At 48.9% G+C, this 57,671-nt stretch carries 45 protein-coding genes, 1 rRNA gene and 2 riboswitches (1 of these 48 running past the window's edge); of the genes, 35 read left to right on the top strand and 11 right to left on the bottom strand.

From position 1 onward, the window contains the following. Positions 1–1,062, bottom strand: partial view of a glycine cleavage system aminomethyltransferase GcvT gene (gcvT, locus tag K1558_RS08590; RefSeq protein ID WP_238651057.1) — the 5' portion only. 63 nt of this gene lie to the left of the window's left edge; the window shows 1,062 of its 1,125 coding nt (coding positions 1–1,062); its start codon is at positions 1,060–1,062; its stop codon lies beyond the left edge, outside the window. A gap of 105 nt (positions 1,063–1,167) precedes the next feature. Next, positions 1,168–1,268, bottom strand: a riboswitch (glycine riboswitch). A 3-nt stretch (positions 1,269–1,271) separates the two neighbouring features. Then, a riboswitch (glycine riboswitch) is annotated at positions 1,272–1,368 on the bottom strand. A gap of 185 nt (positions 1,369–1,553) precedes the next feature. Between gcvT and gcvH the strand changes: the two genes are divergently transcribed. Further along, the gene (gene gcvH, locus K1558_RS08585) at positions 1,554–1,946 is read left to right on the top strand and encodes a glycine cleavage system protein GcvH (protein ID WP_238651056.1); all 393 of its coding nucleotides are present in this window, start codon (positions 1,554–1,556) and stop codon (positions 1,944–1,946) included. Between the two features lie 139 nt (positions 1,947–2,085). Here the strand turns inward: gcvH and K1558_RS08580 are convergent, their stop codons facing one another. After that, positions 2,086–2,970, bottom strand: coding sequence for an OmpA/MotB family protein (locus K1558_RS08580; protein WP_238651055.1), 885 nt, complete (start codon positions 2,968–2,970; stop codon positions 2,086–2,088). Further along, on the bottom strand, positions 2,967–3,770 hold the full coding sequence (locus K1558_RS08575) for a flagellar motor protein (RefSeq protein WP_238651053.1): 804 nt from the start codon (positions 3,768–3,770) through the stop codon (positions 2,967–2,969). Before K1558_RS08575 ends, K1558_RS08580 begins: the two co-directional genes overlap by 4 nt. Positions 3,771–3,951: 181 nt before the next feature. Between K1558_RS08575 and uvrB the strand changes: the two genes are divergently transcribed. Next, positions 3,952–5,943, top strand: coding sequence for an excinuclease ABC subunit UvrB (gene uvrB / locus K1558_RS08570; protein ID WP_238651051.1), 1,992 nt, complete (start codon positions 3,952–3,954; stop codon positions 5,941–5,943). A gap of 112 nt (positions 5,944–6,055) precedes the next feature. Beyond that, positions 6,056–8,932, top strand: coding sequence for an excinuclease ABC subunit UvrA (uvrA, locus tag K1558_RS08565; protein ID WP_238651049.1), 2,877 nt, complete (start codon positions 6,056–6,058; stop codon positions 8,930–8,932). A 183-nt stretch (positions 8,933–9,115) separates the two neighbouring features. Here uvrA and K1558_RS08560 read toward each other — a convergent pair whose 3' ends face one another. Beyond that, a complete protein-coding gene (locus K1558_RS08560; protein WP_238651048.1) occupies positions 9,116–9,355 on the bottom strand; it encodes a DUF3977 family protein in 240 nt (79 codons plus the stop codon). A 123-nt stretch (positions 9,356–9,478) separates the two neighbouring features. Here K1558_RS08560 and gmd point away from each other — a divergent pair, with 123 nt between their 5' ends. From gmd to K1558_RS08540, 4 genes are all read left to right on the top strand, one after another. Continuing rightward, the gene (gmd, locus tag K1558_RS08555) at positions 9,479–10,477 is read left to right on the top strand and encodes a GDP-mannose 4,6-dehydratase (RefSeq protein WP_238651047.1); all 999 of its coding nucleotides are present in this window, start codon (positions 9,479–9,481) and stop codon (positions 10,475–10,477) included. A gap of 255 nt (positions 10,478–10,732) precedes the next feature. Beyond that, positions 10,733–10,942: a DUF2759 family protein gene (locus tag K1558_RS08550; RefSeq protein WP_238651046.1), complete on the top strand. Its 210-nt coding sequence runs from the start codon at positions 10,733–10,735 to the stop codon at positions 10,940–10,942. A 120-nt stretch (positions 10,943–11,062) separates the two neighbouring features. Further along, positions 11,063–12,241: a S1C family serine protease gene (locus K1558_RS08545; protein WP_420800427.1), complete on the top strand. Its 1,179-nt coding sequence runs from the start codon at positions 11,063–11,065 to the stop codon at positions 12,239–12,241. Continuing rightward, positions 12,222–14,177 carry a copper amine oxidase N-terminal domain-containing protein gene (locus K1558_RS08540; RefSeq protein WP_238651044.1) on the top strand — a complete coding sequence of 652 codons (1,956 nt, stop codon included), beginning with the start codon at positions 12,222–12,224 and terminating at the stop codon, positions 14,175–14,177. Before K1558_RS08545 ends, K1558_RS08540 begins: the two co-directional genes overlap by 20 nt. 75 nt (positions 14,178–14,252) lie before the next feature. On the opposite strand, the gene rfbC is transcribed toward K1558_RS08540, so the two are convergent. Both rfbC and rfbA read right to left on the bottom strand, forming a co-directional pair. After that, a complete protein-coding gene (rfbC, locus tag K1558_RS08535; protein ID WP_238651042.1) occupies positions 14,253–14,807 on the bottom strand; it encodes a dTDP-4-dehydrorhamnose 3,5-epimerase in 555 nt (184 codons plus the stop codon). 21 nt (positions 14,808–14,828) lie between these two features. After that, positions 14,829–15,707, bottom strand: a complete 879-nt coding sequence (gene rfbA / locus K1558_RS08530) for a glucose-1-phosphate thymidylyltransferase RfbA (protein ID WP_238651041.1) — start codon at positions 15,705–15,707, stop codon at positions 14,829–14,831. Between the two features lie 267 nt (positions 15,708–15,974). Between rfbA and K1558_RS08525 the strand changes: the two genes are divergently transcribed. After that, the gene (locus tag K1558_RS08525; RefSeq protein ID WP_238651040.1) at positions 15,975–18,497 is read left to right on the top strand and encodes a U32 family peptidase; all 2,523 of its coding nucleotides are present in this window, start codon (positions 15,975–15,977) and stop codon (positions 18,495–18,497) included. 108 nt (positions 18,498–18,605) lie between these two features. Here the strand turns inward: K1558_RS08525 and K1558_RS08520 are convergent, their stop codons facing one another. Further along, positions 18,606–19,439 (bottom strand): hypothetical protein, encoded by an 834-nt coding sequence (locus K1558_RS08520; RefSeq protein WP_238651039.1) that lies wholly within the window; start codon positions 19,437–19,439, stop codon positions 18,606–18,608. A gap of 185 nt (positions 19,440–19,624) precedes the next feature. Between K1558_RS08520 and galU the strand changes: the two genes are divergently transcribed. Further along, positions 19,625–20,512 (top strand): UTP--glucose-1-phosphate uridylyltransferase GalU, encoded by an 888-nt coding sequence (gene galU, locus K1558_RS08515; RefSeq protein WP_238651038.1) that lies wholly within the window; start codon positions 19,625–19,627, stop codon positions 20,510–20,512. Positions 20,513–20,588: 76 nt separating this feature from the next. Here galU and K1558_RS08510 read toward each other — a convergent pair whose 3' ends face one another. Continuing rightward, positions 20,589–23,048 carry an O-antigen ligase family protein gene (locus K1558_RS08510; protein ID WP_238651037.1) on the bottom strand — a complete coding sequence of 820 codons (2,460 nt, stop codon included), beginning with the start codon at positions 23,046–23,048 and terminating at the stop codon, positions 20,589–20,591. An 87-nt stretch (positions 23,049–23,135) separates the two neighbouring features. On the opposite strand from K1558_RS08510, the gene K1558_RS08505 reads away from it, so the two are divergent. The 18 genes from K1558_RS08505 (at position 23,136) to K1558_RS08420 (ending at position 42,860) form a co-directional block, all read left to right on the top strand. After that, on the top strand, positions 23,136–23,930 hold the full coding sequence (locus K1558_RS08505) for an ABC transporter permease (protein ID WP_238651035.1): 795 nt from the start codon (positions 23,136–23,138) through the stop codon (positions 23,928–23,930). An 18-nt stretch (positions 23,931–23,948) separates the two neighbouring features. Further along, entirely contained in the window at positions 23,949–25,232 is a 1,284-nt protein-coding gene (locus K1558_RS08500) for an ABC transporter ATP-binding protein (RefSeq protein WP_238651033.1), read from the top strand. An 8-nt stretch (positions 25,233–25,240) separates the two neighbouring features. Then, entirely contained in the window at positions 25,241–28,522 is a 3,282-nt protein-coding gene (locus tag K1558_RS08495; protein WP_238651032.1) for a glycosyltransferase, read from the top strand. A 21-nt stretch (positions 28,523–28,543) separates the two neighbouring features. After that, complete coding sequence (locus tag K1558_RS08490; protein ID WP_238651031.1) at positions 28,544–29,569, top strand: GHMP family kinase ATP-binding protein; 1,026 nt, start codon at positions 28,544–28,546, stop codon at positions 29,567–29,569. A gap of 2 nt (positions 29,570–29,571) precedes the next feature. Continuing rightward, entirely contained in the window at positions 29,572–30,159 is a 588-nt protein-coding gene (gene gmhA2 / locus K1558_RS08485; RefSeq protein WP_238651030.1) for a D-sedoheptulose 7-phosphate isomerase, read from the top strand. Between the two features lie 2 nt (positions 30,160–30,161). Then, on the top strand, positions 30,162–30,860 hold the full coding sequence (locus K1558_RS08480; RefSeq protein WP_238651029.1) for a nucleotidyltransferase family protein: 699 nt from the start codon (positions 30,162–30,164) through the stop codon (positions 30,858–30,860). Continuing rightward, positions 30,850–31,365, top strand: coding sequence for a D-glycero-alpha-D-manno-heptose-1,7-bisphosphate 7-phosphatase (locus K1558_RS08475; protein WP_238651028.1), 516 nt, complete (start codon positions 30,850–30,852; stop codon positions 31,363–31,365). Before K1558_RS08480 ends, K1558_RS08475 begins: the two co-directional genes overlap by 11 nt. A gap of 20 nt (positions 31,366–31,385) precedes the next feature. Then, entirely contained in the window at positions 31,386–33,014 is a 1,629-nt protein-coding gene (locus K1558_RS08470; RefSeq protein ID WP_238651026.1) for an acyltransferase family protein, read from the top strand. A 33-nt stretch (positions 33,015–33,047) separates the two neighbouring features. Further along, a complete protein-coding gene (locus K1558_RS08465; protein ID WP_238651023.1) occupies positions 33,048–34,934 on the top strand; it encodes a hypothetical protein in 1,887 nt (628 codons plus the stop codon). Between the two features lie 36 nt (positions 34,935–34,970). Further along, on the top strand, positions 34,971–35,378 hold the full coding sequence (locus K1558_RS08460) for a sugar 3,4-ketoisomerase (RefSeq protein ID WP_238651020.1): 408 nt from the start codon (positions 34,971–34,973) through the stop codon (positions 35,376–35,378). After that, the gene (locus tag K1558_RS08455) at positions 35,375–35,929 is read left to right on the top strand and encodes an acyltransferase (RefSeq protein WP_238651017.1); all 555 of its coding nucleotides are present in this window, start codon (positions 35,375–35,377) and stop codon (positions 35,927–35,929) included. The genes K1558_RS08460 and K1558_RS08455 overlap by 4 nt, the downstream gene beginning before the upstream one ends. Before the next feature lie 32 nt (positions 35,930–35,961). Further along, a complete protein-coding gene (locus K1558_RS08450) occupies positions 35,962–37,059 on the top strand; it encodes a DegT/DnrJ/EryC1/StrS family aminotransferase (protein WP_238651015.1) in 1,098 nt (365 codons plus the stop codon). After that, positions 37,040–37,975, top strand: a complete 936-nt coding sequence (locus K1558_RS08445) for a glycosyltransferase family 2 protein (RefSeq protein ID WP_238651013.1) — start codon at positions 37,040–37,042, stop codon at positions 37,973–37,975. Before K1558_RS08450 ends, K1558_RS08445 begins: the two co-directional genes overlap by 20 nt. Then, complete coding sequence (locus tag K1558_RS08440; RefSeq protein ID WP_238651011.1) at positions 37,926–38,330, top strand: GtrA family protein; 405 nt, start codon at positions 37,926–37,928, stop codon at positions 38,328–38,330. The genes K1558_RS08445 and K1558_RS08440 overlap by 50 nt, the downstream gene beginning before the upstream one ends. A gap of 183 nt (positions 38,331–38,513) precedes the next feature. Then, entirely contained in the window at positions 38,514–39,536 is a 1,023-nt protein-coding gene (gene rfbB, locus K1558_RS08435) for a dTDP-glucose 4,6-dehydratase (protein WP_238651009.1), read from the top strand. 8 nt (positions 39,537–39,544) lie between these two features. Continuing rightward, the gene (gene rfbD / locus K1558_RS08430; RefSeq protein WP_238651487.1) at positions 39,545–40,414 is read left to right on the top strand and encodes a dTDP-4-dehydrorhamnose reductase; all 870 of its coding nucleotides are present in this window, start codon (positions 39,545–39,547) and stop codon (positions 40,412–40,414) included. A 101-nt stretch (positions 40,415–40,515) separates the two neighbouring features. Beyond that, positions 40,516–41,463 carry a glycosyltransferase family 2 protein gene (locus tag K1558_RS08425; protein WP_238651486.1) on the top strand — a complete coding sequence of 316 codons (948 nt, stop codon included), beginning with the start codon at positions 40,516–40,518 and terminating at the stop codon, positions 41,461–41,463. Beyond that, entirely contained in the window at positions 41,460–42,860 is a 1,401-nt protein-coding gene (locus K1558_RS08420) for an undecaprenyl-phosphate glucose phosphotransferase (protein WP_238651007.1), read from the top strand. The genes K1558_RS08425 and K1558_RS08420 overlap by 4 nt, the downstream gene beginning before the upstream one ends. Before the next feature lie 302 nt (positions 42,861–43,162). On the opposite strand, the gene K1558_RS08415 is transcribed toward K1558_RS08420, so the two are convergent. Continuing rightward, entirely contained in the window at positions 43,163–43,750 is a 588-nt protein-coding gene (locus tag K1558_RS08415) for a hypothetical protein (protein ID WP_238651006.1), read from the bottom strand. Positions 43,751–43,999: 249 nt separating this feature from the next. On the opposite strand from K1558_RS08415, the gene pcrB reads away from it, so the two are divergent. The 7 genes from pcrB (at position 44,000) to K1558_RS08380 (ending at position 54,512) form a co-directional block, all read left to right on the top strand. Then, positions 44,000–44,710, top strand: coding sequence for a heptaprenylglyceryl phosphate synthase (pcrB, locus tag K1558_RS08410; RefSeq protein WP_238651485.1), 711 nt, complete (start codon positions 44,000–44,002; stop codon positions 44,708–44,710). A 79-nt stretch (positions 44,711–44,789) separates the two neighbouring features. Further along, a complete protein-coding gene (gene pcrA / locus K1558_RS08405) occupies positions 44,790–47,165 on the top strand; it encodes a DNA helicase PcrA (RefSeq protein ID WP_238651004.1) in 2,376 nt (791 codons plus the stop codon). A 76-nt stretch (positions 47,166–47,241) separates the two neighbouring features. Beyond that, on the top strand, positions 47,242–49,254 hold the full coding sequence (gene ligA / locus K1558_RS08400) for an NAD-dependent DNA ligase LigA (RefSeq protein ID WP_238651002.1): 2,013 nt from the start codon (positions 47,242–47,244) through the stop codon (positions 49,252–49,254). A gap of 538 nt (positions 49,255–49,792) precedes the next feature. Continuing rightward, positions 49,793–51,520, top strand: a complete 1,728-nt coding sequence (locus K1558_RS08395) for an alkaline phosphatase (protein WP_420800426.1) — start codon at positions 49,793–49,795, stop codon at positions 51,518–51,520. A gap of 11 nt (positions 51,521–51,531) precedes the next feature. After that, the gene (locus K1558_RS08390; protein WP_238650998.1) at positions 51,532–52,257 is read left to right on the top strand and encodes an ABC transporter ATP-binding protein; all 726 of its coding nucleotides are present in this window, start codon (positions 51,532–51,534) and stop codon (positions 52,255–52,257) included. Beyond that, positions 52,254–53,537 (top strand): ABC transporter permease, encoded by a 1,284-nt coding sequence (locus tag K1558_RS08385; protein WP_238650996.1) that lies wholly within the window; start codon positions 52,254–52,256, stop codon positions 53,535–53,537. The genes K1558_RS08390 and K1558_RS08385 overlap by 4 nt, the downstream gene beginning before the upstream one ends. Positions 53,538–53,549: 12 nt before the next feature. Continuing rightward, on the top strand, positions 53,550–54,512 hold the full coding sequence (locus K1558_RS08380) for a hypothetical protein (RefSeq protein WP_238650993.1): 963 nt from the start codon (positions 53,550–53,552) through the stop codon (positions 54,510–54,512). Between the two features lie 83 nt (positions 54,513–54,595). Here the strand turns inward: K1558_RS08380 and K1558_RS08375 are convergent, their stop codons facing one another. Beyond that, positions 54,596–55,870 carry a molybdopterin-dependent oxidoreductase gene (locus K1558_RS08375; protein WP_238650991.1) on the bottom strand — a complete coding sequence of 425 codons (1,275 nt, stop codon included), beginning with the start codon at positions 55,868–55,870 and terminating at the stop codon, positions 54,596–54,598. A 114-nt stretch (positions 55,871–55,984) separates the two neighbouring features. After that, positions 55,985–57,235: an MFS transporter gene (locus tag K1558_RS08370; RefSeq protein ID WP_238650989.1), complete on the bottom strand. Its 1,251-nt coding sequence runs from the start codon at positions 57,233–57,235 to the stop codon at positions 55,985–55,987. A 370-nt stretch (positions 57,236–57,605) separates the two neighbouring features. Here K1558_RS08370 and K1558_RS08365 point away from each other — a divergent pair. Further along, positions 57,606–57,671, top strand: a 16S ribosomal RNA gene (locus K1558_RS08365); the annotation flags it as partial.

The following is a 57,671-nucleotide window of genomic DNA, read 5'->3' as shown; positions in this document are numbered from 1 at the left end:
CTGCTTGCCGCGAATCTCCACGAACACCTCTGTGCCCAGCTCCGTATAGGCGGCGTCCAGCAGAGCGAGTCCGAGATTGCGCTTCAGGGTCGGGGACTGGGTGCCGGTCGTGACTTCACCGATCTTCACCCCGTCCGCATACACGGGATAGTGGGAGCGCGGGATGCCGCGGTCGATCATCTCCAGCCCGACCAGGCGGCGCGGCAGGCCTGCTTCCTTCTGCTTCAGCAGGGCTTCGCGGCCGATAAAGTCCGTCTTGTCCAGCTTCACGAAGAACTGGAGCCCTGCCTCCAGCGGCGTGATCTCCGCCGACAGCTCCTGGCCGTACAGCGGCAGCTTGGCCTCGAAGCGGAGTGTGTCGCGTGCGCCGAGTCCGGCCGGGGTCAGGCCATGCGGAGCGCCTGCGGCCAGCAGGCCGTTCCAGATTGCAGCCGCTGCCTCCGCCGGGGCGTACAGCTCGAAGCCGTCCTCACCGGTGTAGCCGGTGCGGGAGAGCAGGACATCAGCGCCGCAGACCTCGGCGTGCTCAAGGAAGTGGAAGGGCTTAAGCTCCTGAACGGGAGCCTGCGTGACCTGGGCAAGAATGGTCTCAGCCAGCGGTCCCTGCAAGGCGATCAGGATGGTCTCACCGGAAATATCCTTCAGGGTGACTCCGCTGAATTCAGCGGTCAGATGCTGCTGCAGCCACTCGAAGTCCTTATCGATGTTGGAGGCATTGACGACAAGCATATAGCGCTCAGTGCCGAGCCGGTAGACGAGCAGATCGTCAACGACCCCGCCGTTCGGATAGAGCATGAGGGTATATTGCGCGGCGCCGTCCGCAAGGCGGCTGACATCATTCGTGGTTACGCGCTGGAGGAAGGCTTCCGCACCTGCTCCGGTCACCATGAATTCCCCCATGTGGGATACATCGAACAGCCCGGCCTGCTGCCGGACCGCTTCATGCTCCTTCACAATGCCGGTGAACTGCACCGGCAGCTCCCAGCCGCCGAAATCGATGCATCTGGCCTCCGCATACGCGGAATAGAGGTCATACAAAGGCGTTCTTCTCAAAGACTCCATCTCGTCACTCCCTTGGTCTGTTTACATCACTTCTTAGCCGGTGGACATGCGAAAAAGGACAGGCAAAAATCCATCCATGCACAACGCGCATAAAATAGACTTTCGCTCTGTCCTTTGTACCTGAGAGTTACCCTGCAGCAAGGTGCAGGTTTCCCCGTTGGTGATCCGTAAGGCCTGCATTGCAGGCGTCTGGATGCTCTCCAGAGATGCGTCCGGCCAAGGTCCTTTTGCCTGAGAGATTCACCCGTCCCGGGCTTACTCCTTCGGCGCTGTCTTCCGTGAGACAGTCTCTCCCTCTGCCATCATCCGCAAACCATATGTTATTCTGCTGTCTCCATTAAACCGGGTTTACAAGTGTGCTGTCAATCCAAAATCGTCAAAAGTTTGACAAATTTAATTTTACTGTCAGTTATATTGACATTAGGCAAGGTGATAACTTAGGCTATAACTAAATTTAGAACTCCAAACATGGAAAAGAGGCGGCGAAAGAAATGAGTGAAGTGCTGGACAACCTGCTATACAGCGAAGAGCATGAATGGGCACAGCAGGGTGAGGGACGCGTTGTACGTGTAGGGATTACGGATCATGCGCAGCATCTGCTTGGCGACATCGTGTTCGTAGAGTTTCCGGAAGTCGGCGCAGCCATCTCCGCAGGCGACAGTGTGGGCAGCATCGAATCCGTGAAGACGGTGTCGGAGCTGTATTCCCCTGTATCGGGTAAAGTCACCAGAATCAACGATGCCCTGGAGGCCAGCCCGGAGCTGATCAACGATCAGCCGTACGGGGACGGGTGGATTTTTGAGCTGGAGCTGGACGGTGAATTCGCAGACGCAGTATCCGGCCTGCTGGATGCGGCTGCTTACAAGCAACTGATCGGCGAATAATACGGCGCGGACTCAACGGGCAAAGGCTGGATGAGAATATACTTAAACAGGCAGAATAGGCAGACACTCTTGACATTAGATGTTACTAATGTGAGAGGTCTGCCTGTTTGGCTTGTCTGCATTAAGCGGGATAGATCAACTAGTCTTCTTCCTGAAGCTGTCGCAGTACAATCAGTTCCACCCGGCGGTTCCGCTGCCGTCCTTCGGCTGTTGAATTGTCATAGGCAGGCCGGGTATCGGCATAACCGGCATACTGGAAATGCTCAGGACTCAGCCCCTCCGTGTCCAGGAAGAAGCGCAGCACGGACATGGCGCGGGCGCCGGACAGCTCCCAGTTGTCCCTGTATACCGACCCGGGAGTTACGGGGACGTTGTCGGTGTGGCCTTCGATGCTGATCGTCGCCCCGATGCCGCGGAACAGACCGGACAGCTGGCGCAGCGCAGGGAAGGCAGGCGGCTTCAGCTCAGCCCGGCCCGCATCGAACAGGAAGCGGTCGCTCAGGGTAATCGCTATCCCCTGCGGCTTGTCCGCCACAAAGATCTGTTCCCCCAGATTATTCTCCTTCACATATTGTGTGATCACACCCATAAGGGCGGCCAGCTTCTCCTCCTGCTCACGAAAAGCAAGCTCACGCGCCGTAGGCTGATGCTCCCCCGTATCCTCCTGCTGTCCCGGTGCGGGGCTGCCGGCTGCGGCTCCATTCTGCCCGCTCCCGCCCGCAGGCTGTCCTGCCGAAGAGCTGCCGCCTTCCTCCTGTCCTTTTGAGGACGCCGCCCCATCGCTGTCTTTGGATCCGTCCAGCAATCCGTTTCCGCCCTCCAGAACCGCACTGCCGCTCTTGAAGGTATCCGACAGCGACCCGGTAACAATCGCATATTTCTGCGTGTCCAGGCTGCTCATGGCATATAAAATGACGAAGAAAATGAGCAGCAGAGTGATCAGATCGGCATAGGTAATCATCCAGCGGTCATGGCTCTCGGTGCTGGCCGGAACGTTGCGCTGCCTGCGGTTTCTTTGCCTCATAGCTTTTCTCCCCGGGGAGGACTGTCAGGCTTCACTCCGGCATCTGAGCTGCGGATGTTATCGGGAAGGAAGGACGACAGCTTTTGGCGGACCAGATGCGGATGATCCCCGTTCTGCAGGGACAGGATGCCGACCAGCAGCATTTCCATGCGGTTCAGCTCGCTTTGGCTGCGGGATTTGATTTTGGAGGCAATGGGCAGAAAGATCAGGTTGGCGCTGGCCACGCCATAGAGTGTTGCTGTAAAAGCTACAGCGATTGAAGCGCCCAGGTGAGAAGGGTCCGTCAGGTTAACTAACACACGGATCAGTCCCATTACGGTGCCGATGATCCCCATGGTAGGGGCATAGCCGCCGGCTGCTTCAAAAACCTTGGCGTAGCCTTCATATTTCAGTTCCCGGGCGTCCATGTGCAGCTCCAGAATTTGCCGGACCTCAGCGGGATCGTTCCCGTCCACAACCAGGAACAGCCCTTCGCGGGTGAAGGGATCGGGATGCTCCTCCGCCCGCTTCTCCAGCGCCAGCACACCGCCGCGCCGGGCGGCCGTGGCCATGGAGATCAGCTCTTCGGCCTGCTCACGGCTGGTGTCATTTTGCCTGCTCAAAGCGAGCCGGAGCCCCGCCGCTGCGCTGCGGAGGCGGGAGGCCGGGAAGCTGACCAGCACGGCGGCGAGGGTGCCGCCGAATACGATCAGGGCAGCATTCGGCTGCAGCAGGCCGGACAGGCTGCCGCCCTCCCACAGGAAGCCGCCGACCATAGCGGCAATCCCGGCCAAGAGGCCGATAATTGTAGTGATATCCATATATTCAGGCTCCTTAAATTTCTATATATTATGGTTTGCAACAGTCAGGGCTACACTGTATAATAAACGGGAACGTGCATTCCTATCTTCCATATTTTTCAGCCTTGTATTGAGAGGGAAGCCATTGGGTTACAATTATAATATATTCATATATTTTAGACGATAGAGGGGAGACGGGCAAATGAATGATCTTGTCGTCAGTACGAAGACTTTTGAACTGGAGTCCGAGTATACCCCCCAGGGCGATCAGCCTCATGCCATAGAAGAGCTAGTGGACGGCATCCGGCAGGGCAAGAAGCACCAGACGCTGCTGGGAGCGACAGGTACAGGGAAGACCTTTACCATCGCACAGGTGATTTCCAAGCTGAACCGCCCTACGCTGGTGATTGCGCACAACAAGACCCTTGCGGCGCAGCTGGCGAGCGAGTTCAAAGAATTTTTTCCGAGCAATTCCGTGGATTACTTCGTCAGTTACTACGATTATTACCAGCCAGAGGCGTACATTCCTTCCTCCGACACCTACATTGAGAAAGACTCCAGCATAAATGAAGAAATTGACAAGCTCCGCCACTCGGCAACCAGCTCGTTGTTTGAACGGCGCGACGTTATTATTGTAGCGAGTGTATCCTGTATCTACGGCCTCGGTTCGCCGCAGGAATACGGAAGCCTGCTGCTGTCGCTGCGTGTCGGCATGGAGAAGCCGCGTAACCAGATTCTAAGCCGTCTGGTGGATATCCAGTACCAGCGGAATGATATGAACTTTGTGCGCGGTACGTTCCGGGTACGCGGAGATGTGGTCGAGATCTTCCCGGCTTCACAGGGGGAGCACGCGATTCGTGTGGAGCTGTTCGGAGATGAGATCGAGCGCATTACGGAGATTGATGTTCTCACAGGTGAACTGATCGGCGAGCGTGAGCATATTGCGATTTTCCCGGCGTCCCACTTTGTTACCCAGGAGGAGACAATGCGGGTTGCGCTGGTCAATATTGAACGGGAGCTGGAGGAACGGCTGGCTGTGCTGCGCGAGTCGGGCAAGCTGCTGGAGGCCCAGCGGCTGGAGCAGCGGACCCGTTATGATATCGAGATGATGAAGGAGGTCGGCTTCTGCTCCGGGATCGAGAACTATTCCGGTCCGCTGACCTTCCGTGAGCCGGGAGCGACTCCATATACATTAATGGACTATTTCCCGGACGATATGCTGATCGTCATTGATGAATCCCATGTCACGCTGCCGCAGATCCGGGCGATGTACAACGGTGACCGCGCCCGCAAGACAGTGCTTGTTGAGCATGGCTTCCGCCTGCCGTCGGCGCTGGATAACCGGCCGCTGCAATTCGAGGAATTCGAAGAGAAGGTCAACCAGATCATCTATGTGTCCGCTACGCCGGGGCCTTACGAGGCCGAGCACTGCGACACGATGGTGCAGCAGATTATCCGTCCTACCGGCCTGCTTGATCCGATTATCGAGGTGCGTCCGACCGAGGGCCAGATCGATGATCTGATCAGCGAGATCCGCGAGCGGGTAGAGCGTGATGAGCGTGTGCTGGTGACCACGCTGACCAAGAAGATGTCTGAGGACCTGACCGATTACTTCAAGGAGATCGGCATCAAGGTGCGTTATATGCACTCGGACATCAAGACGCTGGAGCGCATGGCGATTCTGCGCGATCTGCGGCTCGGTGTGTTCCATGTTCTGGTGGGCATTAACCTGCTGAGAGAAGGCCTTGACCTGCCGGAGGTATCGCTGGTTGCCATCCTTGACGCTGACAAGGAAGGGTTCCTGCGCTCGGAGCGTTCGCTGATCCAGACGATCGGCCGGGCCGCCCGTAACTCGGAGGGCCGGGTCATTATGTACGGTGATAACATTACAGAATCCATGGACAAGGCGATGAGCGAGACCCGGCGCCGCCGGGAGATTCAGATGGCCTATAATGAGCAGCACGGGATCACGCCAACGACGATCAACAAGAAGGTACGCGACATCATCGAGGCGACCAAGGTCGCCGAGTCCAAGGCCGATTACCTTACCGGCGCAGGCGGCAAGCTGAGCAAGAAGGACAAGATGAGCCTCATGCAGCGTCTGGAGGCGGAGATGAAGGACGCGGCGAAGAACCTGCAATTCGAGCGCGCCGCCGAGCTGCGCGATGCGCTGCTTGAACTGCGGGCAGAGTGAGCTTGACCCGAAAGGTAACGATTCATGGAACGGTGCTTCGCAGGCCGTTCTTTTTGAAGATAGATAGCAGTGTCAGGCATTCTAATTGGTTCACATAAAGGAGAGGTACCGCTTGGCTAACGAAAGTATAATCATCAAGGGCGCGAGGGCCCATAACCTCAAGAACATCGATGTTACGATTCCGCGTGACCGCTTCGTCGTGCTGACCGGGCTGAGCGGATCGGGCAAATCCTCCCTGGCCTTCGACACCATCTATGCCGAAGGTCAACGCCGCTATGTTGAATCGCTGTCGGCATACGCCCGCCAGTTCCTGGGCCAGATGGAGAAGCCGGATGTCGATTCGATTGACGGCCTCTCTCCGGCCATCTCCATTGACCAGAAGACAACCAGCCGCAACCCGCGTTCGACCGTAGGTACGGTTACCGAAATCTACGATTATCTGCGACTTCTGTTTGCCCGGGTGGGCCATCCTCATTGCCCGGATCACGGGATTGAGATTACCTCGCAGACCGTGGAGCAGATGGTCGACCGGATTATGCAGTACCCCGAGAAGACCCGGCTGCAGATTCTGGCTCCGGTTATTTCCGGCCGCAAGGGCGAGCATAAAGGCTTGTTCACGGATATCTCGAAGCAAGGCTTCGTCCGCGTACGGGTAGATGGGGAACTGCGCGAGGTTACAGAAGATATTGTACTGGAGAAGAACAAGAAGCATACGATTGAAGTTGTCGTTGACCGGATCGTGATTAAGGATGATATTGAGACCCGTCTGACCGATTCCCTGGAGACCGCGCTGAAGCTGTCAGGCGGACAGATTCTAGTCGATGTGATGGGCCAGGAGGAGCTGTTGTTCAGTGCAAGCTTCGCCTGTCCGGTCTGCGGGTTCAGCATCGAAGAGCTTGCACCGCGCATGTTCTCCTTCAACAGCCCGTTCGGTGCCTGCCCGGAATGTGACGGGCTCGGGATGAACATGGTGGTTGACCCGGATCTGCTGATCCCGGACATGGAGAAGTCCATCGAGGATGGGGCCTTCCTGGCCTGGACAGGCAGTACCTCGAATTACTATCCGCAATTCCTGAAATCCGTGTGCGAGCATTTTAAGATCCCGCAGAATGTGCCGGTCAGCAGCCTGACCCAGGAGCAGATGAACAAGCTGCTGTACGGAACAGGCAGCGAGAAGATCCGGTTCCGGTACGAGAATGACTTCGGCCAGCGCAAGGATGCACTCGTGGCGTTCGAGGGGATCATTCCGAACCTGGAGCGCCGTTACCGCGATACGGCCTCCGAAGGCATCCGCGAGTTCATTGAAGGCTTCATGAGCGCCAAGCCCTGCCATTCATGCAAAGGCAAGCGCCTCAAGAAGGAGATTCTGGCAGTAACCATTAACGAGCGGAATATCTCCGATGTGACAGACTTCTCCATTGGCGATTGTCTTGAATTCTTCAGCAGTCTTGCCTTGAGCGAGAAGGAGACGGCGATTGCCCATCTGATCCTGAAGGAGATTAGCAGCCGGCTCGGGTTCCTCGTGAATGTGGGACTGAATTATCTGACGCTCAGCCGCGCAGCCGGGTCACTGTCCGGCGGGGAAGCCCAGCGGATCAGGCTGGCGACCCAGATCGGCTCCAGCCTGATGGGCGTCCTGTACATTCTGGACGAGCCGAGCATCGGGCTGCACCAGCGCGACAATGACCGGCTGATCTCGACACTGGCTCATATGCGCGATCTGGGCAATACACTCATCGTCGTAGAGCATGATGAGGACACGATGATGGCGGCCGACTATATCATTGACATCGGACCGGGCGCCGGGAAGCACGGCGGTCAGGTGATTGCCCAAGGGACGCCGCAGGAGATCATGAAGGACCCGGCCTCGCTTACAGGGGAGTACTTGAGCGGTCGCAAGTTCATCCCGGTTACCTCTAAGCGGCGGCCTACCGACAGTGAACGCTGGATCGAGATCCGCGGAGCCAAAGAGAACAACCTGAAGAACGTGAACGTCAAGATTCCGCTCGGCGTCTTTACCGCAGTAACCGGTGTATCCGGCTCCGGCAAATCGTCCCTGATCAACGAGATTCTGTACAAGAGCCTGGCCCGCCAGCTCAACAAGGCGGTTAAGGTCCGTCCGGGCCTGCACAAGGAAATTCGCGGCCTGGAGAATCTGGACAAGGTCATTGAGATTGACCAGTCGCCAATCGGGCGTACTCCGCGCTCGAATCCGGCTACGTATACCGGCGTATTCGACGATATCCGCGACCTGTTCTCCAAGACCAACGAGGCCAAGGTGCGCGGCTTCCAGAAGGGGCGCTTCAGCTTCAATGTGAAGGGCGGGCGCTGTGAGGCCTGCCGCGGGGACGGTATCATCAAAATCGAGATGCACTTCCTGCCGGATGTGTACGTGCCTTGTGAAGTCTGCAAGGGCAAGCGTTATAACCGCGAGACGCTGGAAGTGAAATACAAAGGTAAGAACATCTCAGATGTGCTGGAGATGACTGTAGAGGACGCGACCGAATTCTTCAAGAATATCCCGCGCATCCACCGCAAAATGCAGACCCTGCTCGATGTAGGCCTCGGCTACATCAACATCGGCCAGCCGGGAACGACCTTGTCCGGCGGCGAAGCGCAGCGCGTGAAGCTGGCCTCCGAGCTGTACCGCCGCAGCACCGGCAAGACCCTGTACATCCTGGACGAGCCGACCACCGGTCTGCATGTAGATGACATCGGCCGTCTGCTGGAGGTACTGCACCGTCTGGTCGATTCCGGCGAATCCGTCCTCGTCATCGAGCATAACCTCGATGTCATCAAGACGGCGGACTACCTCATTGATATGGGTCCGGAAGGCGGCAGCGGCGGTGGCACCGTCCTGGCTACCGGAACGCCGGAGAAGCTGATTACCGTCGAGGAATCCTACACCGGACGTTACCTGAAGCCCATCCTGCTCCGCGATACGGAACGAACGCAGGCGCTGGAGCTTCAGCCTTCGGAGACCGTGTAGACAAAGTAAAAGAAGTAAACCCCCATGCCCGTCCGGACGGAGCTTGGGGGTATTTTTGTTAAAGGAATGATGACTTTCGTCTGCTGTGGGCCAAATGTATGCGGAAAACCGATTACATTGGGCAGCGCAAAGGCACGTAAGTCAAGTGTATGAGGCATAGGGCTCCAAAATCGTTCACCCGTTCTACAGCTCGCTGCGGATACCTAGAATAATTTTGAATCGGCTAGCCGGTTTTAGCGTTTTTTTGAAGCCGTCCTGTGAATCCATAATCCACACTGTCTTTCTGAGCCAGACTCGTACGTACAAGGAGCGGAATTTAACGGGGCGAACCACTCCTTTTAATTCAACTTCTGTACCATCCGGCTGTTCAAATTCCGTTCGTACCAGCCACCTGTTTCCGATTCCGAATTCGATGTATTTCAAGCGGGAGTCACCGTTCTTTCTACATAATCATTTTTATGGACAGGTAAGCGCTTAGACATATAATGCAGGCTTTGCTAATAGGTATGAGTAAGCTCAAATACCTTTGCAAAAGGAGATCGTATAATGACAAAGCGTGCATTAATTACGGGAATTACAGGACAAGATGGATCATATTTGGCAGAGCTTTTATTGTCTAAAGGATATAAAGTATTTGGTCTGCGCCGTAGAACAAGTATACCAATTATGGATAACATCAAGCATCTCAAGGATGAGATAGAATTTATTGAAGGCGATTTGCTGGATATAGGTTCTTTGATGAGAGCAGTGAGTATCTCCGATCCGGATGAGGTCTATAACTTGGCGGCCCAATCTTTCGTAGCCACCTCATGGGTTCAACCTGTTGCCACGGCTCAGGCTACGGGAATGGGCGTTACCAATTTGCTTGAGGCGGTTCGTCTGACTAAACCGGAGGCGAGATTTTATCAGGCCTCAAGCAGTGAAATGTTCGGTAAGGTAGTAGAGACCCCGCAGAAAGAAACGACCCCTTTTTATCCACGAAGTCCATATGGTGTTGCTAAAGTTTATGGACACTGGATTACTGTTAACTATAGAGAGAGCTATAACATGTTTGCTTGCTCCGGGATTTTGTTCAACCATGAATCTCCGCGCCGTGGCATTGAATTTGTAACCCGTAAAGTGTCGGATGCCGTTGCCAGAATTAAGCTGGGTCTGCAATCAGAGCTCCGGATGGGGAATCTGGATGCCAAAAGAGACTGGGGCTTTGCAGGCGATTATGTAAAAGCAATGTGGCTGATGCTTCAGCAGGATACAGCGGATGATTTCGTCATCTCTACGGCTGAGACACATTCAATTGAAGAGCTTGTAAATATCGCATTTAGTCATGTAGGATTGAATTGGAAGGATTATGTTGTAGTGGATCAGCAGTTTGTTAGACCTGCCGAAGTGGATCTGTTGCTAGGGGATAGCACCAAAGCCCGGGAGAAGCTCGGCTGGAAACGTGAGGTTAATTTTGAGCAACTGGTCAAGATGATGGTGGATAGTGATTTGGCGCTTATCCAGTCCAATAAGTCCACAAAGCCCACCCTGTCCACTCAGGCATAACTGCAGCATGTCCGCCGTATGATTCAATGAAGAAGGTTTTGGGTTGATCAGGCTCCTTGATAACTGCACATAGCAGGATGAGTCAATGATAAATCTCTCTCAAATACATCTGATTTTAGCGTTCAGGAAAAATTTTTGTGACAAATGGCCTGTTTTTCGAACATTTCTATTGCGTGACGGAAATGGTAACGATAACATAGAAGGTGATATGGAGCAGAGGAACTTGCTTGATAACACTTTCTGGGAGGGATGGCCATGCTGCTTGCAGAAGCTGCCGCGTCAGTACCGTCTAAATTTCATACCTTCGATGTGTTTATGATTCTATTTACGATCCTGATCCTGGTCGGCGTGGTCCGGCTGCTGAAGTCGCCGCAGAAGAACAAATTTGCGATTGGTTTCGGCGTGGTAAGCCTGCTGGTGTTTGTAGTCTCCGATTATGCAATGATTATGAACTGGTTCAGCTAAGCAAGACACACAACCTCAGATGCAAGCTCATCCTAAAGACACCTTTATCCGCCGCCGGCGATCCTAAAGGCGTCTTTTTTTGAAGATTATAGCAGAAGAAAAAGGGGAAGGGCGATGGAGATGAGGAGAAGAGGATCGGCCCGGAGCAGGCTTGTGTTGCCGGGTATATTGGTGCTGTTGTTAGGGTTCGCGGACACGCCAAGTGTGGTGCAGGGAGCCGCCGCCCAAGAGGCGAAGGCAGTCTTCGCAGGTCAAGACTCATCTATGGTTGTGAATGTAATGAACGCTGGACAAGCTGCACAAGCCCGGCCCGTGAAGGATAAGCCGGTCAAGCCCGCAGCAGACCCGGTTCCCCAGATTATCCGCACGGTCTCGCCGTCTGTGGTTGGTATTATCGGCAAAAATGGCGGTGAAACAGGCGGACCGGATGACCGGTACAACCTGACCCACGGCTCCGGTATTATTGTCAGAGCGGACGGGTGGATTATGACCAATGCCCATGTGATGGCCGGGCTTACGAATGCGGTCGTGGTCACCTCGGACGGGACAAGCTATAACATCACAGATACATACATGGACGAGTTCAGCGATCTCGCGCTGGTCCGCATCAAAGCCAAATCGCTGAAGCCCGTAACCTTCGCCCGCAGTGCGGCAGAGCTTCAGGTAGGCGAGAAGGTCATTGCGATTGGAACGCCGATTTCTTTTTCTCTAAGGAATTCAGCGACGGTGGGGGTAATCAGCGGTCTCAACCGTTCGGTGGAGGCGGCGTACCGGCTGATTCAGAGTGATACAGCGATCAATCCCGGCAACAGCGGCGGGCCGCTGGTCAGCATGAAGGGCGAGGTGCTGGGGATCAACAGCCTGAAATTCGCGGCGGTGGGCGTGGAGAATATGGGCTTTTCGATACCCGCAGAGACGGTGAAGTATATTATGAATCAGCTGCTTGCGTACGGCGAGGTCCGGCGCCCGAGTCTCGGGGTGGAGCTGGAGGAGAGCTGGCCCGCGATTGTCGGACTGCCTGGGCAGGAACCGCTGACGGTCACCAAGGTACTTACGGCAGATGCGCGCAAAGCGGGAATTGTTGCGGGAGATGCGCTGTATTCTATTGACGGTCACAGAGTCACTGCTTTAGTGGATGTGAATGAGCTGTTCAAGCGGTACAAGCCGGGTGCCAAGGTCAAGCTGCTGATGCAGAGTGACGGCGATATTGTGATCAGAAGCCTCGTCCTCGGCCAGGGTGATCCGCTGATTAGTTCTGCGGGAATGGAGGAGGATACGGATGACCAGACGAAAGAATAAGGGCACGGCAGGCAAAGTTTTTGCGGGAATGAGACCCGCGCGGCGGCGCGGAATGTCTATTCTTTTGGCTATATTGCTGCTGTTGACCCTGCTTCCGGCGGGAAGTGTCTATGCGGCAGAGCAGTCGCTGCTGGAGCTGAAGGTACAGGTTGGCAGCACGTCAGCGGTAATCAACGGGAAGCCGGTGGTTATTCAGAGGCCTTTTACAGACAATGGGACGGTGATGGTACCGCTGGGGATTTTCAAAAAAGCCTTCGGCAGCACCGTCTCCCTGGAAGCGAATGACGTGGTGAAAATCATGTACGGCCCGCATACGGGAGCCTTGACGATCGGCAGCACGACCGCTTGGAAGGACGGCGTCAAAATCAAGCTTGCTGCGCCCCCGCGCATGGTATCCGGTGTCTTGATGGTACCACTGCGGTTTGTGTCCGGCGTACTGGGTGCGCGGATTATGCCGGAGTCAGGCGGTGGGCTGAGGGTAACGCTGGCTCCTGCGGCGACAGAGACAAGTGCTGCCGTACAGAGCGGGATCGACAGTGATGCAGGCAAAACCCGGATAGGCAACAGTTATCTGCAGTGGAGCATGAACTATCCTGCCGGACTGGTGAGCGGAGACAGCGGCGGGGATGAGAGCGTGGCGACTTTTACGAGTGCGGAGAAAGGGTATTATCTGGAGGTCCACGCTTCACCGTCTGCAACTCCGCTAGATGCTGAGGGGTTGCTGGAGAATCTGGTCCGCTCCTCGGAGGGAGGCGGGGAGACGGTACTGGACCGTGAGGCTGTGCCGGGGGCTAAGACCCCGTATGCCCGGATTGTCAGCAAGGATTCGAGCGGTGCGCTGTGGGAGGGCAGGCAATATTATGCCGGCGGCCGGCTGTACGAGATCTATCTAACGGATGACAATGCAGCGAATTATAAGGATCTGGCAAAATATGCGGCGCTGCTGAACTCCTTTCAGCCTGCTTTTGACACGGCCGACCGCAGTCTACGCGACCTCACTGCCGTCCGTGGCGGGCTGCGCGAAGGCTACAACGATGATTACGGTATTGCCCTGAAGGTTCCCGCCAGTTGGAGTGCGGATGACCAGCAGCTCTATTATGCGGACAATCGGGGAAGCTATCTGCGTGTCAAGGTCAGCTCAGCCCCTAGCGGCTCTACGCTGGCAAGCTGGAATCAGGAGCTGCAGTCGCTGCTGCGGGACACCTATGTGGCTGAGGCCTACAATCTGAAGGAGAGTAGAACGGAGAAGGTCTCCGGGGAACCGGCGATGATCAATGAGCTCGGATTGAACCCCGGGAATGGTTGGAGTACGGAATATCAGGTTTTGCTGCTGAAGAACGGTTACCGCTATTATTTTGAATATGTTGCAGCTCCCGGAGAGACCGGTGTCCAGGCACAGTTCGCCGAGGTGTTGAAGTCAATCGATATTGATTTTGCCCAGACGAAGAATAACTTTGGGCGTCTGGCCACAGAGGAATACTCCCTGCTGAACCAGAAATCGGTTACCAGAACCTCCAGGACTTACGGCTACAGAATTGCTATCCCGCAGCTATGGACAGTCCAGCAGGAGCTTGCCGACGGACAAAGTGCAGACTACCGCTTCGCCGGCGGCCGCTTCCAGATCTCTGCCAGCCCGGACATTACGTCCGAATATGCGGTCAGCCAGCTGCAGAGCTATTACTTGAACGCCAAGCAAGACCCTGCCCGTCCGCTGATCACAAGCACTAGAGAAACTATCTTTGCCGGTGTGCCAGCTACTGAGCTTACGGTGCAGCAGGTCCGGAGCGGCATTCCCATGACCACCGGGATCATCGTATTCAGCAAAAATGAAGTGACCTACACGCTCACCGCCACTCTGAATACGGCTAATGCTACCCCTGCACAGCAGGCTGTGCTGGAGCGGGTGCTGGGGTCGTTTGGGTGGGTGGGGGAGTAGAATTCTCCACATGTAAAAACACCGTCCCAGGCTGCAGATCATCCGGGACGGTGTTTGCTTCTTTCAGTATGCAATTTAATAGACGAAATTATGCTGGACATCCTTTAACAGCGGAGCTTGTTCATCCTTAGCAGACAGAACAGGGGTAACGTCGATCGGCCATTCAATGGCGATGTCAGGGTCATTCCACAGAATTCCGCCGTCACATTCAGGCGCATACAACTCATCGCATTTGTATTGCACCTCGACATCCTCCGTCAGTGTCATGAAGCCGTGGGCGAACCCTTTGGGGATGAGCAGCTGCTTTTTGTTCTCAGCAGTCAGCTCAATGCCGAACCACTTGCCGTAAGAAGGACTGCCTTGACGGATATCAACTGCCACATCAAAGATTGATCCGCGTGTGCAACGCACAAGCTTGGTCTGCGCCTTAGGGTTTAGCTGGAAGTGAAGCCCGCGCAAAGTGCCTTTTACTGCCGAATAGGATTGATTGTCCTGAACGAACTGATAACGCAGATTGTGCTCATGGAATTTAGCTTCGCTGTAGGTTTCCATGAACCAGCCGCGGTGATCCCCGAAGACGGCGGGTTCAACGACGAGAACATCTTCCAGATGGGTTTTGACAAACTTCATCGTATCCACTCTTTCTATGGTTTAGAATTGAATTTTACCTGTAGCAACCTTGATTAAGTATTGGCCGTATCCGGTCTTGCTCAGCTTATGTCCGCATTCCAGCAGATGTTCCTTGGTGATCCAACCGTTCACATAAGCGATTTCCTCCGGTGCAGAAATCTTAATGCCCTGATGGTCTTCAATCGTTCTGACGAAGTTGGTGGCATCGACCAGACTCTGGTGGGTTCCGGTATCAAGCCAGGTGAAGCCGCGTCCAAGCAAGGCAACATCAAGCTCGCCCAGCTTCAGGTAGGCTTCGTTAATCGAAGTGATCTCCAGCTCGCCCCGGTGTGAAGGTTTGACTTCCTTAGCCATTGAGACCACCCGGTTATCATAGAAATACAGGCCGGTAATTGCATAATTGGATTTCGGCTGCTCCGGCTTCTCTTCCACGCTTAGCACCTTGCCGTTTCCATCGAATTCAACCACACCAAAGCGTTCAGGGTCAGGCACATGATAGCCGAACACGGTTGCTCCGCTTGTTTTGGCTGCTGCCTGCTTCAGGATTTTGGTCATGCCGTTGCCGTAATATATATTATCTCCGAGCACCATGGCTACAGAGTCTTCCCCGATGAATTCTTCTCCAAGGATAAAAGCCTGCGCCAGCCCGTCCGGACTTGGCTGGACCATATACTGGAGCGAGATTCCAAACTGCGAGCCATCGCCGAGTAAATTTTCAAAGCGTGGTGTATCTTCGGCGGTAGAGATGATGAGAATCTCTTTGATACCTGCCAGCATCAGTGTGGACAGCGGATAATAAATCATGGGTTTGTCGTAGACCGGCAGCAGCTGTTTGCTGGTCACCATTGTGAGAGGATATAACCGGGTGCCGCTTCCTCCCGCAAGAATTATGCCTTTCATAACTGCTTCAACTCTCCTTTTGCAAAATATAAATTTTGGGAACCGTGAGATCTTTTGCGTATTTATTCTTGTCTATTCATATTCTACGCTGGTTATTCTACGTTTGTCTATTAAACCAAAGGTATATGCTTATCTTACGATGACCCGGAGCGGAAAACAAAATCCAAGTGTTTCTATTTTGCTGGCAGATGGCTATGATATTTGATACAATTGATAAGTTAAAGAGAAGACAAGCACCGCCGGTCAGGCGGTTTTAGGAGGATATAAATGAAAGAGCAACACATACGCAGAGAAGACGTGGAGCTGCTGGCTCCGGCGGGAGACTGGGACTGCATGCGTGCAGCGGTGGCGAACGGGGCGGATGCGGTCTTTTTTGGCGTAGAGAAGTTCAATGCACGGGCCAGAGCGAACAACTTCCGGATGGACGAGCTGCCGGAGATTATGGCTTTTCTGCACAGCTATGGAGTGAAGGGGTTCCTGACCTTTAATATACTGGTGTTTGAAAATGAATTAGCTGAGGCGAAGGAACTGATTGATGCCTGCGTGGATGCGGGCGTGGATGCCGTAATCGTGCAGGACCTGGGGCTGGTGCAGTTGATCCGCGAGATCTCGCCGGACTTCCCGATTCACGGTTCGACACAGATGACGATTACTTCGCCGGAAGCGGTGGAATTCACGAAGCCGTGGGGGCTGGAGCGTGTCGTTCTGGGCCGGGAAAATAATCTGAAGCAAATCCGTACGATTGGCGAGCAAGCCCGCCTGCCGATGGAGGTGTTCGTGCATGGTGCGCTGTGTGTATCCTATTCGGGCCAGTGTCTTACTTCCGAAATGTGGGGCGGACGTTCCGCCAACCGTGGGGAATGCGCCCAGGCCTGCCGGCTGCCTTATGACCTGATGATCGACGGTGAAGTGAAGCCGATGGGGGATGTGACCTATCTGCTGTCGCCGAAGGATCTGGCGGCGATTGACCTGATGCCTGAGCTGATCGAAGCGGGGGTAACCTCCTTCAAAATCGAGGGCCGGCTCAAAAGCCCTGAGTACGTAGCCAACGTGGTGAGTAAGTACCGGAAGTCGATTGATAAGTATTTTGACGGCAACTGGACGCCGACTTCCAAGGAAGATCGGCGTGAGCTGCAGCAGAGCTTCTCGCGGGGCTTCACCCACGGGTTCCTGGAGGGCACGAACAATAAGAAGCTGGTCGACGGAACCTTCCCGAAAAGCCGCGGAGTGTACCTGGGCACCGTTGAGCAGATTCTGCGTGACGGCGTAGTCTGCCGCATCCATGCGCCGCTAAAGCGCGGGGATGGCATTGTGTTCGATGCGGGAGACCCAACGAAGAAGGAAGAAGGCGGCCGCGTCTACGACCTGCGCCGCAAGGGTGTCAAGCTGGAGGGTGAGGCTGGCGAAGGCTGGATCATCGACATCGTGCCGGGCCGCAGTGACGTGGACCTGCGCCGTCTGCATGTTGGCGACCGCATCTGGAAGACGAACGATCCGGCGCTCGACAAGGCGCTGCGCCAGTCGTATGAGACCGAGAAGCCGTACCGGGTCTTCCCGGTACATGTGAGAGTACAAGGCTGCGCTGGCGAGAAGCTGACGACCTGGTGGACGGACGTTCAGAAGAACGTGACAGTCCGTGTGGACTCGGAGCTTGAGCTTGCGCCAGCGCTCAAGCGTCCGATGGATACCGCGCTGCTGGAAGAGCAATTCGGCCGCCTGGGCGGAACCCTGTTCCAGCTGGAAGCGCTGGAGTCGCATCTGCAAGGCGACGTGATCGTGCCCATGCGCGAGCTGAACAGCATCCGCCGCCAGGCGGTGGAGCTGCTTGCGGGCGAGCGCCCGAAGCCTCCCGTGTACGTGAAACGGGAGGTTGAGGTCTACGGCGCTTCCCGCAGGGGCGCCGCAGCGGTTGTGGGCAGCGGTGAAGCGGAGCTCACCGCGCTGTGCCGCAGCCTGCCGCAGGTGCAGGCTGCGCTCGAAGCGGGCGTAACGAGCATCTACGCTGACTTCGAGTTCATCAAGCAGTTCCCGGCGGCTGTAGACGCTGTACGGGCTGCAGGAGCCAGCATCGCGCTGGCCACCCCGCGCATCCATATGCCCAGCGAGAACGGCTACCATGCCAACATCCTGCGCCTGCAGCCGGATGCTGTGCTGGTGCGCAACACCGGTGCGCTGTATTATTACCTGCGTCACCGGCAGGAGCACCCGGAGGCTGCGCATCCCCGGCTGATCGGCGATTTCTCGCTGAACATCGCCAACCACCGGGCCGTGAACCTGTTCCTGGACGCCGGCCTTGACAAGGTGACGCCGTCATATGACCTGAACATCCAGCAGATGGTCGATCTGCTGGGGCACAGCGACACCTCCCGTATGGAGGTTGTTATCCACCAGCATCTCCCGATGTTCCATACGGAGCACTGTGTCTACTGTACCTTCATGAGCGAAGGCACAGATTACACGAACTGCGGCCGTCCGTGCGAGGAGCAGCGTGCCTCCCTGCAGGACCGCATCGGCATGTCCCATCCCGTCCGGGTGGATGAAGGCTGCCGCAATACGGTTTATAACGCTGTTGAGCAGTCCGGTGCCGAGTATTTGAATCATTTCCGCGAGCTGGGAGTATCCTCCTTCCGTGTAGAGTTCCTGGAGGAGACGCCGGAGCAGGTGGCAGAGGTTATTAGCCTTTACAGCCGTGCACTACGTGGCGAGATCTCCGGCACCCAGGTCTGGAAAAGCCTGAAGGCCACCAACCAGTTAGGCGTTACACGCGGACAGCTGGTGAATGCGAAGTAAGTGACACCCCATAAATAAAGGCCCGGAAGAAGCCGGAGCCGTCCGAAATGGATGGCTCCGCTATTCTCCCGGGCCTATTTTTATACCCTGGTTAAATCCTGACCACGCTTACAACGGAAACAGCTCCGGCCAGATTTCCAGCTCTTCACCACAGGCCGGACAGTTCACATGGCCACAGAGATAGGGCAGTTGCTCCATAAGCTGCCCGTTCTTGATGGCATGAGCTGCTTGCCATAAGCGGGCTAGAGGGCCGTCTTCAGATCCAATGCTGCTGAGTGCTAAAGGTTTAACAGCTTGGCCATCTTCCTTGCCGCTGAATACCGGATCATCAGGGTAAGCAGTCATACCAGGGCTGTCCTCATTCGGCCAAATATACATTTCCTCATAGCAGCTTGGACATGCGGCGTTGTACTCGTCACCTTCAGAATAGGTCAACAATATACCCGCAACCGCCCGATCTCCCCGGTAAGCAGCATCCGCGGAGAGGACGTAACGCTTCTCAAGGTCATCTTTTTGCGCCGATTCGGCGTAGTGAAATATCTCTTCCGTCAGGTTACCCAAATGCTCAACAGCAGTGAGGTAGGCTGTATATATGTCTTGAACAAGCTCATCAGCAAGCGGCGGGTTCTGGTGGGCGAATTCAGGAGGCTGCTTCCCGCTGTGCACTGTCATCTGGTTCGCAACGAAAATTCCACAGGTCACGTAAATATCCAATTTTACTTCGGGATCATCCGACTTCCTGGCGAGTTCCACCAGATAAGGCAATGCAGCGTAAGTACAGCTGTAGATTGTGTCCTGATGAAACAGATGCTCCCAATACAGCTTATCCTTAACCTCTGTGGTATACTCGTCCTGCAACTGCTGTAATAAGCTGGGAACCGCTTCCGACAAGCCGAAAGGGCCGTGAAGCTGTTGCCACACCGGACTGGATAAGTCTAACATGGATACCCTCCTTTTCGAATCGAATACTGTTATAGTCCTGTTATATCAACATGCAATGGGGCCGTCAACGTGAACAGCCACCCCGAATTTCCGTACCTGTCTGCCCCTCCCTTAGTATACTGCCCAATTGCAGCAAGAACTGTTATAATTGAGATTATGAGTATATCTGTTAAAGGAGCTATGAGATGAAGATCCGTAAAGCAATTATTCCCGCTGCCGGTCTTGGTACCCGATTCCTGCCAGCGACTAAGGCCATGCCCAAGGAAATGCTGCCTATTGTAGACAAACCAACGATCCAATATATTGTGGAAGAAGCCGTTGCCTCCGGAATTGAGGACATCATCATTGTAACCGGTAAGGGCAAACGCGCGATCGAAGATCATTTTGACAATTCGTTTGAGCTGGAATTCAATCTGGCCGAGAAGCAGAAGTGGGAGCTGCTGGAGTCGGTGCGCAAATCCTCGGAGATGGCCGACATTCACTACATCCGTCAAAAAGAACCACGCGGCCTCGGACATGCCATCTGGTGCGCCCGCAAGTTCATTGGTAACGAGCCCTTCGCTGTCCTGCTGGGGGATGACATTGTAGAGTCGAACAAGCCCTGCCTGAAGCAAATGATTGAGGTGTACGAGCAGTACAAATCATCCATTGTTGGTGTTCAGCCTGTGCCATGGGAAGAGGTCTCCCGTTACGGGGTCGTAGACAGCACTGAAATGGCTGAACGTGTCTACAGAGCCAACCGGCTGGTAGAGAAGCCTAAGCGAGAAGACGCGCCATCCAACCTGGCAATCCTGGGACGTTATATCCTGACTCCGCGTATCTTTGATATGCTGGGTGAGCAGCAGGTCGGTGTAGGCGGAGAGATTCAGCTTACAGACGCAATCTCCCGGCTCAGTGAAGTGGAGCGGATTATCGCTTATGATTTCGAAGGCAGACGGCATGACGTCGGCGAGAAGATGGGCTTCATCCAGACCACCATTCATTACGCGCTTCAGCATGAGGAGCTTAAAGAAGGACTGCTGGAGTATTTGAAGGAAATAATTGAAAATGAAGAACGTTTATATATTCGTTAAAAGAGTATTGTCCACTAAATAAAAAAAGCGGGCCGCTGTTATCAAACGAGCGGCCCGCTTTTTTTATGCCTAACGATCAATACTGCGTATTCACTACAGTCTCAATTGCTGTTGCCTCTGCCGGATCAGCGGCAATCAGCTTGTCATACACCGGCTGATCTATAGCAGCCCCAGCTTTCTTCAGAGCAGCCGAGTACCAGCGGGCGATTTCGCGATTTGTCGTATCATTGTAATCATCAGTTAAGCCTAATTTGAGCGTCGCTGCAGCCGCATCATTTTGTCCCGACATCACCTGCAGCTTGCCTGCATTAAGCGCAATGACAGGTGTAACCGAGAATGGACGGCCCTGCATCTGCTCAGGCGGCAAGGTTTTTAAATGCTCAATGCCATCCACTACATGCTTGTATGCATCTAGTCCTGCGGTGAGGTATTCCTGCTTCTTCGTCTCATCCTTCTGCTCATTAGCGGCAGCAGCAAGTATCTGAGCACGGTTGGTCAATGACTCATACCAGGTGATGTCCCAGTTATACTTGCCGGCATTATCACGATACACATCAAGGGCCAGGTCCGGCTGTCCCTTGAGATCATAATAGGTGGCTAATTGAAACAGCAGATTTTTGTTATACGGCTCGAATTTAAGCGCGCGCGTCAGTACCTCTGACGCTTCTGTCAGATACTGCTCATCCTGAGTCTGCTTAAAGACCGTCATATCCAGAGAAGACAGGTAAGTAGCGGCTTCAGGGTGGTATGGACGTGCATCCAGCGCTTTGACCAGCGGAGTCTTGATCTCTTCATACGAAGTGCTTACCGAGATCAGATTTTTACCTTTGAGTGCAGCATTGCTTGACCCGATGTAATTGATCGACAGGAAGAGCAGGAACACCGTACCGATGGTCAGGACCGCAAAATATCCAATCCGGAGTCCAGACTTATTCCAGCTCTGACGAAGCTGTTTACTGTCCATTACAGCGCCCATACCAGCCAATCCGATAAACACCAGAATGCCCATGAAGGCATAACTCATATTAAAGTCCAGCAGACTGTGAATCAGGATCGACAGCGCAATAATATAGAAGAAGAATCCATTATGGAATTCATCCTTGTCACGCTTCAGATAAGCACGGATGTATTTGTAGAAAATATACCCGATAAAACCCATAAACACGATGAACCCGACAATGCCAACCTCAATCAGATACTGCAGAAAGAAGTTATGGACCTGACGGCTTACATAAGGGTTGTTCTGGTACTCTTCATACAAGGAAGCCCAGCCGCCTCCTCCCGAGCCGAGAAACGGATAATCTTTTACTACCTTCATGGCATCTTTGTAGAAAGTAAAGCGTTCGAGTACACTGTGTTGCTTGAAGTTGATGTTCTCCAGCCGTGTCTCGATATTATCCGGTAAAATACTTTTCAAGCCTGTCCCAATCAGCAGGAAAGCAACGATAGCTACAGCGACAACGGAGCCGAGTGGAATCCACATTCCGGTGAATTTGCGGGTTTCTGAGCTACCCAGCTTGCCCTGTAGCCATGGCGCAACAAACCGTTGAATTGCCCAACTCAGAGCAGCAACCACCGCAGAGGCTCCAAGCAGGTAAGCCCAAGCCTTAAGCGCAGCCGATGAGCTATAAGCCGTATTCAGCTCTGTGCCAAGTGTTGTCAGCGGGTTGGTAACCAACAGAGCCGCAATGCCGGATATGGCAAGATGAATAATCCAAAGAATCTGCTGCGCAGGCTTCAGGAACAGCAGGAGCAGAATGAACACAACAGGCAGCATGACAAGTCCGCCACGGGACAAGGTCAGCAGCAGGGAGACGATGATCGGCACCAGCATGAAGCTGTGCGTCAGTGTACCGTACCACTTTTTGGAGCGGACCAGGGCAAACACCGCCACGAACAGGAAGGCCATCAGGAAGGCCGCATACGTATTGGCATACTGGAAGATAGAGGTGAGACGCAGGCCGTTCGAGTCCGTCATGACCGCATCCAAGTATTTACCATTACGCACCGTGTTGGAGAACCAGCCTACCATACCTCCGGCAAATTTCCAGCTGCCAAGCCAGTTCAGCAGGCCGAAACCGACAATGACATAAGCGATCGCCAGGATGGCATTTTGAATGACAACATTTAGTTGCTTTTGCTGAAGCAAATATAACGCTATAATGAATACTGCGGCGTACATGCTCTGAACAAACAGCAGATTCATCGCCATATATCGCGAAGCAGCGCCAATAAGCGACAATGCGTAGGTAGCGGGCAGCAGCAGCGAGGCCACAGCCAGCAGATCACGCTGTCCCTCCAGCTTGAACTTGGTGAAGTACAAGCCTACCCAGCCCAACAGCAACAGGCTGCTGAACAATGACGACAGATAGATCGGCTTCTCGAAGTCAATCTGCTGCCCATTAAACAATCCCACTTGAAACGGGGCCCAGACCAAAAAAACAATGAACGCTATCGCTAACGCCCATATGTAACAGGATATCTTTTCAACATTTCTCGACTGAACCGCATTTTTACCGTATACTGGTTTCGACACGTTATGATCTCCTTTATCTGTAGGTACGAGGATATTTTAGCATAATTCTATATTTATTATCTATAACACAAAGGATGCTGACTTAAAATGACAAGAGGTTTTGGTGGAAAAGCTTTAGAGCTACATAGGTTTGTATTGTCACTTTCAAAAAAAGATTTTCAAACAAGATATTTAGGTTCGTTTTTAGGAATACTGTGGGCATTCATACAGCCTACTATTCAAGTGCTTATATTTTGGTTTGTTTTTCAGGTTGGGTTTAAAAATGCGCCAATTGATAATTTCCCTTTCATTTTATGGCTTGTTTCTGCTATGATTCCTTGGTTCTTTATATCAGATAGCATACAAAGTGGAACAACATCTATTGTAGAAAACGGTTATTTGGTGAAAAAAATTGTTTTTAGAATAGGTGTATTGCCAATAGTGAAAATCTATTCAGCTTTTTATGTACATCTTTTCTTTATAGTTTTTATGGTGCTTATGTTTGCAATTTACGGTTATTACCCGAACATATATTATTTTCAAATTATTTACTACTTTTTTTCGGCTAGTCTCTTAGTTTTTGGAATATCTATGATAACCTCAGCGTTAATAATTTTCTTGAAGGATGTTGGACAAATTGTCGGTGTTTTACTGCAATTCGGTTTTTGGTTAACTCCTATTTTTTATTCGTTGGATACTGTACCGGTCAGATATCAATTCCTGTTAAAGTTAAATCCATTCTTCTATATCACTCAAGGGTACAGAGAAACCTTTATATATCACAAATGGTTTTGGGAGCATCCTAAGATGACTTTAAGCTATTGGTTGATAACGATTGTAACATTAATATTGGGTATCTTCATATTTAAAAAGCTCCGTCCGCATTTTTCGGATGTTTTGTAGAAAAGAGGAAGATTGATTATGGAACAAGAAACTGCAATCTCTGTTAAAGAGGTAAGTAAGGTTTATAGACTGTATGATAAATTATCTGATCGATTAAAGGAAGCTATTCATCCATTTAGGAAAAAATACCATACCGATTTCAATGCACTCAGAGATGTATCTTTTGAAGTTAAAAAGGGAGAAACTATTGGGATTGTAGGTAAGAATGGATCTGGGAAATCGACTTTGCTTAAAATGATTACAGGAGTTTTAACCCCAAGTGTAGGGGAAATAGAAGTCAATGGACGTATTTCGGCTCTTTTGGAATTAGGTGCTGGATTTAATGGCGAGTATACTGGGATCGAAAACATACACTTAAATGGTACTATTATGGGATACACTAAAGATGAAATGGATGCGAAAATTGAAGATATAGCTTCTTTTGCTGATATCGGTGAGTTTATCCATCAACCAGTTAAAATGTATTCCAGTGGTATGTTCGCTCGGCTAGCATTTGCTGTAGCAATTAATGTTGATCCTGATATTCTAATTGTTGATGAGGCTCTCAGTGTAGGAGATATCAGATTTCAGCAAAAATGTTATCGGAAGATAGAAGAATTTAAACAGACTAAAACAGTTTTGATGGTAACTCATGATATCAGTGCCATAACCAAATACTGCGATAGAGCTATCTGGATTAATGAAGGAGACCTAATGGCAGACGGGCATCCCATAGATGTCGCCAAGCAATATCAGGCTCATATGATTGGTTCCTATTTAAATAAAGATGGTAAACAGATTAAATCCTACTCGTCAGGAACAAGCGTTTCATCGAAAAATTACGATAACATAGATGCGCTAAACGAAAAATTAGATGTACTAGGTGATAAAAAAGTCGAAATCATTGGTATGTCGCTTTTTGATGAGATAGATTCTAAAGTCAATATAGTTCAACCGGGCCAAATGATTAAGGTAGGAATAAAGGTTAAGGCGAACGACAGTATTAGTGATCCTATAGTCGGTTTTACTATTAAGGATAGATTAGGGACGATTATTGGACAGACCAATAGCTTTGTCTTGGAACAAGATATTTCTGATCTTGTAGAAGGTGGAATTTATGTTTATCAGTTTTCATTCGAAGTTCCTTATATTAACCATGGTGTATATACACTATCTCCAGCTTTAGCATCAGGGACACAAGGTAACCATGTTCAGCATTGCTGGGTGCATGATGCACTAGTGTTTAATGTTGTGCAAGCTCAGACTTTCTCTCTGGAAGGTGTGCTTGTATTAAATGATGTTGAATTTCGTCAAATTATATAGGAGGCATTATGGAATTTACAGGAGAAAGATTTATACCACAACTTTCGGATAAGCAAACTGAACTAGAACATCTTCAGCGTTACTTTGCAATTGCACCTTTAGTAGAAGGAAAGGTAGTTCTCGATGCGGCGTGTGGCGAAGGGTATGGTTCAAATATTCTTTCAAAATACGCTGACCGGGTATACGGGATTGATCTTTCTAAAGAAGCGATTCAATTGGCGAAGATCAAATATAGTCAATCTGGAATTCACTTTATAGAAGGTTCCATAGTTGATTTGAAGATTCCTGACCATTCAATAGATATATTGGTTTCTTTGGAAACAATAGAACACGTAGATGAAGAAGCTCAAAATAAATTTATGAAAGAGATTCAACGCGTGTTAAAGGACGATGGATTCTTAATTATGTCTACGCCGGATAAATACTGGTATAGTGACATTCCTAACCACAATAATCCGTTTCATGTTAAAGAATTTTACGAACATGAGTATAGAGCTTTCCTTGAAAACTATTTTCCTAATGTGAATTTTTATTATCAGAAATTTGAAATAGCATCACTGATTATGAATCAGAATAGCTCAATCATTCAGCATCTTTCTAATGAAGATGAATTTAGTCAGATAAATGATGGGAAATATATTATAGCAGTTTGTGGAAAATATAATACCTCTAATATAAGGATCGATTCCGTAGCATACTCAAAGGAGTTTAAGTTTCAAGATTATATTAATCGTATTGTTTCTCTTCAAGAGGAAGTAGAAGATAGAAATAAACATATCAAATATTTAGATGAAACTATTCTAAAATCAAAAGTGGATCTAAAAAAGATCGAAAATGAAGCTGCTGATAGTGAGCTATTACTATTGGAGAATAAAGAGGCTCTGGCAAAGCAAGTAAAAGAAAACGAAAGAGTAAATGAAGAATTCAAGAAACTAGAAAATCTCAACAAGCAACTGATAGAAGAGCTTGAGGAGAAGAAATTGAACATCGAGACAGTGGAAGGTGCATTAATTTCACAAAAGGCATATATCCAGGAGCTTAAGATTAAAGAGGATCAACTTAGTCGTATTTTAAACTCAGGAGGCTGGGAAGGGTTAACAGCTTACTATCGTTTACGTGATAAAATTATTCCTGATAGTAGTAAAAGGAAGTTGGCGGCAAAATTATTAGTTACTTTACTTAGGAAACCGCGACAAACAATTAAACTCATCAATTTTGCGAATATAAGAAAACTAAAATATTATAATAGTACAGAATCAACGTCTATGCTCAAGGATCGTATCGATAATTATATGGAACGTCATACAATAGAGCCGACTCAAGGAGTACTTCTAACACCTGTTCAAAAATATATCGAAAAAGAAAAATTGGTATTCCCAGTATTCCAGAAGCCACTGGTTTCGATAATCATACCTGTGTATAATCAGTGGGAGTATACCTACAACTGTTTGCAATCGATATTGCAACATAAAGAATCGGTGGATAGCTTCGAAGTTATTATCGCTGATGACTTATCTTCCGATGAGACAATTGATATTTTAAAATTTGTGGAAAATATTCATGTTCTCAGAGATGGAGTGAATAGAGGGTTTTTATTGAATTGTAATAATGCTGCGAAATTTGCGAAAGGTAAATATATACTTTTTCTTAATAATGATACAAATGTTCAACCCGGCTGGCTGTCCTCATTATCGGATTTATTAGAGAAATATCCTGATATTGGAATGGCAGGATCGAAACTTGTCTATCCAGACGGAAGACTTCAAGAAGCTGGTGGGATTATATGGAATGATGCTTCCGGATGGAACTATGGACGATTAAACAATCCGGACAATTCTGAGTTTAATTATGTTAAAGAAGTTGATTATATATCTGGTGCTGCTATTATACTGCGTAAATCTTTATGGGAGAAAATCGGAGGATTTGATGAGCGCTATGCACCTGCTTATTTCGAAGACTCTGATCTTGCTTTTGAGGTAAGACGGCAAGGATACAAGGTGGTATTGCAGCCTCGTTCAATCGTTGTGCATTTTGAAGGGATTTCGCATGGTACGGATGTACAATCTGGCATCAAGAGTTATCAAATTGAAAATAAAGCGAAATTTATCGAGAAATGGGAAGAGGTTCTTCATGAACAATATTCCAACGGTGAGAATGTTTTTAAAGCTCGTGATCGTAGTAAAAATAAGAAAACAGTTTTAATTATAGATCATTACGTACCTCACTACGATAAAGATGCTGGCAGCCGAACGGTATTTCAATATATTCAATATTTTATTTCTAATAATATGAATGTGAAATTTATCGGTGATAATTATTTCAGACATGAGCCATATACAACAACATTGCAGCAAATGGGTGTTGAGGTGTTGTATGGCCCTTCCTATGAAAAGGATATAAAAAAATGGTTCAAAGTTAATGGTCAGTATTTTGATTTTGTATTTATGAACAGACCACATATTTCTATAAAGTATATTGATTGGATCAAAGAGTTTACTCAAGCAAAAGTTATTTATTACGGACATGACCTTCATTATTTACGTGAAGAACGCGAATATGAATTGACTGGTAATCCAGTTCTATTAAAGCAGGCGGAGAACTGGAGGGAAATTGAAGGTGAATTGTTTGAAAAGTCGGATGTGGTCTATTACCCCTCCCAGGTTGAAGTTGATAAGATAAAAGAACAATTCACTGCACTAAATGTTAAGGCGATTCCAGCGTATATTTATGATGCTTCTGAACGTTTGTTTATTCAAAGGGTACCTGCTCAAACAACTGATTTGCTTTTTGTTGGAGGTTTTGGACATAAACCAAATGTTGACGCAGTGATATGGTTTGTTTCGCAAGTATACCCAATTGTATTAAAATCAATACCGGATATTAAATTAAATATCGTCGGCTCTAATCCCCCTGATGTAATTAAACAGTTACAATCGGATAATGTGATTGTTCATGGTTTTGTGTCAGATGAAAGATTGGCAGAACTATATTCTGTTTCTAGAATAGATATTGTGCCTTTACGTTATGGAGCTGGGGTGAAAGGGAAGGTGGTTGAAGCTCTATATCATCAAATACCTATAGTAACTACTTCAGTAGGTGCAGAAGGATTGCCTAATATAGAGAATCATTTGTTAATTGCTGACAGCGAAGAGGACTTTGCAAGTGAAATTGTAGGGATTTATAACAACGAAGAACGGCTGGATGAATTATCTAAAGATTCACTAATTTATATTCAGCAGTATTTTTCTTCTGCAAGAGTGGAGCAAATTATCGACGAAGATTTTAGTTGAAGAATGCGAAAGGTGGATAACATGATTATTAGATCGAAAGCGCCTCTGAGATTAGGACTAGCAGGTGGTGGTACAGATGTATCACCTTACTGCGATGAGTTTGGGGGCTACGTGCTTAATGCAACTATTGACATGTATGCCTATTGTACTATCGAAACATGTGCAGATAATAAAATAGTGTTTTATGCTGCGGATCGGGATGAATTTACCGAATATGAGTTAACAGATAGACTGGATTTTGATGGTATTCTGGATCTCCATAAGGGAATCTATAATCATGTTGTTAAAAACTACAATAATTCTTTACCAATTTCTTTTCGAATGACTACATATTCTGATGCACCGGCCGGTTCCGGTCTAGGCTCCTCTTCTACCTTGGTAGTATCAATTTTGCAAGCTTTTGTAGAACTATTAAATCTGCCTTTAGGTGAGTATGACATAGCTCAAGTAGCCTATCAGATTGAGAGAGTTGACGTAGGTTTAACTGGCGGCAAACAAGACCAGTATGCAGCTACATTTGGAGGGTTTAATTTTATTGAATTTTACGCTAATGACCGTGTCATTGTTAATCCTCTTCGGATGAAGAGCTGGATTGTTAATGAACTTGAAAATTCTTTAGTTCTATATTTCTTAGGTGCTTCAAGAGAGTCGGCAAAGATTATAGATGAACAAGTCAAAAATACAAAAGATAAAAATGAGAAGTCAATTGCCGCGATGCACGAACTAAAAGTGGATGCATTGACGATGAAAGAAAATATATTGAAAGGCAATCTTCGTTCCTTTGCTGAAAACCTAGGTAAGTCTTGGGAGGCAAAAAAAAGAATGGCGGCCTCGATTTCAAATGCTTATATAGATGAAGTATATGAAGTAGCAATGAACGCTGGAGCATACGCCGGTAAAGTATCTGGTGCAGGAGGCGGCGGGTTTATGATGTTTATGGTTGATCCTACAAAGAGATTAGATTTAATCAAAGCACTTAAGAATTTAGAAGGAAGCGTTATGAATTTCCATTTCACTAAAAAAGGAACAGAAAGTTGGAGAGGCTAAAAATGCAAACTTACATTAATAATCAAATTAAAGATTCGTATGAAACAAAAATTAAATTACTGGAAAGTAGCGATCTAACCAATCTAATTAAAGTAGTTGCTGAAAAGACAGTAGAAGTTTATAAAAAAGGTAATAAGACTTTGTTAGCTGGAAATGGGGGAAGTGCTGCAGATGCTCAACATATTGCTGGTGAATTTGTAAGCCGCTTCTACTTTGACAGACCGGGACTTCCTTCTATGGCTTTAACAACAGATACCTCTATTCTTACTGCGATTGGTAATGATTATGGGTACAATGAATTGTTTGCTAGACAGATTCAAGCTAATGGCGTTGCAGGCGACCTGTTTATCGGGATATCCACTTCTGGTAACTCGGAAAATATTATACGTGCACTCCGGGCATGTAAAGAGAAAGAGATTACTACTGTTGGTTTAACAGGTCAGTCAGGCGGAGAAATGGCTGAACTCTGTGACTATTGTATTAAAGTTCCATCGAACGAAACGCCTCGAATTCAAGAATCACATATTCTGATTGGCCATATCATTTGTGCCATTGTAGAAGAAGTTATTTTTGGAAAAGGGTTTCAATAAGGATGGAAGCTATTATTCTTGCAGGGGGGTTCGGTACAAGACTCCAAACCGTTGTTGCTGATGTGCCTAAACCGATGGCTCCAATAGCGGAAACGCCATTCTTAAGCTATTTGCTGAATTACTTGTATAAATATGAAGTGCGCAGGGTTATTTTATCCACTGGGTATCTAAGCGATAAAATATATAATTATTACGGGGACTCTTTTAAAGGGAATATGGAATTAATATATTCTGTTGAACAAGAGCCTTTAGGAACTGGAGGGGGTGTGCTTCAAGCTCTAAAGCACACCACTTCCGATAATTGTTTTATTATTAACGGAGATACCTTTTTTGATGTGGATTTGCAAAAGATGATGCACCAGCATAATGAAACAATTGCAGATATGACTATTGCTTTGAAACCGATGTATGATTTTGATAGATATGGAACTATAGAACTTGAACAAAATAGGGTAGTAGCTTTTCAGGAGAAGCAACCTACGGATAAAGGGTATATTAATGGAGGAATTTACATTCTAAATAAAGACCTCTTAGAGACGTTTAATCTGGGTCCTAAATTTTCATTGGAAGCCGATTTTCTGCAAAAACATTATAAAGTGGTGGATATTAGAGGATTTATAAGTTCAAAGTACTTTATTGATATAGGGATTCCAGAAGATTATTATCGTGCGCAGAGTGAGCTGATAAAATATGGCGAATAAGGCTCTTTTTTTAGACAGAGACGGTGTAATTAATATAGAAAAAAACTATGTTTATAAAATAGAAGATTTTGAGTTTGTTGAGGGAATCTTTGAAGTTATGTTGGGATTTCAGGCGAAAGGATACCTGTTATTTGTAATAACCAACCAAGCGGGTATTGGTCGAGGATATTATACAGACGATGATTTCCATAAGTTGAATACATGGATGTTGAAAGAGTTGTCCGCTAAGAATATTTGCGTTGAAAAAGTATACTATTCTCCATATCATGCTGAGTTTGGATTAGGGGATTATAAGAAGGATTCCGAATGCAGGAAACCAAGCCCTGGAATGATACTCCAAGCTATGAGGGAATACGATCTGGATCTTAAACAGTCGGTATTAATAGGTGATAAACAATCCGATATTGAGGCTGGCGAAAGGGCTGGCGTGCGGATGAATATCAAGGTTACAGCTAATGAAAACTGTTTAAATGTAAAGGCGATTCGTCAAATAATTATGATCTGAATAACTTGAATGGAGTTAGTATGGCACACAATAAGAACAAATCGTCACTGGGTACTCTGTTAAAAGGTAGAGAAAACTACTTTGATTTAATAAGATTGTTTGCAGCATTGTTAGTGTTATTTTCTCATGCGTACCCCTTATCAGGTAATGATAATGAGCCGTTACTTGTACTATCTAACGGCCAAGTTACTTTTGGAAACTTGGCTGTCTATATATTTTTTATAATTAGCGGGTTGTTAATAACACAAAGCTACTTTTACTCTAGTAGTTTGATCACATTTCTTAAATCTCGTATATTAAGGATTTTTCCAGGCCTGTTGGGTGTTTTGTTATTTTCTGCTTTTATAATAGGGCCATTGTTCACAACGTTATCATTGAAGGATTATTTACAAGATCCAACAACGCTTGACTACTTGAAGGCCGTATTTTTATTCCCAATGTATTGGAATTTGCCGGGAGTATTTGAAACGAATATTTACGCTGATTCTGTTAATGGATCGCTTTGGACAATACCTTTTGAATTCCTATGTTATTTAATAATAGGGTGTTTAGGTTTTTTTAAGTTATTGAAGCATAGGTATTTAATGTTATTTATCACTATATGCACCTTTTACTACTTCATGTTTAATAAAACGATTTCTCCAGTTGGGGGGCGTCTTTTTGAACTTGAATTAAATACTTTGGTAGAATTATCATTGTTTTTCTTTATGGGAAGTTTACTGTTTTTGTTCAGAGACTCATTATATTTAAAAAAAGAAATAGTAATGATAGGGATAGTTATTTTATTTCTATCACTATCCTATGGAGGTTTTAAACCATTATTTGCCGTTATTGCTCCCTATTCAATAATGTATTTGGCTTTTCTTCCTAAGACAAGGCTCCAAAGTATTTCAAAATATGGTGATTTATCTTATGGAGTGTATTTGTATGCTTTTCCAATACAACAAATTGTTGCTCATTTATTTGGGGGGAGTACTAGTCCATGGATTAATTTCTTGATCTCTGTTCCGGTGGTTTTAATGTTGGCATTTTTATCGTGGCATATTATCGAAAAGAACTTCATGAAACTGAAAAAGGTGAACTTGACAAAGTTGCTTAGCCCTTGTGCTAAATGGGATTTTGGTAAGGTATCAACATTAATAGATGGGATTTCTGATCATACAGAAAGAATAGTGGCTAGGATACTCAAACTGAACTGGAGTGGATTTTTGGTTATCTTTACAGCATTCATTTTTCTATTCTCTTTTTATAATTCTAAACCTAGTGTTATTGAATTCCCTTATCTGAAGAGTGAGAGCATCTTTCATGATGGATGGCTACCTCAAAGTAGTAATGAGAATTACAGATGGATTGCACAAAGAGCTGGTGTTGAATTATCATTCCCTTCTAAAGAGGCAACTATTCAAATTGAAGGATTCATTCCTGAATCATTTAAAGAAGTGAATCATGTAGTACTGTATGTTGATAATAATATGATCCATGAACTTGATGTAAAAAATGGCGAAAGCATTATAATCAGGGCCCCATTTAATGGTAAGGGACAAACCCATTTAGTGACTTTAGAGTTTAATGCAACTCATAAACCAAGTCAGGATGAAGCCGATCAAAGGGAGATGAGTGCATTGATAAGTAAAATAGTAATAGATTAAGTTGTATAATTTTTTGTTCTGGAGGGCTATAATTTGAATTTAATAAAAAGTGTAAAAAAATCAAAACATGAGAATATTTACTTATTAATAATATTTGTTTTGAGCATTTATCCCTTAATGAAAATTGGTTTGATTATAAATGATGATTTTAGAAATTCCATGTTGGCCCACAGCAATTCGTTCAGTAGTTATATGCAAACAACCGCTGCCGCCTGGAAGTTTCAAGGCCGTATAAATTTTCTAGCTAGTGTTTTTTATTATGTTCCCTTTATCTTTGAAAATTTTGTTTATTTTAAATTAATAACATTGTCTATCCTTTTTACAAATATTCTACTTGTTTCCTTCTTTTTTTATAAAGTATTCAACGATTATAAAATTTTTTACCTTTCTTTTTTGATTATATTAGTTTCATTCCAAAACAGTTGGGAACATAATCCTATTACTAGTTTCCCAGGTTTTTTTTCAATTCCCTTTTCTTTTTTGATAATTTCATTTGTTATGTTTATTTCATTCTTGAAAATTAAAACGAAAAAATATTTATATATGACTTTGTTATGTTATGGGTTAACTATTTTTTCCTATGAAAACTTTCTTATATATAGTCCAATTTTTTTATTTATTGCTATTTATTTTGAAGGCTTTAAAAATTACAAGAATATATTTAAACGTATTCTTCCTATTGTAATCTTGTGTAGCATTTATCTTTTGATTTATTTTGTTTTTAGAAGTAAATTTGGGAGTTCCTATGAAGGTGCGCAAATAGGGGATAGCGTAAATATACTAAATATTTTTAAAGTCATTTGGCAATTTAGCATTTCATCTGTTCCTTCATATTTTGTTTTTGAAGGCAAATATAAATATTTGATGTATATTTATAATGACTCTGTTTATCAACCTGCCAGCTTAAATTACTTTATTGATACATTTGAGGTTCAATGGTTAGTGAAAGCTCTCTTAGTGTGTATTTTATTTTACTCTATAAGTAACCTTAAGAATCCACTAAAAATAAAGCAATGCTTGTTAATGTTGAGTATTGGGATTATATACTTTTTTCTCCCGAATTTGCTACTGGGGCTAACCCCCCTTTATCAGCAAGCTGTAATACAGAATGGCCAATTAGGTATGCCATCGTCATACTTTTCCATGTTTGCATTTGTGTTAATAATCATAACTATTATATCTTTGGTACAGAATATCCCTAATTCGAAAATTGTTAGGAAATTACTTATCGGGTTTTTGTGTGTAATCGTTATGTTTTTTAGTCTCGCTACAGATTCTACAAATAAATACATCTCTAAATATCAGACTTTATCTACTTACAAGTGGAAATCGGTTGATGAATTACTGGAATCTAAAACTTTAAAAAGTATATCTGAGAATGCAATTATATATGCCCCGAGTTTATGGGAGTATATTGGAACAGCCGCACTCCATGAATCTTACTGGAGCGAATATTTTAGTCACAAATTAAAGAAAAATATCAGTGTTATTAAAGATATTAATTCTTCTATTAATTCTAATGAAGTGTTTTATCTTAAATATAATCAATCTCCAAAGGAACTTAATCAGAATTTAATATTTGCCAAAATTGATATCGAAGAATTTAAGGAAAAGGGTAGATTTTTATCACCTATAGTAACTATTTTTAATTTTTCGAAGTATGATGAATATTCGGTAATTGGAAAAACTGTAGAAGATTCATTAAATCATGTTGAGAGTATGAATATAAATAGTGTAGAGCGGGAGGCAATAAAAGTTCAGGGAGCTTTTGGACTTAATATTAATTATGGAGATTTTTCGTGGGATGGTAATTTGAAAAATACAATAATAAATAGTGATAAATTAATTGATGTTAACTCTGTTACTGTTATATATCAAACAAAAATAAATTTTCTAAATAACATTATAGTGAAAGAATAAGAGAATACTATATTTGCGAATTAATGGGAGGTCCAAATGAAGATTCCTGAAAGTCGAGTAATTGAAGTTAAGGAATTAGGGGATGAAAGAGGCTTATTAGCTGTAATTGATGGGGAAACATCTATTCCGTTTGAATTCAAACGTGTTTTCTATATTTACAATACAATTTCGGGAGTACGTAGGGGATATCATGCTCATTATAAAACAAGGCAAGCTTTAGTTTGTGTTTCTGGTAGTTGTAAAGTTTTTTTAGATAACATTAGAAGGAAAGAAGATGTGTTGCTGGACTCTCCCAGAAAAATCCTAATTCTTGAACCAAACGATTGGCATGAAATGTATGATTTCTCTCCAAACTGCGTTTTACTCGTGCTTGCCTCGCATTTGTACGATGCAGAAGACTATATTCGTGATTATGAAAAATTCAAAGAGGTGTATGGGGGATGAAACACTACTTTACTCATCCACAGGCTATTGTCGAATCAGAGAAAATTGGTGAGGATACGCGGATTTGGGCGTTTGCACATATCTTACCGAATGCGGTGATTGGTTCCAACTGTAATATTAACGATCATACCTTCATTGAAAATGATGTAATCTTAGGCGATAATGTTACCGTTAAATCAGGAGTATATATTTGGGATGGAGTTACGATAGAAGATAATGTTTTTATTGGTCCAAATGTTACTTTTACTAATGATTTGAGACCTCGTTCTAAACAATATCCAACTGAATTTTTGAAGACTGTGCTTGAGGAATGGGTTTCAATAGGTGCAAACGCAACAATAATTGCAGGGAACACTATTGGCAAGTATGCCATGGTAGGGGCTGGCTCGCTGGTAACTAAAAATATCCCTAATAATACACTTTGGTTTGGAAGTCCAGCTAAATTCAAGGGATATATTTGTAATTGTGGTGAAAAATTGACTCAACAATTATCATGTCCCGCTTGCGGCAAGCAGTACTCTTTAAAAAACGAGATTATTATTGAAAACTAATAAATTACTCGAAATAGAATAGGTGGGTTAAAATGATCCCTTTCCTTGATTTAAAAAAGATTAATTTGCGTCACGAATTGGAAATATTAGATAGCGTTCATAAAGTTCTACACTCCGGGTGGTATATCCTTGGTGAGGAAGTTAAATCATTTGAAGTAGAATTTGCTGAGTACTGTGGAACTAAATATGCTTTGGGCTTAGCTAACGGATTAGATGCTTTGGAATTAATTATGAGAGCATACAATATTGGTCCTGGGGATGAAGTGATTGTACCCTCTAATACCTATATTGCATCGATATTATCTATATCTGCAAATGGAGCAACACCTGTATTAGTAGAACCAAACTTGCTGACATACAATTTGGATCCTAACAAAATAGAAGAGAGTATAACTCCTAATACTAAAGCGATTTTGGTAGTTCACTTGTATGGCCAGTCGTGTAATATGGGGCCTATAATAGAAATTGCAAAAAAATATAGTTTGAAGATAATTGAAGACTGTGCCCAAGCTCATGGTGCTATTTATGATAATAAAAAGGTTGGAAACTTAGGGGATGCCGCAGCATTTAGCTTTTATCCAGGCAAAAATTTAGGTGCTTTAGGAGATGCTGGAGCCGTTACAACAAATGATGAAGATTTGTATAAAGATCTGTACGCTTTAAGAAATTACGGATCGCATAAAAAATACGAGAATCTATTCAAAGGATACAATAGCAGATTAGATGAATTCCAAGCTCCTATTTTGAGCATAAAACTAAAATATCTCGATCAAGACAATGATTATAGAAGAAAGATAGCAACGTATTATTTGAACAATATCAATAATAAGCATATTGTACTACCAAGCGTTGAAGAAGGGCCGTTATCACATGTTTGGCATGTTTTCGTTGTAATGACTTCCTTAAGAAGTGATTTTATTAATCATATGACTAATAACGGAATTCAGACAATGATTCATTACCCTATTCCCCCCCATAAACAAGAGGCTTATAAAGAGTGGAGTGGATTGGTGTTCCCTATTTCCGAAAAAATTCATTCTGAAATTGTCAGCCTCCCGATAAGTCCTGTGATGGATATGGAAGATGTGCAGAGAATTGTGGAGGTTGTAAATGAGTATAGACCGGATTAAATTATCAATTGTTGTACCTGTATACTTTAACGAATTGAACATCCCGCATACCATACCACGGTTACAGGAATTAGAGAATATTATACCGGATTGTGATTTTGAGTTTGTATTTGTAGATGATGGTTCAAAGGACAATTCATTTTCGTTATTAATGGAAGCAAAAAGGCAAGATCCGCGAATTAAAATAATAAAATTAAGTCGAAATTTCGGTTCTATGTCTGCGATTCAAGCAGGGTTAAATTATACTACTGGAGATTGTGTGGGTATCATTGCGGCTGATCTGCAGGACCCTCCAGAATTATTTAAGGATATGATAGAACACTGGAAATCCGGCAAAAAGGTTGTACTAGCCACAAGAGAAGATCGGGAAGAATCGTTTTCTCAAAAATTATTCTCTAATACTTACTATTATTTGCTAGAGAAATTTGCATTAAAGGGATATCCAAAGGGTGGATTTGACTTTTTATTAATAGACAAGCAGGTTGTTCATGAGGTTGTGAGGATTGAAGAGAAAAATACTAATATTATGAGTCTTATATATTGGCTTGGACACGATCAAGAGCAGATTCCTTATGTAAGACAGGAAAGAAAATTAGGTAAATCCAGATGGACGCTTTCTAAAAAGATCAAGCTTTTTATTGATTCTTTTGTGAGCTTCTCATATTCTCCTATCCGTTTTATGTCCTTCATAGGTGTCATAACAGCTATTTTGAGCTTTTTATATGGGGTCTTTGTAATAGTTGGAACTTTGTCCGGGTTTATTGAGCTTCAAGGGTGGACTACAATTATTGCTTTAATTACTTTCTTATTGGGAATTATTATGATCATGTTAGGCATTATTGGTGAATATCTTTGGAGGATATTAGATGAAAGTAGAGAACGGCCGTCCTACGTTATTGACCAAACTTTTGAATAAAGAATTTTTGAAATTTGTTATAAGTGGAGGAGTTAATACATTAGCTACATATTTAGTGTATTTACTGCTGTTATTGATTTTTAATTATTCCTTGTCTTATACGGTTTCTTATATTTCTGGAATATTTCTGTCATACTACTTGAATACAGTATTTGTATTCAAAGAAAAAATGTCGATCAAAAAAATCGTTAAATTTCCTTTAGTGTATTTGATTCAATATCTTATTAACTTATTAATGTTATATATTCTAGTAGAACATCTACATTTATCTACCAGAATTGTACCTTTAATTGTTGTTATAGTGACTATTCCAGTAACCTTTGTTCTTTCTAAGCTTATTATAAAAAGTAAATAACAAAGTTACAATTACCCAAATTGAGCTTTAAATAGACGCAATATTAGTCCCTTGGGAGTGAACGGGGAATATTATGGAATGACTGAGAGTATAAAATAAGATGAGAATGTAATATTTACAACAGATAATTGCCCTGTAGTGGAGTATGCATTAATCATTACTACTAATAAAGGTGGTCAACCCATGAAACTTCTCATTACCGGCGGAGCCGGCTTCATTGGCAGCAACTTTGTAATCTATATGCTGCAGCAGCACCCGAATTACCAGATCGTCAACGTGGATGCGCTGACGTATGCGGGGAATCTGGAGAACTTGAAATCGGTTGAGAATCATCCAAACTATACGTTCGTGAAGGCGGATATTACTGATGCGGCGGCGATGGATAAGCTGATTGGTGATGGCATCGATGTGGTGGTTAATTTTGCGGCGGAGTCGCATGTGGACCGGAGTATTCTGGAGCCGGAAGTGTTCGTTAAGACGAATGTGCTGGGGACACAGGTGCTGCTGGATGCAGCCAAAAAATACGACGTGACGAAGTTTGTGCAAGTCTCCACAGATGAGGTCTACGGATCGCTTGGTGCAACAGGTCTGTTCACTGAAGAAACCCCGCTTACACCAAACAGCCCGTATTCGGCGAGCAAAGCAGGCGGTGACTTGCTGGTACGTGCGTACCATGAAACCTTCGGCCTGCCTGTAAATATTACGCGCTGCTCCAACAACTATGGCCCGTATCAGTTCCCGGAGAAGCTGATTCCGCTGATGATCTCCCGCGCACTGGCGGATCAGGCGCTTCCAGTTTATGGCGATGGCATGAATATCCGCGACTGGCTGTATGTGGAGGATCATTGCAGTGCGATTGATCTGGTTATTCATGAAGGCGTGGACGGCGAGGTGTACAATATCGGCGGCAACAATGAGCGGACGAATGTGCATATCGTGAATACGGTGCTGCAAGAGCTCGGAAAACCGGATTCGCTGATTACTTATGTGCAGGACCGTCCCGGACATGACCGCCGTTATGGCATCGATCCAACGAAGATTACGAATGAGCTGGGCTGGAAGCCTAAGCACACGTTCGAAACTGGCATTAAGGAAACTATTCAGTGGTATCTGCATAATAAAGAATGGTGGACCCGCATTCAGTCTGGCGAATACCAGAAGTATGCTGCGCTCCAGTATGGTGCCCGTCTGGGAGATTCGCTATAATGGCGAAGATGAAGGTATTCGTCACAGGTGCTGGAGGACAACTGGGGCAGGATTTGATGCTTCTATTGCAGAACCAGAATGTTGAGGCGATGGGCTGCGACCGTCAGGAGATGGATATTACCGATCTGGAGCAATGCCAGGAGACGATCAGCGGCTTTGCACCTGATGTGGTCATCCATTGCGCAGCGCATACGGCGGTGGACGTGGCCGAGACAGATGTGGATGCAGCATACCTGATTAATGCTACCGGAAGCCGGAATGTAGCCCTTGCTGCAGAGAAGGCGGGGGCAAAGCTGGTTTATATCAGCACGGATTATGTGTTCGATGGCATGGGGGAGCAGCCTTACCACGAATATGATAATACTGATCCCAAGAGCATCTATGGGAAGTCCAAGCGGGCTGGAGAGGTTTTGGTTCAGTCCTTGTCCTCCAAATATTTCATTGTTCGTACTTCCTGGGTATATGGCAAGTACGGCAACAACTTTGTCAAAACGATGCTGAAGCTTGGCCAGGAAAAACCGCTGCTTCAGGTTGTACATGACCAGAAGGGTTCACCTACCTACACCGTGGATTTGGCCAGATTCCTGCTGGAGCTGATCCGGACGGAAAAATACGGCGTTTACCATGCCTCCAATAGTGAATCATGCACATGGTATGAATTCACTCAGGCCATCTTTGCGGGAGCCGAGGACATCTTGGGACTGAAGTTCACGGCCAAGCTTGAGCCTTGTACAACGGACCAATTTCCCCGTCCGGCACCGCGCCCGCGCAACTCTGTGATGGAGCATCTGGCCATCCGAACCAACGGGTTCCAGGATATCCGTCCATGGCGGGAAGGGCTGAAGGATTTCCTTTATAGCCTTAAACTAAATGATTAATAATATTGTTTGCACTATCACGACCGGCACTCCCGGTCTTTTTTGTGTTATAATAATTGTCGATAGATTACTATATTTGTCAGGAGAGTATTGCAGTGAATGTGGATGTTAGTATTTTGATTCTTAATTACAACACCTGCCGCCTGACGATGGACTGTCTGAGGTCGGTATATGATTCCGAGACAAGGTATTCCTATGAAATCATTCTGGTAGATAATAATTCGCATGATAACTCGGTGGAGATGATCAGCAAGGAGTTCCCGGATGTGCTGCTGATCGCTAATTCGGAGAATGTAGGGTTCGCTAAGGGTAATAATCAGGGGATGGAAGCTGCCTCCGGGCGGTATGTGCTGCTGCTTAATTCGGATACGGTGGTCCGCAAGGATACGCTGGAGACGATGATTGCGTTCATGGACAGCCGTCCGGATCTTGGCGCGTCCGGCTGTAAGGTGATTTTGCCGGATGGATCGCTGGATAAGGCCTGCCGGAGAGGGTTCCCGACCCCGTCGGCCTCCTTCTATTATGCCTTCGGCTTCAGCAAGCTGTTCCCGGACCGTCCGCGGTTCAACGGCTACCAGCTCGGGTATTTGGACCCGGATGAAGCGTACCCGGTCGATTGTCTGGTCGGAGCGTTCATGCTGCTTCGGCGGGAGACGATCGAGCAGGTGGGCGGGCTGGATGAGAATTTTTTCATGTATGGGGAGGACCTGGACTGGTGTTACCGGATCAGGGAAGCCGGCTGGGGGATCTACTATTATCCGCAGACCTCCATCGTGCATTTGAAGGGCGGCAGCGCACGCCGCAGGCCGTTCAAGATCGTGTATGAGTTCCACCGGGCGATGATTTTATTTCATAAGAAGCATTATAGCAGGCAGTACAATAGTATGATTAATGGAGCGGTCTATGCAGGGGTCGGCGTCAAGTTCACGCTCTCGCTGCTGCGCAACGCGCTGATTGCTCCGCGCAAGGTGCCTACACCCGCACAGAGTCTGTCTGTTCCCGGGGAGAATGGCGTCCGCAATGAATCGAAGGCTGAGGTGAGATTATGATCCGCCGGAATCAGAAATTCCTGACCCAATTATATATGGTTGCTGACTTCCTCATTATCCAGCTGTCCTTCCTCGCGGCCTGGTGGCTGAAGTTCAAGAGCGGCCTGCTGGAATCCTACCGGACGCTGCCGATTGAATCCTATGCCTATTGGAGCATAATCTACGGGGCGATCTCGGTACTGATCGGCATTATGGTGTCGCTCTATTTGCCGAAGCGGAAGAAGCGGTTCATTGATGAATTCCTGAAGGTGTTCCAGGTTCATGCGATGGGCATCTTCATCCTGCTGGGCCTGATGTACTTCCTGAGAGAGATTGACGTCTCCCGTCAATACCTGGCGATCTACATGGGCTTCAATATTCTGTCGATCATGCTGTACCGCTATGTGCTGAAGAAGATGCTGAAGTCGCTGCGTGAGAAAGGGTTCAACCGCCAGTTCGTGCTGATTCTCGGGGCAGGCACCCTGGGTAAAAGGTTCTACAACAACCTAGAGCAATACCCGGAGCTGGGCTATGAGACAATCGGGTTCCTGGATGACTTCCATCAGTGGGACAGCATAGAGGAACAGCGGTATAAGCCGATTCTCGGTACAGTGGACCAGCTCGAAGGGATGCTGGAGATGCTGCCGGTCGATGAGGTCATTCTGGCGTTGCCGCTGGATGCCCACTCCAAATACCCGGCGATTATTGCCACCTGTGAGAAGGCCGGGGTGCGTACGCTGATTATTCCTGACTTTTTCGATTACCTGCCGGCCCGTCCGTACTTCGATAACTTTGCCGGGATGCCGATGATTAATGTGCGTGATATTCCGCTGGATATGGCCGGGAACAAAATGGCGAAACGGATCTTCGATGTCGTCTTCTCGCTGTTCGCCATTATTATGCTGTCTCCGGTGATGCTGCTGGTCGCGCTGGGGGTGCGGCTGACTTCACCCGGTCCGGTGATTTTCAAGCAGGAACGGGTCGGCCTGAACCGCCGCAATTTCATGATGTACAAGTTCCGCTCGATGAAAATGCAGACGGACGGCGGAGAGGATACCGGCTGGAGTACGAAGGATGATCCGCGCCGGACCCGCTTCGGGACCTTCATCCGCCGCACAAGTCTGGATGAGCTGCCGCAATTCTTCAATGTACTGTTCGGCCAGATGAGCGTCGTCGGCCCGCGGCCGGAGCGTCCTTATTATGTGGAGCAGTTCCGCGGCGAGATTCCGAAGTATATGGTGAAGCATCATGTGCGGCCGGGCATTACCGGCTGGGCCCAGAGCAACGGTCTGCGCGGGGACACCTCGATTGAGGACCGGATCAAGCATGATATTTTCTACATTGAGAACTGGTCGCTGCTGTTCGACATCCGCATCATTGCCAAGACCATCCGCAACGGCTTCAAGAACGCTTACTGAGATTCTCGGTTGTGAAGATTGAATTACTTTCTGATTGGGAATAAGAATTTATGTTGTGGTGTCCAAACTGAAATTACAGTTTTAACCTTTGGGGGAGTATGGAGATCATCTATAATTGATTTGAAGCTTCTTAATACTAAAAGATACATTCTTCTCGTATAACTTGAGAAGAATGTATCTTTGTTGTTTAAATTGATCTTTCTTAGCCTTCTTACTCAGCTAACGAAATTATTAAAAAAGATATTTACACTATTAGGTTTTGTTCAGTATTGAAGTTTAATGTGGAAATTTTTTGATTCAGATTAAAGGGCATTTAAAAATCCATTACCAGCCATATTTAGGCCTCCGTTTTCTACAATTTCATTTGAAATAATTAGTTTATAATAACCTGCTGGAACGTTATTCCAATAAATTGTATTATTAGAACCGACATAGCTACCGACAACTTTTATAACGTTAGTTTTATAGTCAGTACTTGTACTCATAAGATAATAGTAGACTCTCACACTACCTGTACCTCCAGGAGTATGTTGAGTGTGTGTTAAATAAACAGTTGGTGTACTTGGAGACACATAAAGTGTGTCCTTGGTTTGTATCCATCTTCCTACAGGGAGAGTTTCAATAGTATAGGAAAGTCCTGCAGCAAGAGGGGAAATCTCACCTTTTGGGGATTTAAAGAAATTTGTGCTATTCCAGGTAACGGAATTATCGATTAAACTTTGCATTTCTGGAGTTACGGTTTTTGTCTCTGAAATACTACTGGCATTATTAAAAGTGCCTGTAAAAGTGCCTGTATCAGAGGAGACATCAGCAGCATAAGATTCTGCTGAAATAGGTGCAGTTGATAGAAAAATTAATGAAGCAACTAATAACGTCTTTACCATTTTCATAGATCTGTCCTCCTAGTATTTTAGATAAAAAGGAAAAATATTAAAAAACTTCAAATACTGAACATGTATTATTTAACCATTATTATATTTATCAAACCTTTTTCTCTAATTAATTGATATTTTCGAAACATTACATGTGTATAAAATGTTCGCATTTTGTTCTGTTTTAAATTGACACCCCCCTTCCCGCTGACATAGACTAGATATATTCACTGAAATGAACAATGAGGATGGACGGGGATGAATGAAATGCGGCAATTGATCCGGCCGTGGCGGCATGTTTTTAAGCTGGACCCGGACCGTGCGCTGGGGGACAAGGAGCTGGAGGCAGTCTGCCTGTCCGGAACGGATGCGATCCTGGTAGGCGGCTCTACAGGAGTAACCTATGACAATACGGTAAGTCTGCTGGAACGAATCCGGCCGTACGGCCTGCCTTGTGCGCTGGAGATCTCTGACCTGGAGGCTGCGGTGCCCGGCTTCGACCTCTATATGATTCCCATGGTGCTCAATACTGCCGATACTTCATGGATTCTGGGCCATCACCGCCGGGCGATTGAACGGTTCGGGAGTCTGATTCCATGGGAATTGCTGCTGACAGAGGGCTATATCGTACTGAACCCCAATTCCTCGGTTGCCCGTCTAACCGGTGCAGACAGCTCGCTTAATGCCGCCGGGGCGGGTGCCTATGCCCAGATTGCAGACAAGCTGATGAATCTCCCCGTGGTCTATCTGGAATACAGCGGAGCCTTCGGAGATATGGAGATTGTGCGTGAAGTCAGAGAAGTCGTGGAGCATAGCCAGCTGTTCTATGGGGGCGGCATTACAGGTGCAGCGGAAGCGAGGCAAGTGGCGGCACTATGCGATACCGTGGTGGTTGGCAATATTATATACAGCGATGTAGAGCAGGCGCTAATGACGGTTCAGGCTGTACGGGAGACGCCGCAGATGGACTGGTTATAGCTTATACAGCAGATCAATGACGAGACAACCAAGTTGAACAGATAGGATGATTACAAAAGCTGAAAGGAGCATGTCCCACATGCAACTTGTTAATATACACGATGCCGTAAGCCGGCTGAATCCGCCGCAGCGTCAGGCCGTAGAGACTACGGAAGGCCCGCTGCTGATTATGGCCGGCGCAGGCAGCGGCAAGACCCGGGTGCTGACGCACCGGATTGCCTGGCTGATTGCGAACCGCAAGGCCCCGCCGTGGGCGATTCTGGCGATTACTTTTACGAATAAGGCTGCCCGTGAGATGCAGGAGCGTGTCTCCAGACTGGTCGGGCCGGAGGGCCGCGATATTTGGGTCTCGACCTTCCACTCCATGTGTGTACGGATTCTGCGGAGAGATATTGAGCAGATCGGGTTCACCTCGAACTTCTCCATTCTCGATTCCACCGACCAGCTGTCTGTCATCCGCAATTGCATGAAGGATCTGAATATTGATACGAAGAAGTTCGAGCCGAAGGCGATCCAGGCCGTGATCAGCACGAACAAGAATGAACTGATTACACCGGCGCAGTATGAGCAGAAGGTTGGCGACTATTTCGAGGGCCTGGTAGCCCAGGTATATACGAAGTACCAGCACCGTCTGCGAAGCAATAACTCGCTCGACTTCGACGACCTGATTATGAAGACCATTGAGCTGTTCAAGGAGAAGCCGGATGTGCTGGACTTTTACCAGAAGAAGTTCAAGTATATTCATGTCGATGAGTATCAGGATACGAACCGGGCGCAGTACATGCTGTGCCGGATGCTGGCCGACAGCCACCACCGGATCTGCGTGGTCGGGGACAGCGACCAGTCGATCTACCGCTGGCGCGGGGCGGATATCTCGAACATTCTTAATTTTGAAGAGGATTATCCTGAAGCCAAGACGATTCTGCTGGAGCAGAACTACCGCTCGACCTCGAACATCCTAAATGCCGCTAACGGCGTCATCGCGCTGAATACGGGCCGCAAGCCGAAGAAGCTGTGGACCGATTCGGAGGATGGCGCGAAGATCAAGGTATACCGTGCCGATTCCGAGCATGATGAAGGGTACTTCGTCACCGGGGAGATCAGCAAGAATGTGAAAGCGGGCCAGAAGTATCAGAATCATGCGATTCTGTACCGGACGAACGCCCAGTCCCGTGTCATAGAAGAAATTCTGATCAAGTCGGACATTCCTTACCAGATTGTCGGCGGGATCAAGTTCTACGACCGCAAGGAAATTAAGGATCTGCTGGCCTATCTGCGTCTGCTCAGTAATCCTGATGACGATATCAGCTTAGTGCGGATTATTAATGTTCCTAAGCGCGGGCTGGGCGATACAACCATCGGCAAGCTGGCGGCAGCGGCGGCAGCCCAGGGAGTCTCGATCTTCCGGGCGCTGCAGACCGTGGACGACTTGGGCTTCGCCGGACGTACACGCAATGCGCTGGTGGAGTTCTACGATATGATTGAGGCGCTGCACCGTATGGTCGAATTCCTGTCGGTAACGGAGCTGACGGAGAAGATTCTGGAGCTGTCCCAGTACCGGCTGGAGCTGCAGAATGAGAATACGCTGGAGTCCCGTTCCCGGCTGGAGAACATCGACGAGTTCCTGTCCGTTACGATGGAATTCGAGAAGAACAATGAGGATAAGTCGCTGGTCTCCTTCCTGACCGACCTCGCGCTGGTCGCTGACATTGACAGTATGAACGACGACGAGGAGGATCGCAGCGATGCGGTGGTCCTGATGACGATGCACAGCGCGAAGGGGCTGGAGTTCCCGACCGTGTTCATCATCGGAATGGAGGAGGGTGTGTTCCCGCACAGCCGTGCCTTCCAGGACAACGATGAGCTGGAAGAGGAGCGCCGGCTGGCGTATGTGGGCATTACGCGTGCGGAGAAGCAGCTGTTCCTCAGCTGCGCGCGGATGCGCACGCTGTTCGGGCGGACGGCTGCGAATGCGCCGTCGCGCTTCCTGGACGAGATTCCGGAGGAGCTGAAGGAAGATACCGTCCGCGCTTCGGACCGCTTCCGGCGCGGAGGCGCGGAGGTAGGCGGTGCCTATGGCGGCCGGGGCTTCAGCGGAAGCGGAGGCAGCCGGGGGAACTTCGGCAGCAGCCGCACGGCAGCGGCCGGTACTGCGCCGGAGGGCGGCGGGGCCGCCAGCTTCGGCAGTGGCAGTTCGGCCCGGGCCGTGCCCGGCGCGGGCCGGGTGGTGGTCACGACCGGAGGCGCGCAGCGCACGACGGGCGGAGCCGGGGCGGCGGCCGAGGCCGGAGGCTTCAAGGCCGGCGACAAGGTGGCCCACGGCAAGTGGGGCACCGGCACCATTGTGGCCGTGAAGGGCAGCGGCAACGATACGGAGCTGCAGATTGCCTTTCCGGCGCCGGTGGGTGTGAAGCGGCTGCTGGCGGGCTTCGCCCCGATTACCAAAGTTGAATAAATCAAGCTGCGATTAACGCTAGTGCTTTTGGATCACGCTAACCGTAGGAAACCTATTTGACGGAGGGATATGCCGGATGGATAAGATGTTCACCATGGAAGAACTGGTTGCTGAGCTGAATCAATACAATTACCACTACTATACGCTGGATGCTCCGCTGGTCAGCGACAAGGAATACGATGCGCTCTATGACAAGCTGGTGGCGCTGGAGGCGGAGAGTGGGATCGTCCTGCCGCATTCTCCGACCCAGCGGGTCGGCGGAGAGCTGCTGAAGGGCTTCACCCCGCACCGCCATCTGGCTCCGCTGTGGAGTCTGGACAAGGCGCAGAACATTGAACAGCTCCGCACCTGGAATACCCGAGTATTGAAGCTGGTGAATGACTACAATACCAAGAACCCGGACAATCCGCTGCCGGAGCCGTGTTATGCGGTGGAGTTGAAGTTCGACGGGCTGACCCTGAACCTGACTTACCGTGACGGGGTACTTGTCCAGGCAGCGACCCGGGGCAACGGGGTAACAGGTGAAGGCATCCTGGCCCAGGTGAAGACGATTAAGTCCGTCCCGCTGAACATCCCGTTCAAGGAGGGCATGATTGAAGTACAGGGCGAAGGGATTATGAACCTGTCTGTGCTGGCGGACTACAATACCCGCGCTGCGGAGCCGCTGAAGAATGCGCGTAACGGGGCCGCCGGGGCCTTGCGCAACCTGAACCCCAAGACGACCGCCGAGCGCAGACTGAATGCCTACTTCTATAATGTAGGCTACGCGGAGGGCGTGCAGTTTGCTGATCATCAGGAGATGATGGAGTTCCTGCGTAATAACCGCTTCAAGGTGAATCCTTATCTGAATTACTTCAGCAACTTTGATGATGTGACCGAGCAGCTGGCCGAGATTGAAGAGAACCGCTCCGGTCTGGATTATCTGATTGACGGAGCGGTCATTAAGGTCACCGACTTCCGCATCCGTGAAGCGCTGGGCTATACGGATAAGTTCCCGCGCTGGGCGGTTGCTTACAAGTTCGAGGCCGAGGAGACGACAACGATCCTGGAGTCGGTGAGCTGGAACGTCGGACGCACCGGTAAGGTCACGCCGCTGGCCCGGGTGGAGCCTGTAGAGCTGGCCGGAGTTACGGTGCAGAACTGCACGCTTAATAATGTGGGCGACATTGAACGCAAGAATCTGAAGTTCGCACTCGGGACCCGGGTGTTCATCCGCCGCTCCAATGATGTCATCCCGGAGATTCTGGGCAAGGTGACCGAGGAGAGTGACGGCGGGGAGATTGTGTTCCCTGAGCAGTGTCCGGCCTGCGGATTCCCGCTGGAGATGCGCGGCGCGCATCTGTTCTGCAACAACAAGCTCGACTGCAAGCCGCAGATTGTCAGCCGGATTACCCATTTCGCTTCGCGTGATGCCATGGACATCGAGACCTTCAGCGAGAAGACAGCGGCTCAACTGCATGAAGAGCTTGGCGTCCGTGAACCGGCGGATCTGTATGAGCTGACCTCTGAGCAGCTGGTGAAGCTGGAGCGCTTCGGGGAGCGGAAGGCCGCTAATCTGCTCAAGGCGCTGGAAGAGAGCAAGGGCAGAGATCTGGCTTCCTTCTTGTTCGCGCTTGGCATTCCGAATACGGGCAAAGCGACCACCCGGATGCTGGCCGACCACTACCGCAGTCTGGAAGCTGTAATGTCGGCAACCGCTGAAGAGTTGGCCGAATTGCCGGATATCGGCGGGATTGTGGCGGAGAGCATCGTGAATTATTTTGCCGACCCGTTCGTGGTGGTCAGCATTAACCGGATGCTGGCGCTGGGCGTAGAAGCCAAGGGCCCTGAGGCTCCGCGTGAAGTGGCAACCGATTCATTCTTCAGCGGCAAAACCGTAGTGCTGACCGGCACACTCCACAAGATGACCCGCGATGAAGCTGCCGAACGCTTGGAGGCGTTGGGAGCCAAGGTATCCGGCAGTGTCTCCAAGAAGACCGACCTGGTCATCGCCGGGGAGAAGGCAGGCAGCAAGCTGGCCAAGGCCCAGCAGCTCGGCATTCAGGTCATTGAGGATGAAGATGAGCTGATCCGGCTGCTGGAGATGTAAGAGAATATACGAGTCCTGTGTTTCCTGGCCTATGGGCGGGGGAGCGCAGGGCTTTTTTTGATTTATAGGAAACTATAACTTTCTGCTGCTGTTGAAAAGGTGTGTCGAAAGTGTCTAAATGCGAATATTTGTGAAAACAGCATACATTGCGCTCGCAAGCAGGCATACGGCCTAAATGTATATCAAAAACAGCATACATTGCGCTCGCAAGCAGGCATACGGCCTAAATGTATATCAAAAACAGCATACATTGTGTTCATAAGCAGGCACACGGCCTGAATGTATATCAAAAACAGCATACATTGCGCTCACAAGCAGGCATAAGGCCTGAATGTATGTGAAAAACAGCATACGTTGTGTTAGCGCAAAGGTAATCTTATTCACCCGGTAGTGTAATTTTGTTGTGCAGACTGACCTCCTTCCGCTTTTATATGAACACTTGATAATTTAATACAACGCCATACTTATTTTGACAGATAGTTAACCTTTCCACGGTAAGCTTAGGCTTAGAACCGTCACAATGAGGAAGGGGTATATGATGAACAAGCTAATGAAGGGCATGATCTTTGGAGGACTGGCGGCTGCCGTAGTATCAGGGGCAACACTTGCAGGAGCGGCCAAAAGCCCGGCGCCGGCCAATTCCGGGAACGCTGCGAAGGCCCAGTCTAAGAATCTGATCGTTCTGATCGGCGACGGCATGGGGCCGGCTCAGGTGTCTGCGGCGAGATATTTTCAGCAATACACCAAGGGAGTCAAGCACCTGAACATCGACCCGTACTACGTGGGACAAGCGACTACATATGCAGACCGGGGAGAAGACAGCGGCAAAATCGTCTCCGGGATCGTCACCGACTCCGCTTCGGCGGGAACTGCATTCGCTACCGGCCACAAAACCTACAACGCGGGCATCAGCGTCTCGAACGAGGATGTCTCCAAGCCGTTTGCTTCCATTATTGAAGCCGCCGAGAGCGCAGGCAAGGCCACCGGCCTGGTGACGACTGCCCGCATTACCCATGCAACGCCAGCCGTATACGCCTCGCATGTCCGCAACCGGGATAACGAATCAGCGATTGCCTCACAGTATCTGGAGAGCGGCGTGGATGTGCTGATGGGCGGGGGCAAGCAGTTTTTCCTGACCAAGGATGAGAAGGGCAAACGTACTGACAAGAATCTTCTGCCTGACTTCAAAGCCAAGGGCTACACAGTGGTTGAGAATACTTCGGCTCTTAATGCGCTGACTTCTAAGAACAGTAAGGTGCTTGGCCTGTTCGGTAACTCGCATGTAGCGTATACCCCGGACCGGACGGCGGAAATTCCGAGCCTGGCCGCCATGACCTCCAAAGCGCTGAATATTCTGTCCGCCGATAAGAACGGCTTCGTTATGATGATTGAAGGCGGACGGATCGACCATGCCGGTCATGCCAACGATCTGCCGACCCTGGTGCAGGAGGCGCTTGATTTCGATGCGGCCTTCAAGACAGCGGTGGATTTTGCGAAGAAGAATGGCAACACCTCTGTAGTGGTTACGGCGGACCATGAGACTGGCGGCCTGTCGCTCTCCCGCGACAATATCTATGAGATCAACATTGACCTGTGGAATAAGCAGAAGCATTCCTCCGAGAGCCTGGCAGCAGACCTTGAGGCCGCGCAGACCCCGGAAGAGATCCGCAAGATCGTAACGGCCAACACCTGGATTACTGACCTGACGGATGAGGAAGTAACCCAGATTATGAACGGCGACGGCTCCTCCTACAAAAGAGAAGGCGCGTATAATGCGGTCATCTCCAAGCGTCTGCTGGTGGGCTGGTCCGGTCACGGCCATTCTGCGGTGGATGTCGGAGTCTGGGCGTATGGCCCGATTGCCGACAAGGTGAAGGGGCAGATCGACAATACACAGATCGCAACAGCTGGAGCGGGAATCCTCGGACTGGATCTGAACAAACGTTCTGCGGAACTGCAAGCCAAATACGTCTATCCGAAGTTTAAAATCAGCCGCGACAATGAAGTGCTGTTCCCGGCACAGGCTCTGGTCAAAGCGCTCGGAGGAAACTATGCAGGCACTGCCTCCACTGCGAAGCTGACGCTCGGTAAGAATACGGTTGATGTGAATCTGGCTGACAAATCAGCCAAGCTGAACAGCAAAGCTGCGGCATACACCGTAGATGTAGATAACAATGTGCTCTATCTTCCGCTCAGTGCCTTCAACCAGCTGAAGGGCTCGACCCTGACCTGGGATGCGCTGTCTGAACGTATTGTACTCAGATAGGAGTGGACGGCTTGCTTGAGATCCGGGATTTGAAAAAACAGTTCAAAACCGACGGCAGAGCCATCCCGATCCTCGATATCTCCCGGTGGCATGTGGCACAGGGAGAGCGCGTAGCCATTACCGGACCCAGCGGGTCCGGTAAAAGCACGTTGCTCCATCTGATCAGCGGGATCATGAGTGCAGACAGCGGCAGCATTGCCGTGAACGGCCAGCCGCTGCATGAGCTGACGGAAGCGAAGCGTGATGCCTTCCGCGCTTCGGCCATCGGTTATGTGCTCCAGGACTTCCATCTGATTCCGTCGCTGACGGCCCGGCAGAATATCGAGATTGCCATGGCCTCCGGGCTTACGCAGAAGGAGAGACGCCATATCGTGGACGGCTGGCTGGAGCGGGTAGGCCTTGCGGGACGCGGCCGGCATCTGCCCTCCGAGCTGTCGCGCGGACAGCAGCAGCGGGTAGCGATTGTCAGGGCGATGGTGAACAATCCGCCCTTGCTGCTGGCGGATGAGCCGACAGGCAGCCTGGACTGGGAGACGGCGGAGGAGATTGCCTCCCTGCTCCTGGACCTTAGCGCTGCACAAGGGAATACCCTGATCGTCGTTACCCATGACCTCAATATGGCCGGCCGGTTCCCGCGCTGTCTGAACATTCAGGACATGAATGAAGTGCGCCGGGAGGCATTGCCGAAGCAGCGGATTCCCGTGGCTTCGGGTCAGCGGGAGGGGGTGACGCTGTGAGCCTGTTCCAGCTTACGCTGCGCAATGTGCTGCACCGGCGGTTCCTCTCCCTGCTGACTGTATGTGCGGTGGCTATTACTGTTGCCTTTGTCGTGCTGCTTGTCCTGTCCCGGCAGAGCGTCGAGCAGGGGGCGAAGAAGGGCTATGGGCCCTTCGATCTTGTTATAGGAGCGGCCGGCAGCGAGACCCAGCTTGTACTGAACACGTTCTATCATATCGGCGCGCCGACCGGGAATATCCCGCTTGCTGTTCTGGATGAAGCCCGGCGGGACCCGTCTGTGGCTGCAGCCTATGCAATGACCACGGGAGACAACTACAAGGGATTTCCCATCGTCGGACTGGACGCCGGTTATTTCTTCACCCGTTACGGGGACAGCAGGCTTCAGGCCGGCACGATGTATGCCCATACCGGCGAGACTATTGTAGGCGCTTATGTCGCCCGGTCGCTGGGATTGAAGGTAGGCGACACCTTTGCGGGTGCACATGGGCTTGTACAGGGAGAGCATCATGAATCCGCAACGTCTGAGACTGGGGAAGCGAGCGGTCATCAGGCTGAAGGAGTTGAGGGTGCAGAAGGGGCTGAAGAGGCCGGGTATCACGGAGAAAACGCGGAGCATGCGCATGAAAGCTTCCGTTATACGGTCGCAGGTATCCTTCCGGAACTTCATACCCCCGATGACCGGGCGGTATTCACAACGGTAGACTACGCCTGGGCGGTTCACGGGCTTGCTCCAGAAGATCGAGAGATTACCGCTGTATTGGTGAAGCCCGCCAGTCTGCTTGGTGCTCATGATCTGAAACAGGGCTTCGACGGCAGCAACGGGGTTCAAGCAGCTTATACCAGCAAGGCAGTATCTGATGTGCTGAATGCAGTGGATCAAGGTTCAAGGCTGATTGGCCTAATAACGGCTATCTGTGTGCTCCTGGCGGGTATTACCATCTTGCTATCCTTGATTGCCGCCGTCTCTGAGCGGACCAAGGATGTAGGGATTCTGCGTCTTCTCGGCAAATCGCGTGCTTACGTCTGGCTGACGTTAACGACGGAGGGCCTGCTGGTGACGGCAACCGGGCTGATCGCCGGCCTACTGGTTGGTCATCTGGGAGCTTATCTGCTGAAGGATATGCTGTTCTCCCAGGCGGGCATTCAGATTGAGCCTTATCAATGGACAGCAGAGCATTGGCTGATTGCGGGCGGCGCTCTTATCTTGGGGCTGCTGTCCTCCCTGGGACCGGCCTTCCGGATGTACCGGATGCACCCGCTTGCTCTGTTCAAAGCTTAGGAGGAATACGAATTGAGACGATTACAGGGAAAAATGCTGCTGCTCTCCGGTGCTGTGCTCAGTCTGCTGCTGCTTCAGGCCTGCGGTCAGAATTCTGCGGCTGAGGGGAGCGGTGAAGCCTTCGCCGCAGCGGCGGAAGCTTCACCAGAGGCCAACGGGCTGACCCAGGCCCAAGCCTCTGCATCTCCTGCACCTCAGGCATCGGCTGAGGCCCCGGAGGTGACTGCGCAGCCTTCTACGGTTCCTGATAAGGCTAGCGGGACTCCGGTCGCACTTCAGCCGTCACCTTTGCCCTCCCCGGCCTCTTCTGCTGAGCCTGTAGCAGAAACTGCCCAAGCTATCCGGAAGCCTTCCGGGACGGCGGAAGGCTCCGCGCCAAGCCCTGCCGCTTCCGCAGCCGCCACTACCACCCGGCAACCGGCGTCAGCTAAGGATGGCGCGAGGAAGACCTCCGAAGCAACAGCAACCCCGGCAGCTAAAGCGATTGCCACAGCTATAGCGACCAAAGCCCCTAAGGCGACTCCAGCCCCTGCCACGGCGGCCAGCCCGTCTGCACCCGCTGGCCCGTCCGCGCCTGCCAAGGTGGCGAAGGCAGCAGAGGCAGTCTCCGCTGGCCGCACAGAAATCAACTGGAATGGCTTCTTCGACGGCGACGACCAGACCCGACCCTCGGAACACTTCTGGGATCTCAGCGGCCAGCAGGTGACTATTAAAGGGTTCATGGGCGAAGTGCTGTCTTTTGAGAAGAACTGGTTCCTGCTGATCCCGGAGCCGGGAGCGGAGTGTCCGTTCGATAACGGGGATGAGACCTATTGGAATAAGATCATGATTGTCTTCGTGCCTGAAGGCAGCAAGCTGCGCTATACCTCCGGTCCGCTGGAGATTTCGGGACGGCTGGATGTCGGCATCAAGATTGATGAGTCCGGCTACAAAACCATGTTCCGCCTCTACGATGCTTCCTTCAAGAGCCTGTAATCTGTACACGCAAAGAAGCAGCCTTCTAACCCTCATGGGGCAGGAGGCTGCTTCTTTGCATTCTGCACATACCTTAACTACATTTATACCCGCTTGGCGCCGGGGAGCCAGGCATCCTTGTCATAGCCCCGCTGCTCCCAATACCCGACATAATCCTCATCAATCAGCTCAATCCGGTTCAGCCATTTGACAGACTTGTAGGCGTACATCTGGGGAGTAATCAGGCGGACCGGTCCGCCGAGCTGATTCGGAATCGGTTTGCCGTCATGCATCACTGCGACCATGATATCATCCATCCGGGCCTGGTCCAGCGTCAGCGAATCGGTGTAGACACCGTCACCGGAATAGAATTTCACCGTAACCGCCTGCGGCTGCACACCGGCGAGATCGAGCAGCTTGGAGAGGGGGAGGCCCTCCCAGGTGTTTTTGTACACAGACCAGCCTGTCACGCAGTGGAAATCACTAACCTGCACCTCGCGCTGCAGCTTCACGAACTCTTCCCAGTTCCAGGTCAGCTTCTTGTTCACCAGCCCGTCGATCGTAAAGGACCAGTTGGAATTGTCGAAAGCGGGAATAGCCGTGACCGTATACACACGGAAGCTGCCCTCGGCTCCCCCGCCGATAGGAGGTGCGGAATCCGGCAATGGGACAGGATCGGGAATCAGCGCATTGGCATTGGTGGCGGCATAGTCGGCGGTACCCGGAAGCTGCATCGCTCTGCCGAACCAACGGATAAAGGTAGGGCCAAGGGTAACCGCCAGTCCGGCACCTACAGCAGCCTTGATGAAACCGCGGCGGGTATACAAGGGCCGGGCATCGGATGCGGCCGCAGGCTGAGAACGCCCGGCAGGAGAAGAGGACTCTTTTACAGATACTGTATCAGCTACGATAGAGCGCTTCTTCGGCTCCTTCAGCCACTTCACCCGGGTAATGGAGTGGTAGATGATCACAGGGAGACCTACCCAGGTCAGCAGGTCATGAATGAACAGCGCACTATTCGCCGCTCTCGGTCCGGCCAGCCTGAATTGCCACAGAACCACCCCGGAGAGCAGCCAGCCGATCAGCAGGACAAGCACGAAGATCACATTAGCCTTCTGGGCGGGCTTACCCTTGAGCCGTTTCCAGTGCTTCGCAGCCAGCAGCAGGTAATAGATGACAGGAATGAGCAGCACCAGCCCGAGCGCGGTATGCCCCCATTTCAGCCACACCCGGCCTTCCCCAAGCACCTCCCTCCAGAAGCCGCCTACCAGGATCAGACCGCTCAGCGCGAGGAACAGCACCAGCCAGGCATTCCAGAGGTGAATCGAGACGAGCTTTTTGCCGTACCCTTTGCGCACTTTTGCGAGTATATTCTTCAAGCCTTCCCCTCCTCCGGGCTTAACGCCTGAGCGTGATTAATTCAAGTTTTAACTAATTGTACCGCAAAAATAGCCTGTTGAATAATCTCCGCACGCATAGTCCGCAAAAGGTATTTATTCTGCCGCCCATTCCTCCAGCTTCTTGTCACCGGGCAGCAGCAGGGCCAGCAGGCCAAGCAGCGGCAGGAAGCCGCAAGCCACGAACACAGGTGTAATACCGGCTCTATCGATGAGGTCGCCAATGACGACAGAGCCGATCCCGCCAAGCCCGAAGGCCAGACCGGTAATTAGGCCCGAGACGGTTCCGATGTTGCCCGGATAGAGCATCTGCGCGTATATCACCGTTACCGAGAAGCTGGACAGCAGGATGAAGCCGGAGATAATCAGCAGCACGGCCGCCCAGAACGTGTTCACAAAAGGCAGGGCCAGCGCAAACGGAACCGTACCGATCATCGAGACCAGAATCAGATTGCGCCGGCCGAACCGGTCGGCAAGCGGGCCGCCGAAGAAGGTGCCGACCGCACCGGCAGCCAGATACATAAAGATGTAGATCTGCGCACGGTCCAGCGTCATCCCGTATTTCTCCATTAGATAGAAGGCGTAATATCCGCCGATGGAAGCGCCGTACCACGAACGCACGAAGACGATGAAGACCAGGATGACGGTGGTGATAACGATGCGTTTGCTGCGGGCGGGGTCGATGGAGCGGGACGCTGACTTTTTGCGGAAGGTGTATCCGGCATTCAGCATGTCACGGTACCAGCGGGCCACATAGGTCTGGACAGCCACCCCGGCAGCGGCGATCACCGTGAAGCCAAGCGCGCCCATCTGACCGAAGGGAATGAATACCCACTTCATAAGCAGCGGCCCAAGTGCTTGGCCTGTATTCCCGCCTACCTGAAAAATCGACTGCGACAGCCCCTTCCGCTGACCGGCCGCCATATGAGCCACGCGCATCCCTTCGGGATGGAAGGCGGCGGAGCCGAAGCCCACCAGCATCACTGACACAATCACCAGGACATAATTCCCGGCAAAAGCGAGCAGGAAGACACCGGCGAAGGTACAGCACATCCCCAGCGGCAGCAGAATCGGGCGGGGCTTCCGGTCGGCAGCGAACCCGATAATGGGCTGAATCAGCGAGGAGGTGAGGTTCAGCGCGAAGGCAATCCAGCCGATCTGGGCATAGGAGAGCAGCAGATTATCTTTTAGTACAGGGAACATGGCCGGAATAAGCGCCTGAATGGAATCATTAAATAAATGAACAAAGCTCACTGCGAGCAAAATACGGTAGATCGTTGCCTGCTGCAGATGACTTGCTTCCTTAAGTGGAGCGGAGGCAGCAGGGGGAATAGACTTGTTGGACATGATGACTCCTTTCAGTAATATAGAAGATGAATCCTATTGTAGCGGCAAATGCTGCAGGATGGAAACCATATGTTGAACTTAGGATATGCGGTTAATTAGTTCATTATAAAAAAGTCTTGCCAGAGTCCGCAGCGCGTGATATATTATCTCTTGTGCTTATGAGACACCGGCGCTGAACGAAGCACTGGATGAGAAATAAGTTGACAAGTTAAGTGAGAAAATGATATGATCTAATTCCTGCGCAAACGATAAATGGTCGGATTGCCGGGAGCAAGTTCTTTGAAAACTGAACAAATGGAACACGTTATGTTTTACAAGATTCATATAATGAATCGTCAGTTTCAAAATGAGCTATCGCTCTTTTCAATACTAATTGGAGAGTTTGATCCTGGCTCAGGACGAACGCTGGCGGCGTGCCTAATACATGCAAGTCGAG

Source organism: Paenibacillus piscarius, from assembly GCF_022234545.1.
Classification (GTDB): domain Bacteria; phylum Bacillota; class Bacilli; order Paenibacillales; family Paenibacillaceae; genus Paenibacillus_AQ; species Paenibacillus_AQ piscarius.
The sequence above is the reverse complement of the archived record's forward strand: the minus strand, read 5'-3'. Positions and strand labels throughout refer to the sequence as shown.

Coding starts and splice junctions, on each gene's coding strand:
- K1558_RS08420 (WP_238651007.1), top strand. CDS start 41,460: ATGATCCGCCGGAATCAGAAATTCCTGACCCAATTATATATGGTTGCT.
- K1558_RS08470 (WP_238651026.1), top strand. CDS start 31,386: ATGGCACACAATAAGAACAAATCGTCACTGGGTACTCTGTTAAAAGGT.
- gcvH (WP_238651056.1), top strand. CDS start 1,554: ATGAGTGAAGTGCTGGACAACCTGCTATACAGCGAAGAGCATGAATGG.
- rfbA (WP_238651041.1), bottom strand. CDS start 15,707: ATGAAAGGCATAATTCTTGCGGGAGGAAGCGGCACCCGGTTATATCCT.
- K1558_RS08440 (WP_238651011.1), top strand. CDS start 37,926: ATGAAAGTAGAGAACGGCCGTCCTACGTTATTGACCAAACTTTTGAAT.
- K1558_RS08460 (WP_238651020.1), top strand. CDS start 34,971: ATGAAGATTCCTGAAAGTCGAGTAATTGAAGTTAAGGAATTAGGGGAT.
- K1558_RS08505 (WP_238651035.1), top strand. CDS start 23,136: ATGACAAGAGGTTTTGGTGGAAAAGCTTTAGAGCTACATAGGTTTGTA.
- gmd (WP_238651047.1), top strand. CDS start 9,479: ATGACAAAGCGTGCATTAATTACGGGAATTACAGGACAAGATGGATCA.
- K1558_RS08455 (WP_238651017.1), top strand. CDS start 35,375: ATGAAACACTACTTTACTCATCCACAGGCTATTGTCGAATCAGAGAAA.
- galU (WP_238651038.1), top strand. CDS start 19,625: ATGAAGATCCGTAAAGCAATTATTCCCGCTGCCGGTCTTGGTACCCGA.
- K1558_RS08415 (WP_238651006.1), bottom strand. CDS start 43,750: ATGAAAATGGTAAAGACGTTATTAGTTGCTTCATTAATTTTTCTATCA.
- K1558_RS08445 (WP_238651013.1), top strand. CDS start 37,040: ATGAGTATAGACCGGATTAAATTATCAATTGTTGTACCTGTATACTTT.
- rfbB (WP_238651009.1), top strand. CDS start 38,514: ATGAAACTTCTCATTACCGGCGGAGCCGGCTTCATTGGCAGCAACTTT.
- gmhA2 (WP_238651030.1), top strand. CDS start 29,572: ATGCAAACTTACATTAATAATCAAATTAAAGATTCGTATGAAACAAAA.
- uvrB (WP_238651051.1), top strand. CDS start 3,952: ATGAATGATCTTGTCGTCAGTACGAAGACTTTTGAACTGGAGTCCGAG.
- K1558_RS08545 (WP_420800427.1), top strand. CDS start 11,063: ATGAGGAGAAGAGGATCGGCCCGGAGCAGGCTTGTGTTGCCGGGTATA.
- K1558_RS08370 (WP_238650989.1), bottom strand. CDS start 57,235: ATGTCCAACAAGTCTATTCCCCCTGCTGCCTCCGCTCCACTTAAGGAA.
- K1558_RS08580 (WP_238651055.1), bottom strand. CDS start 2,970: ATGAGGCAAAGAAACCGCAGGCAGCGCAACGTTCCGGCCAGCACCGAG.
- K1558_RS08520 (WP_238651039.1), bottom strand. CDS start 19,439: ATGTTAGACTTATCCAGTCCGGTGTGGCAACAGCTTCACGGCCCTTTC.
- K1558_RS08575 (WP_238651053.1), bottom strand. CDS start 3,770: ATGGATATCACTACAATTATCGGCCTCTTGGCCGGGATTGCCGCTATG.
- K1558_RS08540 (WP_238651044.1), top strand. CDS start 12,222: ATGACCAGACGAAAGAATAAGGGCACGGCAGGCAAAGTTTTTGCGGGA.
- rfbC (WP_238651042.1), bottom strand. CDS start 14,807: ATGAAGTTTGTCAAAACCCATCTGGAAGATGTTCTCGTCGTTGAACCC.
- pcrB (WP_238651485.1), top strand. CDS start 44,000: ATGCGGCAATTGATCCGGCCGTGGCGGCATGTTTTTAAGCTGGACCCG.
- K1558_RS08490 (WP_238651031.1), top strand. CDS start 28,544: ATGATTATTAGATCGAAAGCGCCTCTGAGATTAGGACTAGCAGGTGGT.
- K1558_RS08525 (WP_238651040.1), top strand. CDS start 15,975: ATGAAAGAGCAACACATACGCAGAGAAGACGTGGAGCTGCTGGCTCCG.
- K1558_RS08395 (WP_420800426.1), top strand. CDS start 49,793: ATGAACAAGCTAATGAAGGGCATGATCTTTGGAGGACTGGCGGCTGCC.
- K1558_RS08500 (WP_238651033.1), top strand. CDS start 23,949: ATGGAACAAGAAACTGCAATCTCTGTTAAAGAGGTAAGTAAGGTTTAT.
- rfbD (WP_238651487.1), top strand. CDS start 39,545: ATGAAGGTATTCGTCACAGGTGCTGGAGGACAACTGGGGCAGGATTTG.
- K1558_RS08495 (WP_238651032.1), top strand. CDS start 25,241: ATGGAATTTACAGGAGAAAGATTTATACCACAACTTTCGGATAAGCAA.
- K1558_RS08550 (WP_238651046.1), top strand. CDS start 10,733: ATGCTGCTTGCAGAAGCTGCCGCGTCAGTACCGTCTAAATTTCATACC.
- K1558_RS08480 (WP_238651029.1), top strand. CDS start 30,162: ATGGAAGCTATTATTCTTGCAGGGGGGTTCGGTACAAGACTCCAAACC.
- K1558_RS08475 (WP_238651028.1), top strand. CDS start 30,850: ATGGCGAATAAGGCTCTTTTTTTAGACAGAGACGGTGTAATTAATATA.
- K1558_RS08450 (WP_238651015.1), top strand. CDS start 35,962: ATGATCCCTTTCCTTGATTTAAAAAAGATTAATTTGCGTCACGAATTG.
- ligA (WP_238651002.1), top strand. CDS start 47,242: ATGGATAAGATGTTCACCATGGAAGAACTGGTTGCTGAGCTGAATCAA.
- pcrA (WP_238651004.1), top strand. CDS start 44,790: ATGCAACTTGTTAATATACACGATGCCGTAAGCCGGCTGAATCCGCCG.